General features: G+C 73.5%; 45 protein-coding genes and 1 pseudogene (1 of these 46 running past the window's edge). 36 read left to right on the forward strand and 10 right to left on the reverse strand.

Translation table 11 applies throughout. The features are described from left to right. A partial coding sequence (locus ACIGZJ_RS32540; protein WP_396460658.1) for an amino acid adenylation domain-containing protein occupies positions 1–6,750 on the reverse strand: 6,750 nt, incomplete at its 3' end. Positions 6,751–7,464: 714 nt separating this feature from the next. Between ACIGZJ_RS32540 and ACIGZJ_RS32545 the strand changes: the two genes are divergently transcribed. The 9 genes from ACIGZJ_RS32545 (at position 7,465) to glmM (ending at position 16,787) form a co-directional block, all read left to right on the forward strand. After that, positions 7,465–8,238, forward strand: coding sequence for a thioesterase II family protein (locus tag ACIGZJ_RS32545; protein ID WP_396460659.1), 774 nt, complete (start codon positions 7,465–7,467; stop codon positions 8,236–8,238). A gap of 129 nt (positions 8,239–8,367) precedes the next feature. Continuing rightward, complete coding sequence (locus ACIGZJ_RS32550; protein ID WP_396460660.1) at positions 8,368–8,580, forward strand: MbtH family protein; 213 nt, start codon at positions 8,368–8,370, stop codon at positions 8,578–8,580. A gap of 81 nt (positions 8,581–8,661) precedes the next feature. Continuing rightward, positions 8,662–9,786, forward strand: coding sequence for a 4-hydroxyphenylpyruvate dioxygenase (gene hppD / locus ACIGZJ_RS32555; RefSeq protein ID WP_396460661.1), 1,125 nt, complete (start codon positions 8,662–8,664; stop codon positions 9,784–9,786). Positions 9,787–9,854: 68 nt separating this feature from the next. Then, entirely contained in the window at positions 9,855–11,009 is a 1,155-nt protein-coding gene (locus ACIGZJ_RS32560; protein WP_396460662.1) for an alpha-hydroxy acid oxidase, read from the forward strand. Then, positions 11,006–12,310 carry a PLP-dependent aminotransferase family protein gene (locus ACIGZJ_RS32565; protein ID WP_396460663.1) on the forward strand — a complete coding sequence of 435 codons (1,305 nt, stop codon included), beginning with the start codon at positions 11,006–11,008 and terminating at the stop codon, positions 12,308–12,310. The genes ACIGZJ_RS32560 and ACIGZJ_RS32565 overlap by 4 nt, the downstream gene beginning before the upstream one ends. A 63-nt stretch (positions 12,311–12,373) precedes the next feature. Beyond that, entirely contained in the window at positions 12,374–14,032 is a 1,659-nt protein-coding gene (locus ACIGZJ_RS32570) for an ABC-F family ATP-binding cassette domain-containing protein (protein WP_396460664.1), read from the forward strand. Between the two features lie 208 nt (positions 14,033–14,240). Then, positions 14,241–14,684 (forward strand): 50S ribosomal protein L13, encoded by a 444-nt coding sequence (gene rplM / locus ACIGZJ_RS32575; RefSeq protein ID WP_363605520.1) that lies wholly within the window; start codon positions 14,241–14,243, stop codon positions 14,682–14,684. A 45-nt stretch (positions 14,685–14,729) separates the two neighbouring features. After that, on the forward strand, positions 14,730–15,233 hold the full coding sequence (gene rpsI, locus ACIGZJ_RS32580; RefSeq protein WP_387948293.1) for a 30S ribosomal protein S9: 504 nt from the start codon (positions 14,730–14,732) through the stop codon (positions 15,231–15,233). 189 nt (positions 15,234–15,422) lie between these two features. Continuing rightward, positions 15,423–16,787, forward strand: a complete 1,365-nt coding sequence (gene glmM, locus ACIGZJ_RS32585) for a phosphoglucosamine mutase (protein ID WP_387948295.1) — start codon at positions 15,423–15,425, stop codon at positions 16,785–16,787. 83 nt (positions 16,788–16,870) lie between these two features. On the opposite strand, the gene coaA is transcribed toward glmM, so the two are convergent. Beyond that, the gene (coaA, locus tag ACIGZJ_RS32590) at positions 16,871–17,866 is read right to left on the reverse strand and encodes a type I pantothenate kinase (protein ID WP_392939859.1); all 996 of its coding nucleotides are present in this window, start codon (positions 17,864–17,866) and stop codon (positions 16,871–16,873) included. Between the two features lie 111 nt (positions 17,867–17,977). Here coaA and glmS point away from each other — a divergent pair, with 111 nt between their 5' ends. Beyond that, entirely contained in the window at positions 17,978–19,834 is a 1,857-nt protein-coding gene (glmS, locus tag ACIGZJ_RS32595; protein ID WP_396460665.1) for a glutamine--fructose-6-phosphate transaminase (isomerizing), read from the forward strand. A 41-nt stretch (positions 19,835–19,875) separates the two neighbouring features. On the opposite strand, the gene ACIGZJ_RS32600 is transcribed toward glmS, so the two are convergent. Then, a complete protein-coding gene (locus ACIGZJ_RS32600; RefSeq protein ID WP_396460694.1) occupies positions 19,876–20,424 on the reverse strand; it encodes a Uma2 family endonuclease in 549 nt (182 codons plus the stop codon). A gap of 179 nt (positions 20,425–20,603) precedes the next feature. Here ACIGZJ_RS32600 and ACIGZJ_RS32605 point away from each other — a divergent pair, with 179 nt between their 5' ends. The 5 genes from ACIGZJ_RS32605 to ACIGZJ_RS32625 all read left to right on the forward strand — a co-directional run bounded on the left by ACIGZJ_RS32605 (position 20,604) and on the right by ACIGZJ_RS32625 (position 25,911). Beyond that, positions 20,604–22,154: an NAD(P)H-hydrate dehydratase gene (locus tag ACIGZJ_RS32605; RefSeq protein WP_396460666.1), complete on the forward strand. Its 1,551-nt coding sequence runs from the start codon at positions 20,604–20,606 to the stop codon at positions 22,152–22,154. Positions 22,155–22,295: 141 nt separating this feature from the next. Then, positions 22,296–23,513 (forward strand): alanine racemase, encoded by a 1,218-nt coding sequence (alr, locus tag ACIGZJ_RS32610; protein ID WP_396460667.1) that lies wholly within the window; start codon positions 22,296–22,298, stop codon positions 23,511–23,513. Next, complete coding sequence (locus ACIGZJ_RS32615; RefSeq protein ID WP_396460668.1) at positions 23,510–24,907, forward strand: alpha/beta fold hydrolase; 1,398 nt, start codon at positions 23,510–23,512, stop codon at positions 24,905–24,907. Before alr ends, ACIGZJ_RS32615 begins: the two co-directional genes overlap by 4 nt. A 94-nt stretch (positions 24,908–25,001) precedes the next feature. Further along, entirely contained in the window at positions 25,002–25,505 is a 504-nt protein-coding gene (gene tsaE / locus ACIGZJ_RS32620) for a tRNA (adenosine(37)-N6)-threonylcarbamoyltransferase complex ATPase subunit type 1 TsaE (RefSeq protein ID WP_396460669.1), read from the forward strand. A 145-nt stretch (positions 25,506–25,650) separates the two neighbouring features. Then, positions 25,651–25,911 carry a hypothetical protein gene (locus ACIGZJ_RS32625; protein WP_396460670.1) on the forward strand — a complete coding sequence of 87 codons (261 nt, stop codon included), beginning with the start codon at positions 25,651–25,653 and terminating at the stop codon, positions 25,909–25,911. Between the two features lie 25 nt (positions 25,912–25,936). Here ACIGZJ_RS32625 and ACIGZJ_RS32630 read toward each other — a convergent pair whose 3' ends face one another. Beyond that, complete coding sequence (locus ACIGZJ_RS32630) at positions 25,937–26,509, reverse strand: hypothetical protein (RefSeq protein WP_396460695.1); 573 nt, start codon at positions 26,507–26,509, stop codon at positions 25,937–25,939. 174 nt (positions 26,510–26,683) lie between these two features. Here ACIGZJ_RS32630 and tsaB point away from each other — a divergent pair, with 174 nt between their 5' ends. From tsaB to ACIGZJ_RS32655, 5 genes are all read left to right on the forward strand, one after another. After that, on the forward strand, positions 26,684–27,340 hold the full coding sequence (gene tsaB, locus ACIGZJ_RS32635) for a tRNA (adenosine(37)-N6)-threonylcarbamoyltransferase complex dimerization subunit type 1 TsaB (RefSeq protein WP_396460671.1): 657 nt from the start codon (positions 26,684–26,686) through the stop codon (positions 27,338–27,340). Positions 27,341–27,363: 23 nt separating this feature from the next. Continuing rightward, entirely contained in the window at positions 27,364–27,843 is a 480-nt protein-coding gene (gene rimI / locus ACIGZJ_RS32640) for a ribosomal protein S18-alanine N-acetyltransferase (RefSeq protein ID WP_396460696.1), read from the forward strand. Continuing rightward, positions 27,836–28,939: a tRNA (adenosine(37)-N6)-threonylcarbamoyltransferase complex transferase subunit TsaD gene (gene tsaD / locus ACIGZJ_RS32645; RefSeq protein WP_396460672.1), complete on the forward strand. Its 1,104-nt coding sequence runs from the start codon at positions 27,836–27,838 to the stop codon at positions 28,937–28,939. The genes rimI and tsaD overlap by 8 nt, the downstream gene beginning before the upstream one ends. Then, positions 28,936–29,199 carry a hypothetical protein gene (locus tag ACIGZJ_RS32650; RefSeq protein WP_396460673.1) on the forward strand — a complete coding sequence of 88 codons (264 nt, stop codon included), beginning with the start codon at positions 28,936–28,938 and terminating at the stop codon, positions 29,197–29,199. Before tsaD ends, ACIGZJ_RS32650 begins: the two co-directional genes overlap by 4 nt. A 77-nt stretch (positions 29,200–29,276) precedes the next feature. Continuing rightward, complete coding sequence (locus ACIGZJ_RS32655; protein ID WP_396460674.1) at positions 29,277–30,248, forward strand: polysaccharide deacetylase family protein; 972 nt, start codon at positions 29,277–29,279, stop codon at positions 30,246–30,248. A 12-nt stretch (positions 30,249–30,260) separates the two neighbouring features. On the opposite strand, the gene ACIGZJ_RS32660 is transcribed toward ACIGZJ_RS32655, so the two are convergent. Further along, positions 30,261–31,436, reverse strand: coding sequence for a methyltransferase domain-containing protein (locus tag ACIGZJ_RS32660; protein WP_396460675.1), 1,176 nt, complete (start codon positions 31,434–31,436; stop codon positions 30,261–30,263). A 298-nt stretch (positions 31,437–31,734) separates the two neighbouring features. Between ACIGZJ_RS32660 and groES the strand changes: the two genes are divergently transcribed. The 3 genes from groES to ACIGZJ_RS32675 all read left to right on the forward strand — a co-directional run bounded on the left by groES (position 31,735) and on the right by ACIGZJ_RS32675 (position 34,973). Next, positions 31,735–32,040: a co-chaperone GroES gene (gene groES / locus ACIGZJ_RS32665; protein ID WP_014136232.1), complete on the forward strand. Its 306-nt coding sequence runs from the start codon at positions 31,735–31,737 to the stop codon at positions 32,038–32,040. A gap of 134 nt (positions 32,041–32,174) precedes the next feature. Further along, positions 32,175–33,803, forward strand: coding sequence for a chaperonin GroEL (gene groL, locus ACIGZJ_RS32670; protein ID WP_209414095.1), 1,629 nt, complete (start codon positions 32,175–32,177; stop codon positions 33,801–33,803). A 141-nt stretch (positions 33,804–33,944) separates the two neighbouring features. Further along, the gene (locus ACIGZJ_RS32675; RefSeq protein ID WP_396460676.1) at positions 33,945–34,973 is read left to right on the forward strand and encodes a LysR family transcriptional regulator; all 1,029 of its coding nucleotides are present in this window, start codon (positions 33,945–33,947) and stop codon (positions 34,971–34,973) included. Positions 34,974–35,051: 78 nt separating this feature from the next. On the opposite strand, the gene ACIGZJ_RS32680 is transcribed toward ACIGZJ_RS32675, so the two are convergent. Beyond that, positions 35,052–35,378 (reverse strand): WhiB family transcriptional regulator, encoded by a 327-nt coding sequence (locus ACIGZJ_RS32680; protein WP_387948329.1) that lies wholly within the window; start codon positions 35,376–35,378, stop codon positions 35,052–35,054. Positions 35,379–35,940: 562 nt separating this feature from the next. On the opposite strand from ACIGZJ_RS32680, the gene ACIGZJ_RS32685 reads away from it, so the two are divergent. The 4 genes from ACIGZJ_RS32685 to ACIGZJ_RS32700 all read left to right on the forward strand — a co-directional run bounded on the left by ACIGZJ_RS32685 (position 35,941) and on the right by ACIGZJ_RS32700 (position 40,711). Beyond that, positions 35,941–36,552: a response regulator transcription factor gene (locus tag ACIGZJ_RS32685; protein WP_014136228.1), complete on the forward strand. Its 612-nt coding sequence runs from the start codon at positions 35,941–35,943 to the stop codon at positions 36,550–36,552. A gap of 476 nt (positions 36,553–37,028) precedes the next feature. Next, positions 37,029–37,613 carry an RNA polymerase sigma factor ShbA gene (gene shbA, locus ACIGZJ_RS32690; RefSeq protein ID WP_396460697.1) on the forward strand — a complete coding sequence of 195 codons (585 nt, stop codon included), beginning with the start codon at positions 37,029–37,031 and terminating at the stop codon, positions 37,611–37,613. A gap of 285 nt (positions 37,614–37,898) precedes the next feature. After that, entirely contained in the window at positions 37,899–39,407 is a 1,509-nt protein-coding gene (gene guaB / locus ACIGZJ_RS32695) for an IMP dehydrogenase (protein ID WP_392939890.1), read from the forward strand. A 176-nt stretch (positions 39,408–39,583) separates the two neighbouring features. Continuing rightward, complete coding sequence (locus tag ACIGZJ_RS32700; protein WP_392939833.1) at positions 39,584–40,711, forward strand: GuaB3 family IMP dehydrogenase-related protein; 1,128 nt, start codon at positions 39,584–39,586, stop codon at positions 40,709–40,711. Between the two features lie 68 nt (positions 40,712–40,779). Here the strand turns inward: ACIGZJ_RS32700 and ACIGZJ_RS32705 are convergent, their stop codons facing one another. Then, entirely contained in the window at positions 40,780–41,367 is a 588-nt protein-coding gene (locus tag ACIGZJ_RS32705) for a hypothetical protein (protein WP_396460677.1), read from the reverse strand. A 253-nt stretch (positions 41,368–41,620) separates the two neighbouring features. Between ACIGZJ_RS32705 and ACIGZJ_RS32710 the strand changes: the two genes are divergently transcribed. After that, positions 41,621–43,615 carry a serine/threonine-protein kinase gene (locus ACIGZJ_RS32710; RefSeq protein WP_396460678.1) on the forward strand — a complete coding sequence of 665 codons (1,995 nt, stop codon included), beginning with the start codon at positions 41,621–41,623 and terminating at the stop codon, positions 43,613–43,615. Positions 43,616–43,660: 45 nt separating this feature from the next. Here ACIGZJ_RS32710 and ACIGZJ_RS32715 read toward each other — a convergent pair whose 3' ends face one another. Beyond that, the gene (locus ACIGZJ_RS32715; protein WP_396460679.1) at positions 43,661–44,203 is read right to left on the reverse strand and encodes an SHOCT domain-containing protein; all 543 of its coding nucleotides are present in this window, start codon (positions 44,201–44,203) and stop codon (positions 43,661–43,663) included. Positions 44,204–44,272: 69 nt separating this feature from the next. On the opposite strand from ACIGZJ_RS32715, the gene ACIGZJ_RS32720 reads away from it, so the two are divergent. From ACIGZJ_RS32720 to ACIGZJ_RS32755, 8 genes and pseudogenes are all read left to right on the forward strand, one after another. Continuing rightward, positions 44,273–45,367: a hypothetical protein gene (locus ACIGZJ_RS32720; RefSeq protein WP_396460680.1), complete on the forward strand. Its 1,095-nt coding sequence runs from the start codon at positions 44,273–44,275 to the stop codon at positions 45,365–45,367. A 158-nt stretch (positions 45,368–45,525) separates the two neighbouring features. Beyond that, a complete protein-coding gene (locus ACIGZJ_RS32725; RefSeq protein WP_396460681.1) occupies positions 45,526–47,271 on the forward strand; it encodes a serine/threonine-protein kinase in 1,746 nt (581 codons plus the stop codon). Between the two features lie 90 nt (positions 47,272–47,361). Then, entirely contained in the window at positions 47,362–48,999 is a 1,638-nt protein-coding gene (locus ACIGZJ_RS32730) for a succinic semialdehyde dehydrogenase (protein ID WP_396460682.1), read from the forward strand. A gap of 54 nt (positions 49,000–49,053) precedes the next feature. Further along, a complete protein-coding gene (locus tag ACIGZJ_RS32735) occupies positions 49,054–50,859 on the forward strand; it encodes an FAD-dependent oxidoreductase (RefSeq protein WP_396460683.1) in 1,806 nt (601 codons plus the stop codon). A gap of 330 nt (positions 50,860–51,189) precedes the next feature. Beyond that, positions 51,190–52,734, forward strand: a complete 1,545-nt coding sequence (locus tag ACIGZJ_RS32740) for a hypothetical protein (protein ID WP_396460684.1) — start codon at positions 51,190–51,192, stop codon at positions 52,732–52,734. A gap of 1,099 nt (positions 52,735–53,833) precedes the next feature. Beyond that, positions 53,834–55,417 (forward strand): glutamine-hydrolyzing GMP synthase, encoded by a 1,584-nt coding sequence (guaA, locus tag ACIGZJ_RS32745; RefSeq protein WP_392939888.1) that lies wholly within the window; start codon positions 53,834–53,836, stop codon positions 55,415–55,417. Between the two features lie 193 nt (positions 55,418–55,610). Beyond that, positions 55,611–56,141 (forward strand): annotated as a pseudogene (locus ACIGZJ_RS32750) (DoxX family membrane protein); the annotation flags it as partial. Positions 56,142–56,327: 186 nt separating this feature from the next. Beyond that, positions 56,328–56,627: a ubiquinol-cytochrome c reductase iron-sulfur subunit gene (locus tag ACIGZJ_RS32755; RefSeq protein WP_396460698.1), complete on the forward strand. Its 300-nt coding sequence runs from the start codon at positions 56,328–56,330 to the stop codon at positions 56,625–56,627. 5 nt (positions 56,628–56,632) lie between these two features. On the opposite strand, the gene ACIGZJ_RS32760 is transcribed toward ACIGZJ_RS32755, so the two are convergent. Both ACIGZJ_RS32760 and ACIGZJ_RS32765 read right to left on the reverse strand, forming a co-directional pair. Continuing rightward, complete coding sequence (locus ACIGZJ_RS32760; protein ID WP_392939819.1) at positions 56,633–56,842, reverse strand: hypothetical protein; 210 nt, start codon at positions 56,840–56,842, stop codon at positions 56,633–56,635. Further along, positions 56,839–57,671: the 3' portion of a PspC domain-containing protein gene (locus ACIGZJ_RS32765; protein ID WP_396460685.1), read on the reverse strand. Its footprint extends 679 nt past the window's final position; 833 of the gene's 1,512 nt are visible here — the last part of the coding sequence; its start codon lies beyond the right edge, outside the window — the gene reads right to left on this strand; the stop codon is at positions 56,839–56,841. Before ACIGZJ_RS32765 ends, ACIGZJ_RS32760 begins: the two co-directional genes overlap by 4 nt.

Below are 57,671 nucleotides of genomic sequence, written 5' to 3' on the forward strand. Positions count from 1 at the left end.
CACCTCGGTGGACAGGTCGAAGACGTACCCGGCCGCGCGGGCCAGGGCCTGCTCCAGCTCGGCCTCGGTAAGCGAGGTGACGGGCAGGTCGAGGGCGACCGCCGTCGCTTCGAGAATGCGCTGGTGGGGCTGCCCGTTGTGGGTCGGGTAGACGGTGCGCAGGACTTCGTGGCGGGCCAGCACGTCGTGCAGCGCGCCCCGCAGGGCGTCCCGGTCCAGGGAGCCCGTCAGTCGCAGCGCGGCAGGGATGTTGTAGGTGGCGCTGGGGCCTTCGAGCTCGCCGAGGAACCAGAGCCGGCGCTGGGCGGCGGACAGCGGCACCACGCTCGGGCGCTCACCCGCGGTCAGCGCGAGCCGGGTCGTGCCGGCTCCGCCGAGGCGTCCGGCCAGGCCGGCGACGGTCGGCGCCTCGAACAGGGCGCGGATGCCGACCTCGACACCCAGCACCGCACGGATCCGGCTGACCAGGCGGGTGGCGAGCAGGGAGTGGCCGCCGAGCTCGAAGAAGCTGTCGTCCACGCCCACCGAGGCCACACCGAGCACCTCGGAGAAGACGCCGCAGAGGATCTCCTCCTGCACGGTGCGGGGCGCGCGGCCCGCCGTGGCGGCGGTGTACCGGGGCGCGGGCAGGGCCTTGCGGTCCAGCTTGCCGTTGGCCGTCAGCGGCAGGGCCTCCAGCACCACGATCGCGCTCGGGACCATGTACTCCGGCAGGTGCTGCTGGAGGTCGCCGCGGATGCCGGCGGTGAGCGTGGCGTGGTCGTCGCCCGGGGTGTCGCCGCCCTGGGCCGGGACGACGTAGCCGACCAGGCGCTTGTCGCCGGGAGTGTCCTCGCGGACGGTGATGGTGGCCTGGGCGACGGCCGGGTGTGCGGCGAGCGCGGACTCGACCTCGCCGAGCTCGATGCGGAAGCCGCGGATCTTCACCTGGTCGTCGGCGCGGCCGGCGAACTCCAGGGTGCCGTCCGCGCGCCAGCGCACCAGGTCACCGGTGCGGTACATCCGCTCACCGGCCTCGCCGAACGGGTCGGCGACGAAGCGCTCGGCGGACAGGCCCGGGCGGTTCAGGTAGCCGCGGGCCAGACCCGCACCCGCCACGTACAGCTCGCCGGCGGTGCCGGCCGGGACGAGCTGCAGCCCGCCGTCCAGGACGTACAGGCGCAGGTCGGGGATGCCGACGCCGATGACGCTGCCGATGCCGGCGTCGGCGCTGATGGCGGAGTCGAGGGCCATGTAGCTGACGTGCACGGTGGTTTCGGTGATGCCGTACATGTTGACGAGCAGCGGGGCGTCGTCCTGGTGGCGGCTGTACCAGTCGCGCAGACGCTTCAGGTCGAGCGCCTCGCCGCCGAAGACGACGGTGCGCAGGGCGAGTTGACGGCCGAGGTCGGGGTTCTGCGCGTCGGCCTGCATCAACTGGTAGAAGGCGGAGGGGGTCTGGTTGAGGACGGTGACCTGCTCGCGGACGAGGAGGCCGAGGAAGTCCTGCGGGGAGCGGGAGACGTCGAAGGGCACGACGACGAGGCGTCCGCCCCTGAGGAGGGCGCCCCACAGCTCCCAGACGGAGAAGTCGAAGGCGAAGGAGTGGAACCACGTCCACACGTCGCCGGTGCCGAAGTCGAACCAGTGGTCGGTTCCGGACAGCAGACGGGCCACGTTGCCGTGCGGGACGACGACGCCCTTGGGGCGGCCGGTGGAGCCGGAGGTGTAGATGACGTACGCGGGGTGGTTCGGCAGCAGGCCGGGCCGGGGGTTGGCGGCGTCGAGGCCGGCCACTCGGGCGACGGTGTCGGGGTCGTCGAGGACGATCCGCGCGGTGCCGTCGGGCAGGGTGTCCTGGACGGACCGGCTGGTGATGACCAGGGTGGGCCGGGCGTCGCCGAGCATGTAGGTGATGCGGTCGGCGGGGTAGTCCGGGTCGATGGGCAGGTAGGCGCCGCCGGCCTTGAGCACGGCGAGCAGCGCCACCACCATCTCCGCGGAGCGCGGCAGGGCCAGTGCCACGAGCTGCTCCGGGCCGACGCCGTGCTCGGTCAGCAGGTGGGCGAGGCGGTTGGCGCGGGCGTTCAGCTCGGCGTAGCTGAGCCGGGTGTCCGTGAACACCACGGCGGTGGCGTCGGGCGTCAGGGCCGCCTGGGCCTCGAACAGCTCGGGCAGGGTGCCGGTCGGCAGGTCCCGGGCGGTGTCGTTCCAGCCGGTGAGGATGAGGGCGCGCTCGTCGGCGTCGAGGATCTCGATGCGGCTGACGGGCTGCTCGGGCTCCGCGGCGGCGGCACGCAGCACCCGCACGAAACGCTGCGCGATCGCCTCGGCCGTGCTCTGGTCGAACAGGTCGGTCGCGAAGGTGACCAGGCCGTGGAGGCCGGCGGCCCGGCCGGTGGTGTCGAAGGACTCGTTCAGCTGGAAGTCCAGGTCGAACTTGGCCGGGGCCTGCCCGGTCGGCACCAACTCAGTGGCAAGGCCCGGGAGTTCGACGACGGCCGCGGTGGTGTTCTGCAGCGTGAGGACGACCTGGAAGAGCGGGTGCCGGGCCATTGAGCGGGTGGGGGCGAGCTCTTCGACGAGGCGTTCGAAGGGGATGTCCTGGTTGGCGAAGGCGCCGAGTCCGGCGTCCTGGACCTGGCTGAGGAGGGCGTCGAAGGTGGGGTCGCCGCTGAGGTCGGTGCGCATGACGAGGGTGTTGACGAAGAAGCCGACGAGGTCGTCGAGGGCTTCGTCGGTGCGTCCGGCGATGGGGGTGCCGAGCGGGATGTCGGTGCCGGCGCCGAGGCGGTTGAGGAGGGTGGCGAGTCCGGCCTGGAGGACCATGAAGAGGGTGACGCCGCGGGAGCGGGCCAGGTCGGCGAGCTGCTGGTGGAGTTCGGCGGGGACCTGGAGGGGCAGGGTGGCGCCGTGGTGGGTGGCGATGGCCGGGCGGGGGCGGTCGGTGGGCAGCTGGAGCTCTTCCGGCAGGTCGGCCAGGGCCTTGCGCCAGTGGGTGAGCTGCTGGGACAGGACGCTCTCGGGGTCGGTGTCCTCGCCGAGGAGCTGCTGCTGCCACAGCGTGTAGTCGGCGTACTGCACCGGCAGCGGCTGCCACGCGGGGGCGTGGCCGGCGAGCCGGGCGGCGTAGGCCTCGGAGAGGTCCCGGGCCAGCGGGCCCATCGACCAGCCGTCGCCCGCGATGTGGTGCACGACGAGGACGAGCACGTGCTCGTTCGCGGAGACGCTGAACAGCTCGGCGCGCAGCGGCACCTCGGCGGCGAGATCGAAAACGTACCCGGCCGCGCGGGCCAGGGCCTGCTCCAGCTCGGCCTCGGTAAGCGAGGTGACGGGCAGGTCGAGGGAGACCGCCGCGGGGTCGAGAACGTGCTGGTGGGGCCGGCCGTCGGCGGTGCGGAAAACGGTGCGCAGCACCTCGTGGCGCCGGGTGACATCGCCGAGGGCGGCCCGCAGGGCGTCCCGGTCCAGGGCGCCCGTCAGTCGCAGCGCGGCAGGGATGTTGTAGGTGGCGCTGGGGCCTTCGAGCTCGCCGAGGAACCAGAGCCGGCGCTGGGCGGCGGACAGCGGTACCACGCTCGGGCGCTCGCCGGCGGTCAGCGCGGGCCGGGCGGCGTCGGCCCCGCCCAGACGGGCGGCCAGGCCGGCGACGGTCGGGGCCTCGAACAGGGCGCGGATGCCGACCTCGACACCCAGCACCGCACGGATCCGGCTCATCAGCCGCGTCCCGAGCAGCGAGTGGCCGCCGAACTCGAAGAAGCTGTCGTCCACGCCCACCGAGGCCACACCGAGCACCTCGGCGAAGACCTCGCAGAGGATCTCCTCCTGCCGCGACGAGGGCGCGCGCCCGGAGGCGCCGGCCGCGTAGTCCGGCGCGGGCAGTGCCCGCCGGTCGACCTTCCCGCTGGGCGTCAGCGGAAGCGAGTCCAGCACCACCACCGCGCTCGGGACCATGTACTCCGGCAGCTCGGATGCGACGTGCCTGCGCAGCAGTTCGCCGTCCACCAGCACAGCGGACTCCAAGGCCTCCGCGGTCTCCGGGGCCGGGACGACGTAGCCCACCAGCCGCTGGTCCCCGGGGCGGTCCTCGCGCACCACGACGCTGGCCCGGCCCACCGAGGGGTGGCCGGCCAGCGCCGACTCGACCTCGCCGAGCTCGATCCGGAAGCCGCGGATCTTCACCTGCGCGTCGGCCCGGCCGGCGAACTCCAGGCTCCCCGCCGCGCTCCACCGGACCAGGTCGCCGGTGCGGTACATCCGTCCGCCGGCCGGGCCGAACGGGTCGGCCACGAAGCGGTCGGCCGTCAGCTCCGGACGGCCCAGGTAGCCGCGCGCCAACGCGGCGCCCGCGACGTACAGTTCACCCGTCACACCGACCGGGGCCGGCTGCAGCGAGTTGTCCAGGACGTAGACCCGGGTGTTGGCGATCGGTCGCCCGATCGGGGTCTCGGTCGCCCCGCAGTCGCCGAACAGCACGTCGCCGCTGGTCTCGGAGGCGCCGTAGAAGTTGAGCAGCCGGGCGTTCGGCAGCGCCTCGGCGAACCGCTCCGCCAGGTACTGCGGGATGTTCTCGCCGGTGGTGACCCAGTGGGTGCACGAGGCCAGCAGCGGGGTGCCGACCTCCAGCAGGGCGGCGAGCAGGCTCGGTACGACGGTGATGCGGCCGATCCGGTGCCGGGCGATCAACTGGGCCAGGGCCAGCGGGTCCTTGGCGGATGCCGCGTCGGCCAGGACGACCGGGTCGCCGTGGAGCAGCGAGCCGAGCAGTTCGGTGGAGCCGTCGACGAAGCTCATGGAGCTCTTCGCCAGGGTCGGCGCGCCCGGCCGGTACGGGTAGCTGCGGGCGATCGCGGTCAGCAGGTTGGCGGCGCTGGCGTGCAGGCCGACGACGCCCTTGGGGCGGCCGGTCGACCCGGAGGTGTAGAGCACGTAGGCGGGGTGCTCCGGGCGCAGCGGGGCGGTCCGGTCCTCGTCGGTCGGGTCGGTGGCGGGGAACCGTTCGAGCTCGGCGGCCAGCTCCGGGGCGTCGACGACGAGCATGGGCGCCGGGGTGGCGGCGCGCAGGCCGGCCTCGGTCCGGGTGCCGGCCAGCACCAGGGCCGGCTCGGCGTCGGCCAGCATGTAGGCGATCCGCTCGGCCGGGTACTCCGGGTCGACCGGCAGGTAGGCGGCGCCGGTCTTGATGACGGCGAGCAGCGCCACCACCATCTCGACGGAGCGCGGCACGGCCAGGGCGACCAGCCGCTCGGGGCCGGCCCCGCGCTCGATCAGCAGCCGGGCGAGCCGGTTGGCCCGCTCGTTCAGCTCGGTGTAGGGGACTTCGGTGTCCTGGAACACGAGGGCGGTGGCCTCGGGGGTGCGGGCGACCTGGGCCTGGAACAGCTCCGGCAGCACCCTGCCCGGAACGGCGGCCGCGGTGTCGTTCCACTCGGTCAGCGTCCGCCGGCGCTCGTCCCCGGTCAGCAGCTCGACCCGGCCGATCGGCTGGTGCTCGTCGGCCGCGGCGAGCGCGTCGAGGAAGCGGATGAAGCGGTCGGCGTGCTCGGCGACCTGCTCGGCGTCGTAGACCGAGGGGTTGGCGTCGAGGGCGAAGAGCATGCCCTGCCCGGCGGCGCGGTCGTAGACGACGAAGGAGAGGTCCTCGACCGGGCCGTTGGTGAGGTTGTGGGCGGTGGACGGGTGTCCGCCGAAGGTCAGGTCGTAGTTGAACGCCTGGATGTTGACGGTGGCGCCGACGAGCGGTCCGGAGGCGCCGGCCAGGCCGAGCTCCCGGCGCATCTCCTCGTAGCGGTAGCGCTGGTGGCGCAGGTCCTGGCGGGCGGCGGCGCTGGTCTGCTTGACCAGCTCGACCAGGGTCAGCTCGGGGCCGACGGTCAGGCGCAGCGGCAGGACGTTGGTGAGCATGCCGGGGATCGCGCGGATGGTCCGGCCCGAGCGGCTCATCACGGGCATGCCCAGGACGACGTCGTGGGCGCCGGTGAGGCGGTGGGTGTAGGCGGCGGTCGCGGCGAGGACGAAGGCGGACCAGCCGACGCCGAGGCGGCGGGCGGCGGCCTTCAGGTGGGCGGAGTGCTCGACGCCGAGGTCGACGGTGTGGCGCAGGTGGCCGCGGGCGGGCGGCGCGAAGCGGCCGGCGAGGTTGACCGGCTCGGGGCGGTCGGCGAGGCGCTCCAGCCAGTACCGGCGGTCCTCGGCGTGCTGCTCGGAGCCGCGGTAGACGGCCTCGTCGTCCAGCAGGTGCTGGAACGGGGGGAGCGGGCTGCCCTCGTCGGGGCGCCCCTCGACCAGGGCGGTGTAGAGCTCGGCGGCGCGGGCCGCCATGAGCGAACCGCTGTAGCCGTCGACGACCCCGTGGTGGGCGCGCTGGTACCAGATGAAGCGGTTCTCGCCGGCGCGCAGCAGCGCCATGGTGAAGTGCGGGCCCTGCTGGAGGTCGCAGGGGCGCTTCAGGTCGGTCCACATCCAGGCCTGCGCGGCGGCCCACGGGTCGGGCTCGGCCGAGACGTCCACCAGGTGCAGCGGCCAGTCGGTGTAGGGGTTGATGCGCTGGCGGACGCCGTTGTCGGATTCGACGAAGCAGAGCCGGAAGCCCTCTGCCTCGTGGAGGACCTGACGCAGGGCCAGCTCGAAGAGCCGGGCGTCGACGGGGCCGTGGATCTCCACGCACTCGGCGATCTGGTAGGCGGGGCTCGCCGGGTCCAGCTGCTGGGCGAACCACATGCCGGACTGGCCGGCGAGCAGGGGAAGGGTCTCGGCCTGGGTGTCCAACATGCTTCGGCGCTCCGGTTTCGTCAGCGTTCTTCGTCGGGTGGTGACCCGTGGGTGGCCTGACCTCGCGCGTGACGGCGGCGAGCGTCGGCGACCGGCCCCGGCGCCCGGGTGCGGGTGCACCTGGGAGCAGGGGCGGCATGGTGTGCCTGTGGTGACGGGACGTCCGGTGGATCCTGTGACGCTCGACTCATCGGTGGGCCTGCCACCGTTCGCCTACAGGTGTGTTCTATTCCACATTCCGGACGCGGGCCGGGGCGAGGTCGTCACCGCCATGGCCCGTCCGCGTGTCCGCGTGCGTAGAGGGGCGGTCGGCTGCGGGGGGCGTGCCGCAGTCCCTCCCGACGCGGCAGCCGGCCCGCTGGGCCAGCCCTCTTGAGGTGCCTCCGGCCGTGAACGACCGCCTGGCGGCAGCCAGGCTGACGGCGGATCACAGAGGCAGTCGAGAAGCATAGCTGACTGTCGATCGCCCGCGACCGTAGTTGATCGAATATGACCGATCTTGCCTTGACCGCATCCACCGGGCTGTGATCAGCTGAATCCGTGCGGCCACGATTGTGCGTCCGCGACAGGAGGGGCTGGGGGGCGCCGTTCTCAAACTCCTGCCCCATTCCGCCCGATTGCCGGACCGATGTTCCGTCCGGTTGTCGCCGGAGTGTCCTCCTGGTGATTTGCCATGCACGGGGGCGGCCCGAAGTTCGGGCTGGAAGGGTTGTTATGTACAGCAGGGGCGGAGAACCGACCGGTCGATGGTTTCGGACCGTACGTCCGATTTCGAACCCGAAGATCCGACTCGTCTGTTTCGCCCACGCGGGCGGCGCGGCAAGCTTTTTCCGCTCATGGGACGGATTCGTGCCCGATGGTGTGGAAATTGTGGCGGTCCGGTATCCGGGGCGGGAGGACCGTCTGCTCGACCCGCCGGTCGAGACGATGGCGGAGCTCGTGGAACCGCTGGTGCGCGAATGTTCCCCATTCTCCGACGCGCCGCTGGTGTTCTTCGGCCACAGCATGGGCGCATCGGTCGCCCATGAGGTCGCCGTGCGCCTCCAGGCCGAGTGTGGTGTCACCCTGTCGGCCCTCGCGGTCTCCGGCCGGGCCGGTCCCGGGCGGGAGGCGCCGCGTGGGCTCGCCGACGCGAGTGACCTTCAACTCATCGAGGACGTAGGCCTGTTGGGTGGGACGGCGGCCGGCACCTTCGAGCACGCGGACCTGCGGGAGCTGATCCTGCCGGCGATCCGTGCCGACTACCGGCTGATCGAGCGCTATCGGGCCCCTGAGGCTGAGAATGCCATGGTGGACGCTCCTGTCTATGCCTACTATGGAAGCCAGGACGCCGAGCTGAGCGAGGATTCAATGGAATCCTGGTCAGCGGTGACGCGGGCCGGCTTCGCCGCGCGCGCCTTCGACGGCGGCCACTTCTACCTCGTGGAGCACGCCGAGGCCGTGCTCCGAGACCTCTTCCTCCGTATCGACTCCGCGATCAGGGTCTGATCGCCGATCCGATGTTCCGTCCGTGAGCCAACGGGTGCGCCTCCCCGCATTCGTCGGCCCCGCTATGCCCGGATATTCCCGCGGGCATCTCCGGATCCCCCATCGAACCACCACGGAAAGGCTCCAACAATGACGAATCCGTTTGAGAACCCGGACGGCAGCTACCTCGTCCTGGTCAACGCGGAGGGGCAGCACTCGCTCTGGCCGGCCTTTGCCGAGGTGCCCGACGGCTGGAATAAGGCCTTCGGCGAGGCGGCCCGCCAGGAATGCCTCGACTACATCGAGGAGTCCTGGACGGACATGCGGCCGAAGAGCCTCGTCGCCGCCGTGCAGGAGAGCTGAGGCAAGCCTCTCCTTCCCTCGGTCGAACCAAGTCGCGGCACAACTGCCGTGACTCACGAACAAGTTAGAGGCGTGCAAATCGTGGACGGATCCGTCTTCCCCGCCGATCTCGGTATCGAGTATGTCGAGTTCTATGTCGAGAATCTTGAGGCAAGGACCGCGGAGTGGGTCGACCACTACGCGTTCGAGGTGATCGGCAGAAGCGGATCCGAGGCGCTGGGATTCCGGAGCACGGCGCTTCGGCAGGGCCGGGTCGTGCTGGTCCTGACCGAGGGGACCGCGGAGGACCACCCGGCCACCGGCTACGTCCGGCGCCACGGCGAGGGCGTCGCGGACATCGCCCTGCGGACCGCGGACGCCCCGGGCGCCTTCGCCGCGGCGGTGGAGCGCGGTGCGAACCCGGTCGGCCGGCCCGGCCCGGCGCCCGCCGCCACGATCGCCGGCTTCGGCGACCTGGTCCACACGTTCGTCCAGGGCGGCGCCGACGGGGAGCCCGGTCTGCCGCCGGGCTTCGTCGCGGAGCCGGCAGCCGGGTCGGCCGGGTCTGCCGGGTCGGGCGGATCGGCCGCGGCCGGGCAGGGCCAGGGCGGCGCCGGTCCGGTCGGCGCGCAGCTGATCGACCACTTCGCGGTCTGCGTGAACGCCGGCGAGCTCGACCCCACCGTCGAGTTCTACCGGAGCGTGCTGGGCTTCCGGGAGATCTTCGAGGAGCGGATCGTCGTCGGCCCGCAGGCGATGATCTCCAAGGTCGTCCAGAGCGCCTCCGGCGAGGTGACGTTCACCATCATCGAGCCGGACACCACCGCCGAACCGGGCCAGATCGACGGCTTCCTCGCCAGCCACGACGGCTCGGGCGTCCAGCACATCGCGTTCTCGGTCGAGGACGCCGCACGCTCCGTCCGCGCCCTCCGGGAGCGCGGGGTCGCCTTCCTGACCACTCCGGGCTCGTACTACGACCTGCTCACCGAGCGGATCACCCCGAAGAACCACGAGCTGGACGTGCTGCGGGAGTTGAACCTCCTGGTCGACGAGGACCACGGCGGCCAGCTGTTCCAGATCTTCACCCGCTCCACCCACCCGCGCCGTACCCTCTTCTTCGAGGTGATCGAGCGGATCGGCGCCGAGACCTTCGGCAGCTCGAACATCAAGGCGCTCTACGAGGCCGTCGAGCTGGAGAGGTCCAAGCAGAGCGGCACCGGGCAGTGAGCGTTCCGGACCGGGCACTGAGCCTTCCGGGCTGCGCACTGGACCCCGCGGACCGTCAGGAGCCCGTGGTGACAACGGATTCCACCACCGCCGGAGCCTTTGCCGGCGTCGGGGCCGACGAGCCGGTCTGCCTCGCTGACGTCGAGCGCGCCGCCTTCGCCACGGTGCCGAAGGACGTCTGGGACTTCGTCGCCGGGGGCAGCGGCCGCGAACTCACGCTGGCGGCCAACCGCTCCGCGCTGGACGGCGTCCACCTGGTGCCCCGCATCCTGCGGGACGTCTCCGGCTGCACCGCCGGGACGACCCTGCTCGGCCGCGCTGCCGCACTGCCGCTGGCGGTGGCACCGGTGGCCTACCACCGGCTGCTCCACCCCGAGGGCGAACTGGCCACCGCCCGCGCGGCCCGCCGCGCCGGGGTCCCGTTCACCATCGGGACGCTGAGCAGCCACCCGCTGGAGGAGGTCGCCGCCGCAGCCGGCCGCAGCTGGTTCCAGCTCTACTGGCTGCGCGACGAGGCCCGGCTGTTCGACCTGGTCGCCCGGGCCGAGGAAGCCGGCTGCGAGGCCCTGATGCTGACCGTCGACGTCCCGTGGATGGGACGGCGGCTGCGCGACATCCGCAACCGGTTCAGCCTGCCCGCGGACGTCACCGCGGCCAACCTCTCGGCCGGCACCGGCTCCGAGGCGCACACGGCCCGCCCCGGCACCTCCGCGGTGGCCGCCCACACCAGCGTCGCCATGACCGAGGCGCTGACCTGGGAGCACGTCGAGCGCCTGCGAGCCCGCACCCGCCTGCCGCTGATCCTCAAGGGGATCCTCGACCCGGAGGACGCCCGCCTCGCCGCCGACCACGGCGTCGACGCAGTGGTGGTCTCCAACCACGGGGGGCGCCAGCTGGACGGCGCCGTCCCGGCCAGCACGATGCTCCCCGCGGTGCGCGAGGCCGTCGGCGACCGCGTCGAGGTCCTCTTCGACAGCGGGATCCGCACCGGTACGGACGTCCTGAAGGCCCTGGCCCTCGGTGCGTCGGGCGTCCTGCTGGGCCGTCCGCTGCTCTGGGGACTGGCGGTCGGCGGCGAGGCGGGCGCCGACACCGTCCTGCGGCTCCTCGCCGAGGAGATCCGGGACGCGCTGGGCCTGGCGGGCTGCGACTCGCCGGCCGCCGCCCGGCTGCTGCGCACCGTCCGCGCCGACTACGACAGCGAAAGTGGTTCAGCACGATGAACAGCCAAGCGGTGGAACTCGCCCTCGGGACCCTCCACGAGTCCCTGGGGTCGCCGGTCAGCGAGTCCATGAACTTCCTCAACGAGGTGGCGCAGCGCTATCCGGACGCGATCTCCTTCGCCGCCGGGCGCCCGTACGAGGGCTTCTTCGACCTCGACGACATCCACCGCCACCTGGAGACCTACCGCCGGTACCTGGCGGAGCGCCTGGGCGGCGACGAGGCCGCGGTGAGCCGGACGGTCATGCAGTACGGCCGCACCAAGGGGATCATCCACGAGCTGATCGCCCGGCACCTGGAGGTGGACGAGGGCATCACGGCGGACCCGGAGTCGATCGTGGTCACGGTCGGCTGCCAGGAGGCCCTGTACCTGACGCTGCGCGCCCTGCGCCGCCGCGACACCGACGTGCTCCTGTCGGTGGTGCCCGCCTACGTCGGGATGCACGGGGCGGCCCAGCTGGTCGACATGCCGGTGCTGCCGGTGGAGGAGACCCCGGAGGGGATCGACCTCGACCACCTGGTCGCCGTCGTGGAGCGGGCCAAGGCGGACGGGCTGACCCCGCGCGCCTGCTACGTCGTCCCCGACTTCGCCAACCCGAGCGGGGTCAGGCTGAGCCTGGAGGCCCGCCGCCGACTGCTGGAGCTGGCCGCGGAGCACGACTTCCTGATCCTGGAGGACAACCCCTACGGCCTGCTCGGCGACCCGGACGGCCCGCCGACGATCAAGTCGCTCGACGACGCCGCGCGGGTGGTCTACCTGGGGTCGTTCGCGAAGACCGGGATCCCCGGGGCCCGGGTCGGCTACGTGCTCGCGGACCAGCGCGTGGCGGGCGGCCACGGCGGCCCGGAGACCCTCGCCGACCAGCTCGCCAAGATCAAGAGCATGGTGACGGTGAACACCTCGCCGATCGCCCAGGCCGTGATCGCCGGGAAGCTGCTGGAGAACGGGTGCAGCCTGCGGGCCGCCAACACCCGCGAGATCGGGACCTACCGGAGCAACCTCCGCCAGGTGCTGGACGGGCTGGAGCGGCGGTTCGGCGGGGAGAAGGCCCCCGGCGTCTCCTGGAACACCCCGTCGGGCGGCTTCTTCGTGCTGCTCACCGTGCCCTTCGCCGCCGACGACGCGCTGCTGGAGTCCAGCGCGCAGCTGCACCGGGTGTTGTGGACGCCGCTGCACCACTTCTACGCGGACCCGGAGCCGCGCCGGGTGATCCGGCTCTCCTTCAGCCACCTGCGGCCGCAGGAGATCGAGGAGGGCCTGGACCGGCTCGCCGCCTTCGTGCTCGGGCGGTCCGACGGCTGACCGCGGGCCGGCGGACCGAAATGCATTTGGGTCCGTCGGCCTGTACGTAGCAAAATCCGACGTATGGGACACGTCGAGATTTCGCACCTTGAGTACTACCTGCCGGACGGGCGGGTGCTTTTCGACGACGCGTCCTTCCGGGTCGGCGAGGGCTCCGCGGTCGCCCTGGTGGGCGCCAACGGGGCCGGCAAGACCACGCTGCTGCGCATGATCGCGGGCGACATCCAGCCGCACGGCGGCACGGTGACGATCAGCGGCGGCCTCGGCGTGATGCGCCAGTTCGTCGGCACCACCGGCCGCGAGGACCAGCGCGAGACGCCAGGCGCGCTCGCCGCCGACGCCTCCGTCCGCGACCTGCTGGTCTCCGTCGCCCCCGAGCGGATCGCCGTCGCGGCCCGCGCGGTGGACGCCGCCGAGCTGGCGATGATCGCCCAGGACGACGAGAAGACGCAGATGGCCTACGCCCAGGCGCTCTCCGACTGGGCGGACGTCGGCGGCTACGACTACGAGACCGACTGGGACGTCTGCACCATGGCGGCCCTCGGCATGCCCTTCGACAAGTCCCAGTGGCGCGGTCTGAACACGCTCTCCGGCGGCGAGCAGAAGCGGCTCGTGCTGGAGGCGCTGCTGCGCGGCCCCGAGGAGGTGCTGCTGCTGGACGAGCCGGACAACTACCTGGACGTCCCGGGCAAGCGCTGGCTGGAGGAGGCGATCAAGGCCACCTCCAAGACGGTGCTGTACATCTCCCACGACCGCGAGCTGCTCTCCCGGACGGCCGAGAAGATCATCAGCGTCGAGTCCGGCGCGGCCGGCAGCAGCGTCTGGGTGCACGGCGGCGGCTTCGACTCCTTCCACGAGGCCCGCAAGGACCGCTTCGCGCGCTTCGAGGAGCTCGGCCGGCGCTGGGACGAGGAGCACGCCAAGCTCAAGAAGCTGGTGGTCACCCTGCGCCAGGCGGCCTCCGTCAGCCACGCGCTCGCCACCCGCTACGCCGCCGCGCAGACCAGGCTGAAGAAGTTCGAGGACGCCGGCCGCCCGGAGGAGCCCCCGCGCGAGCAGAGCATCACCATGCGGCTCAAGGGCGGGCGCACCGGCATGCGCTCGTTCACCATGGAGCAGCTGGAGCTCACCGGCCTGATGAAGCCCTTCGACCTGGAGGTCTTCTACGGCGAGCGGATCGGCGTGCTCGGCTCCAACGGCTCCGGCAAGTCGCACTTCCTGCGGCTGCTGGCGGGGGACGAGACGGTCGCCCACACCGGCAGCTGGAAGCTCGGCGCCCGGGTGGTGCCCGGCCACTTCCGGCAGACCCACGCCCACCCGGAGCTGTTCGGGCGGACGGTGCGCTCGATCGTCGAGGAGGAGCACGCGCTCAGCCGCGGCGCCGCGATGGGCGCGCTGCGCCGCTACGAGCTGGACCGCCAGGAGGAGCAGAAGTTCGAGTCGCTGTCCGGCGGGCAGCAGGCCCGGCTGATGATCCTCAAGCTCGAACTCTCCGGCGTGACGGCCCTGCTGCTCGACGAGCCGACCGACAACCTGGACCTGGAGAGCGCCGAGGCGCTGCAGGCCGGGCTGGAGGCCTTCGACGGCACGGTGCTCTGTGTGACGCACGACCGCTGGTTCGCCAAGACCTTCGACCGCTTCCTGGTGTTCGGCTCGGACGGGCGGGTGTACGAGGCCCCGGACCCGGTCTGGGACGTCAGCCGCGTGGAGCGCGAGCGCTGAGGATTTTGACCCTCGTCGGCCTGCCCGGTAGGCTGGTCGCTTGTTGTGCGTATTGGCTCGCTCCATCTCACGTGAGAGGTCGGTACGCCGGAGACACCTAGCCGACGACCGGCGGCCACCCTTGAATTGCGTCCAAGGTGGGCCAGGCTGATCCCTCGTCCAGGTGCTCCTGTCAGGACTCACTCACTGAAAAGCGAAGGCTACGACCGTGCGTACGTACAGCCCCAAGCCCGGCGACGTCCAGCGTCAGTGGCACGTCATCGACGCGACCGACGTCGTGCTCGGCCGCCTGGCCTCCCAGGCCGCCAACCTCCTCCGGGGTAAGCACAAGGCGATCTACGCGCCGCACGTTGACACTGGTGACTTCGTCATCATCATCAACGCGGACAAGGTGCACCTGTCGGGTAACAAGAAGACCCAGAAGCTGGCCTACCGCCACAGCGGTTTCCCGGGTGGTCTCCGCTCGGTCCGTTACGACGACCTCCTGGACAAGAACCCGGAGAAGGCCGTCGAGAAGGCCATCAAGGGCATGGTTCCCAAGAACAGCCTGGGCCGCCAGATGCTCTCGAAGCTGAAGGTCTACTCGGGCGACCAGCACCCGCACGCTGCCCAGCAGCCGGTGCCGTTCGAGATCACCCAGGTCGCGCAGTAATTCGGCCACCGAGCCCCCCAACACTGAAAAGAGCTGAGGAACACCGTGGCCGAGACCACTGAAACCCTTGAGGTCGAGTTCGACGACACCGTCGTCGAGGGCGAGTACACCTCCGAGGAGAGCTACACCTCCGAGTCGCTGGCCGGTCGCTTCGGCGAGGCCACCCCGGGCGCCGGCCTCGGCCGCCGCAAGGAGGCGATCGCCCGCGTGCGCATCGTCCCCGGCACCGGCGTCTGGAAGATCAACGGTCGCACCCTGGAGAACTACTTCCCCAACAAGGTGCACCAGCAGACCGTGAACGAGCCCTTCAAGCTCCTCGAGCTTGACGGCCGTTACGACGTCGTCGCCCGCATCTCGGGTGGCGGCGTGTCCGGTCAGGCCTACGCGCTGCGCCTCGGCGTGGCCCGCGCCCTGAACGAGGCCGACGTGGACAACAACCGCGCCGCCCTCAAGAAGGCCGGCTTCCTGATGCGTGACGCCCGCGCCGTCGAGCGCAAGAAGGCCGGTCTCAAGAAGGCCCGCAAGGCGCCGCAGTACAGCAAGCGCTAATTGCGCCCCAGGGGTGCGTACCGCCCTGGTGGTGCACACCCCTGGATGCGCTCTCACGCCCCGGAGTACCCCGTGTACTCCGGGGCGTTGTGCTCCCCGCCCGTTGTGCGGCGGCCGGGGATTTGATCGGATTTACTGCCGGGATTACTGCCGGGATCAGTGCCAGCAGCGGTGATGGAGGACGGGACAGTGGGACGACTCTTCGGTACGGACGGCGTACGCGGTGTGGCCAACCAGACTCTGACGGCGGAGCTGGCGCTCGGCCTGTCGGTCGCGGCGGCGCACGTGCTCGGCGAGGCGGGGGCCTTCGACGGCCACCGGCCGGTCGCGGTGGTCGGCCGTGACCCGCGCGCCTCGGGCGAGTTCCTGGAGGCCGCGGTCATCGCGGGCCTGGCCAGTGCGGGCGTCGACGTACTGCGGGTCGGCGTGCTGCCCACCCCGGCGGTGGCCTATCTCACCGGCGCCCTCGGCGCCGACTTCGGCGTGATGCTCTCCGCCAGCCACAACGCCATGCCGGACAACGGCATCAAGTTCCTCGCCCGGGGCGGCCACAAGCTGGACGACCGGATCGAGGACGCCATCGAGGCGCACTACCGGACGTACTCCGTCGGCAGCTCGGAGTGGAAGCGCCCGACCGGCGCCGACGTCGGCCGGGTCCGCGAGTACACCGAGGGCTTCGACAAGTACGTCGCCCACCTGATCGGCGTGCTGCCCAACCGCCTGGACGGCATCCGGGTCGTCATCGACGGCGCGCACGGCGCGGCCGCCTACGTCGCCCCCGAGGCCTTCGCCCGGGCCGGCGCCGAGGTCGTCCACACCCTGGGGGCGGAGCCCACCGGCCTCAACATCAACGACGGCGTCGGCTCCACCCACCTGGACCGGCTGCGCGTCGCGATGCAGGAGTACCGGGCCGACCTCGGCATCGCGCTCGACGGCGACGCCGACCGCTGCCTGGCCGCCGACGCCGACGGCAACGAGGTGGACGGCGACCAGATCATCGCGATCCTGGCCGTCGCCATGAAGGAGGCCGGCACGCTGCGCCGCAACACCGCGGTCGCCACCGTGATGTCCAACCTGGGCTTCAAGCTGGCGATGGAGCGCGAGGGCGTCGAGCTGGTGCAGACGGCGGTCGGCGACCGCTACGTGCTGGAGGCGATGAAGGAGCAGGGCTTCGCGCTGGGCGGCGAGCAGTCCGGCCACGTCATCCTGCTGGACCACGCCACCACCGGTGACGGCACCCTGACCGGTCTGATGCTGGGCGCGCGGCTGGCCGCCACCAAGCAGCCGCTGGCCGACCTGGCCGCCGTGATGACCCGGCTGCCGCAGCTGCTGATCAACGTCAAGGACGTGGACAAGAGCCGGGTGCACAGCAGCGTCGAGCTGGCCGCGGCCGTCGCCGAGGCCGAGGCCGAGCTGGGCGCCACCGGCCGGGTGCTGCTGCGCCCCTCCGGCACCGAGCCGCTGGTCCGGGTGATGGTCGAGGCCGCCGACCAGGTGCAGGCGAAGGCCGTCGCCGAGCGCCTGGCCGAGGCGGTCCGGACGCACCTGGGCTGACCCCGCCCTACCGCACAGGGCCCCCGCCGTCTCGTACGGCGGGGGCCCTGTCGCGTGCGGGGAGTCCCCGGACCCGGATGCGCTCAGAGCTTGCGCAGCAGCGCGCGGCGGACCTTGTGGTCCTGGCCCTTCTGCAGGATCAGGGTGGCCCGGCCGCGGGTGGGCAGCACGTTCTCCAGCAGGTTGGGCTTGTTGATGGTGCGCCAGACCTGGCGGCCGTACTCCATCGCCTCCTCCTCCGGGACTTCGGTGAACCGGCGGAAGTAGGAGTTCGGGTCCTGGAACGCGGTCTGCCGCAGCTTGCGGAACCGGTCCAGGTACCAGTTCTCGATGTCGTCCGTGCGGGCGTCGACGTAGATCGAGAAGTCGAAGTAGTCGGCCACCGCCAGCCGGGTCCGGCCGTCGTTGCCGGGCAGGGCCGGCTGGAGCACGTTCAGCCCCTCGACGATCAGGATGTCCGGACGCTCCACGGTGAGCCGCTCCCCGGACACGATGTCGTACACCAGGTGCGAGTACACCGGGGCGGTGACCCGGTCCTTGCCCGCCTTCACGTCCGCGACGAAGCGCATCAGCGCCCGGCGGTCGTAGGACTCCGGGAACCCCTTGCGGGCCATCAGACCGCGCCGGCGCAGCTCCGCGTTGGGCAGCAGGAAGCCGTCCGTGGTGACCAGCTCGACCCGGGGGTGCTCGGGCCAGCGGGCCAGCAGCGCCTGGAGCAGGCGGGCCGTGGTGGACTTGCCGACCGCCACGGACCCGGCCACCCCGATGACGAAGGGGGTCCGGGTGCGCTCGGTGTCGGGGGTGTCCAGGAAGGTGCCCACGGCGCCACGCAGTTCATGGGTGGCGTGGATGTAGAGGTTGAGCAGCCGGGACAGCGGCAGGTAGACGTCGCGGACCTCGTCCAGGTCGAGGGCGGTACCGAGGCCGCGCAGCCGTTCCACCTCCTCCGCGGTCAGCGGCAGCGGCGTACGCTCGCGCAGCGCGCTCCACTCGGCCCGGCTGAGGTCCACGTAAGGCGACGGGGACGGGCCGGGCGTGGCGGCGCCCCGCGTACAGAGTTCGGTCAGCACATGCTCCATTGTGGGCCGTAGCGGCGTTCACGGCGGTTGTGGTGTCTGTCACGCGCTGTGGCACCAGGTGGAGACGAACGGCGCGAATAGGGCGCCGGAACCGCCCTTATGCTGGCACGCATGTGCGGAATTGTTGGATACGTGGGCTCGCAGCCCGCTCTTGATGTAGTAATCGCAGGCCTGCAGCGACTCGAGTACCGGGGCTACGACTCGGCCGGTGTCGCGCTGCAGGTGCAGGGCTCCGACGGGCAGTGGAGCCTGGCCACCGACAAGCGGGCCGGCAAGCTCGCCAACCTGGAGAAGTCGCTCGCCGAGACCCCTCTTCCCGGCAGCACCACCGGCATCGGGCACACCCGCTGGGCCACCCACGGCGGCCCGACGGACGCCAACGCCCACCCCCACCTGGACGACGCCGTCCGGGTGGCCGTGGTCCACAACGGGATCATCGAGAACTTCGCCCAGCTGCGGGCGGAGCTGACCGAGCGCGGCCGCACGCTGCGCTCGGAGACCGACACCGAGGTCGTCGCGCACCTGCTGGCCGAGGTGTACGAGGGCGACCTGGCCGAGGCCATGCGGACGGTCTGCAGCCGGCTGGACGGCGCCTTCACCCTCGTCGCCGTGCACGCCGACGCGCCGGACGTGGTGGTCGGCGCCCGCCGCAACTCGCCGCTGGTGGTCGGGCGCGGCGAGGGCGAGAACTTCCTCGCCTCGGACGTGGCCGCGTTCATCGCGCACACCCGCGAGGCGATCGAGCTGGGCCAGGACCAGGTCGTCGAGCTGCGCCGGGACGGCGTGACGGTGACCAACTTCGACGGCACCCCGGCGGACGTGCGCGAGTACCACGTCGACTGGGACGCCTCGGCCGCCGAGAAGGGCGGCTACGACTACTTCATGCTCAAGGAGATCGCCGAGCAGCCGAAGGCCGTCGCCGACACCCTCCTCGGCCGGATCGGCACCGACGGCCGGCTCACCCTCGACGAGCTGCGGATCTCCGACGCCGACCTGCGCTCGGTCGACAAGGTCGTCATCGTCGCCTGCGGCACGGCGTTCCACGCCGGCATGATCGCCAAGTACGCGATCGAGCACTGGACCCGCATCCCCTGCGAGGTCGAGGTGGCCTCGGAGTTCCGCTACCGCGACCCGATCATGGGCCCGGGCACGCTGGTCATCGCGATCTCGCAGTCCGGCGAGACCATGGACACCCTGATGGCGCTGCGGCACGCCCGCGAGCAGGGCGCCAAGGTGCTGGCGATCTGCAACACCAACGGCTCCACCATCCCGCGCGAGTCGGACGCGGTGCTGTACACGCACGCCGGGCCCGAGGTCGCGGTCGCCTCCACCAAGGCGTTCCTGACCCAGCTGGTGGCCTGCTACCTGGTGGCGCTCTACCTCGGCCAGGTGCGCGGCACCAAGTGGGGCGACGAGATCTCCGCGGTCATCAAGGAGCTCGGCGACGCGCCGAAGCAGGTCGAGCAGGTGCTGGAGACCATGGAGCCGGTGCGCGAGCTGGCCCGCTCCCTGGCGGACGCCAAGTCGGTGCTGTTCCTCGGCCGCCACGTCGGCTTCCCGGTGGCCCTGGAGGGCGCCCTGAAGCTCAAGGAGCTGGCGTACATGCACGCCGAGGGCTTCGCGGCGGGCGAGCTGAAGCACGGCCCGATCGCGCTGATCGAGGAGGGGCTGCCGGTCGTGGTGGTCGTTCCGTCGCCGCGCGGGCGGTCGATCCTGCACGACAAGATCGTCTCCAACATCCAGGAGATCCGGGCCCGCGGCGCCCGCACGATCGTCATCGCGGAGGAGGGCGACGAGGCGGTCGTCCCGTACGCGGACCACCTGATCCGCATCCCGGTGACGCCGACCCTGCTGCAGCCGCTGGTCTCCACGGTGCCGCTGCAGGTCTTCGCCTGCGAGCTGGCCACGGCCAAGGGCCACGAGGTCGACCAGCCGCGCAACCTGGCGAAGTCGGTCACCGTCGAGTAGTCCGCGCCCGTCGGCAACGGCGCCCCTGCGGTGGCTGCGTCCTACCGCAGGGGCGCCGTGTCGAGCGTGAAGGAGAACGGGGCGGGGAGGTCGAGCGCCTTGCCGAAGTCGGTCTGGACGTGCGCCCGGTAGTCGCCGTTCTCGGGCTCGGTGAACAGGGTGACCGTGCCCGCACCGCGGTCGATCAGCAGGTAGCAGGGGATCCCCGCTGCTGCGTAGCCCCTGCGTTTGGGCTCGCGGTCCTTGTGCGGATTGGTCGAGGTGATCTCGAAGACGAGCAGAACACCCTCGGCCGGGGCCCAGGAGTCCGCGCTCTCGAAGTGGCCGACCGGGCTCAGGGTGCCGTCAGGGATGAACCGCCCCTTGGGAGTGATCAGCCCCTTGTTGCCGGAGAGGTCGAACTCGGCCTCGGCCTTGCGCATGAACTGTCGGTTCAGTAGCGAGAACGCCGTCTCGTGCTCTCCGTCCGGTGGCGGTGTCACGACGATTTCCCCTTCGATGAACTCGGCCTTGCTTCCCAGCGGGGTGTCCAGCTCCAGAAACGCCTGGAGGAGGCTGCCCTCGCCCAGCGGGTGCTCGACTGCCGGCATGGCGACCATGGCCCTTCTCCCTCCTGTGGGTCCGTGCCGACCCACACGGTAGGGGTACGGACCGACACCGGCGGGGGATCGAAGTGGGTGTCACTCGAAAGTGTGCCGCAGGCCCGGCTCCCGTGGGGCGGTGACGCGGGCTAGCGTCGGCGGTAGCCGACCGCTGAAGGAGTTCCCGCATGCGTCATGCACACCCTGTGGAAACCGTCCGGGCCGCGGAGGCCGCGCTGATGGCCGGGCTGCCCGAGGGCACCCTGATGCAGCGGGCCGCCGTCGGCCTCGCCGCCACCTGTGCCCGGCTGCTGACCCGGCGCCGGGGGCGGGTCCACGGCAGCCGGGTGGTGGTGCTGGCGGGCAGTGGGGACAACGGCGGCGACGCCCTGTACGCCGGTGCGGCCCTGGCCCGGCGCGGGGCCCGGGTGACGGCGGTGCTGCTCGCGCCGGAGCGGGCCCACGAGGGCGGCCTCGCGGCGCTGCGGGCGGCGCACGGCCGGGTGGTGGTAGAGCAGGAAGTCGGCCTGGCCGACTTCTCGTGCGCCGACCTGGTGCTGGACGGCATCGTCGGCATCGGCGGCCGGGGCGGACTGCGACCGCAGGCGGAGCCCTACGCGCGGGCGGCGCGGCGCGGGGTGGTGGTCGCGGTGGACCTGCCCAGCGGCGTGGACGCCGACACCGGAGAGGTGCCGGGCGCGGCGCTGCGCGCGGACGTCACGGTCTGCTTCGGCACCTACAAGCCCGGGCTGCTGATCGACCCGGGGGCCTCGTACGCGGGCGCCGTGCAGCTGGTCGGCATCGGGCTGGAACTGCCGGAGGCGGACCTGACGGCCCTCCAGCACGCGGACGTGGCGGCGCTGCTCCCGGTGCCGGGGGCGGAGAGCGACAAGTACCGGCGGGGCGTCGTCGGGGTGGCGGCCGGGTCGGCGACGTACCCGGGGGCGGCGCTGCTGGCGGTCGCGGGGGCGCTGCGCGGCGGAGCCGGGGCGGTGCGGTACGTGGGCACGGCGGCCGAGGAGGTGGTGCGGCGGTTCCCGGAGGCGCTGGTCACCGAGGGCGGACCGGCCGGCACCGGGCGGGTCCAGGCGTGGGTGGTCGGACCGGGCGGCGGGGAGGGCGCACGGCAGGCGCTGGCGGAGGCGCTGGCGAGTGACGTACCGGTGCTGGTGGACGCCGACGGGCTCACCGAGCTGGCCAGGCTCGGGCCCTCGGCGCTGGCCGGGCGGACGGCGCCCACCCTGCTCACCCCGCACACCGGCGAGGCGGCCCGGCTGCTGGCGGGCGCGGACGGCGGGTCGCCGCCGGCCGCCGACGGGCTGGCCGCGAGCCGGCTGGCCACCGCCCGCCGGCTCGCCGGCGCCTACCGGGCGACGGTGCTGCTGAAGGGGTCGACCACCGTGATCGCCGATCCCGGCGGGGCGGTCAGGGTCAACCCCACCGGCACCTCCTGGCTGGCCACGGCGGGCAGCGGTGACGTCCTCGCGGGCCTGGCCGGCTCCCTGCTGGCCGCCGGCCTCCCCGCGCTGGACGCCGCCTCCGTCGCCGCTTACCTGCACGGCCTGGCCGGCCGTACGGCCGCCGCCCCGCCCGGCGGGCCGCACGCCGCGCCCCTCCCGGCGGAGACGGGCGGCGCCCCGGTGACGGCCATGGAGGTGGCCGCCGCCCTGCCGGCGGTCTGGCGGGACGTCCGCGCGGCGGCGGCGGGCGGCGGGGAACGGGCCGACCGGTCGGTATAGCCGCAGGTGGAACCGGTGGCGCTCCGCAGGCGTCGGGATGGGGTACCGGGCGGTTCAAGGCGCGCGGGGCGCAAGGGGTGGGGGCGCCGCGCCGACAGGCCCTTCGGCGAGGACCCTGGGACGTCTGGGAGACTGACCCTGATGACAACTGCGAAGACCACCGGCTCGGCCACCCTCACCGACGGCGTAAGGGCCGAGGCGACCATTGATCTGGCCGCCCTGCGCGGCAACCTCGCCGCGCTGCGTGAGCGGGTCGGACCGGCGGCCGTGATGGCCACGGTCAAGGCGGACGCCTACGGCCACGGCGCGCTCCGGTGTGCCCGCGAGGCGGTCGCCGCAGGGATCGGCTGGCTGGGCACCGCGCTCCCGCAGGAGGCGCTGGCGCTGCGCGCCGCCGGCATCGGCCCCGAGCGGGCCCGCATCCTCTGCTGGCTCTGGACCCCGGGCGGCCCCTGGCGGGAGGCGCTGCGCGCGGACGTCGACGTCTCCGTCAGCGGCCGCTGGGCGCTCGACGAACTGCTGGCCGCCGTCCGCGCGACCGGCATCCCCGCCCGGGTGCACCTGAAGGCCGACACCGGCCTCGGCCGCAACGGCTGCCAGCCGCACGACTGGCCCGAGCTGGTCGCCGCCGTCCGCCAGGCCGAGGCCGAGGGCCTGCTCAGGGTGGTCGGCGTCTGGTCGCACTTCGCCGCGGCGGACGAGCCCGGCCACCCCTCGATCCAGGCCCAGCTGGACTCCTACCGCGAGGCGCTCGCCCACGCGGAGGCGGCCGGGCTGCGCCCGGACGTCCGTCACCTGGCGAACTCCCCGGCGACGCTGCTGCTCCCGGAGTCGCACTTCGACATGGTCCGCTCCGGCCTGGCGATGTACGGCCTGTCGCCCGTCCCCGAGGTCGGCGGCCCGGCGGACTTCGGGCTGCGCCCGGTGATGTCCCTGACGGCCCGCCTGGCGCTGGTCAAGCACGTCCCGGGCGGCCACGGCGTCAGCTACGGCCACCACTACACCACCCCGGGCCCGACCACCCTCGGCCTCGTCCCGGTCGGCTACGCGGACGGCGTCCCCCGGCACGCCAGCGGCACCGGGCCGGTGCAGATCGCGGGCAAGTGGCGCACGGTGGCCGGCCGGGTGGCGATGGACCAGTTCGTGGTGGACCTCGGCGGCGACACCCCGGACGTCGGCGACGAGGTGCTGCTGTTCGGCAGCGGCGAGCAGGGCGAGCCCACCGCCGAGGACTGGGGCCGCGCCTGCGGCACCATCTCCTACGAGATCGTCACCAGGATCGGCGCCCGGGTGCCGCGGACCTACGTCGGCGGCATCGCCGACGTCCCGGCCGGCGCCGCCGAAGGCCCGGCGGCATGAGCGAGGACGCCGGCTCCGGCCCGGTGGCGGCCGTGGCCAAGGCGGCCGGTGCGGCGTCCGGGGTGAGCCGGGCGGGCCTGATCGGGATCTCGGTCGGCGTGGTCGCGGCCGGCGCCGCCGCGGGTGTGGCGATCGAACGGCTGACCGTCGGCCGGGCGATGCGCCGCCGGGCCCGCGCCGAGCTGGACGCCGAGGCCCCCTACGGCTCGCTGCGCGGACGCCCGCGGCTCGTCCCCGCCCCGGACGGCACCGAGCTCTACGTCGAACTGGACGGCGCCGGCTGGCCGGGGCCTGCTGCCCCCGGCGCCCCCGCGGCGCCGCTGCCCGACGGCTCCGGGCGGCGCGGCTGGTTCGCCCGCCGCGCCGAGGAGGCAGGCCCGGACGGCGAGGGCCCGGTGGACCGGGCCGGACTGCCCGGGCTGCTGGCAGGCTCCGGCGCGCTGGCCCGGGCCGTGAGCCGCCAGGGCTTCGGCGCGGACGCCCCCGCCGGCCGGGAGCCGCTGACCGTCGTCTTCTGCCACGGCTACTGCCTCAACCAGGACAGCTGGCACTTCCAGCGCGCCGCGCTGCGCGAGAGCGTGCGGCTGGTCTTCTGGGACCAGCGCAGCCACGGCCGCTCCGAGCGCTCCCGCTCCTACCTGGCCGGCGAACCCGCGAGCATCGACCAGCTCGGTGGGGACCTCAAGGCCGTACTCGACGCCGTCGTGCCGACCGGGCCGATCGTGCTGGTCGGCCACTCGATGGGCGGCATGACCGTGATGGCGCTGGCCGACCAGCACCCGGAGCTGTTCCGGGAGCGGGTCGCCGGGGTCGCGCTGATCGGCACCCTGGCGGGGGACTGGGACGCCGTCACCCTCGGCCTGCCCGCCGTGGGCGCCAAGCTCCTCAAGCGGGCCGCGCCGGGCGTGATGAAGCTGCTCGGCCGCCAGGTCGAGCTGGTGGAGGCGACCCGGCGGTTCGGGGCGGACTTCGCCGCGGTCTTCTACCGGAAGTTCTCCTTCGGCGGCCGGGACGTCGACCCGGGCGTCGTCCGGTTCGCCGAGCAGCTGCTGGACGCCACCCCGATCGACGTGGTCGCCGAGTTCTACCCGGTCTTCGGCGCGCACGAGAAGACGGCGGCGCTGGCCACCCTGAGCGGCATCCCCACCCTGGTCCTGGCCGGGACGAAGGACCTGCTCACCCCGCCCGGCCACAGCGCGGCGATCGCCGAACGGCTGCCCGGTGCCGAGCTGGAGCTGGTCGAGGACGCCGGCCACCTGGTGATGCTGGAGCGCCCCGAACTGGTCGACCGGCGGCTGGCCGCACTGCTGCGCCGCGCCGCCGCCTTCCGGGGCGCGGCCCCGCCGCCGACCGCGGTGTCCGATCCCGCCGAGCCCTCCGAGCCGCAGGACTGAGAGCCCGGGGCCGGTCCGCCGCGCGGATGTGGCACCGTAGCGGAGGGCGGCCGGAGGTCGGCACGCCGTACGGACCGAAGGGCATGACACGCGCATGGGCTCGCACGCCACTCTCACCGTCCCCACCCCCGAGCGGATGGGCCGGCTCGGCCGGGAGCTGGCCGCGCTGCTGCGGCCGGGGGACCTGGTGCTGCTCTCCGGTGAGCTGGGGGCCGGGAAGACCACGCTGACCCGGGGGCTCGGAGCGGGCCTCCAGGTGCGCGGCGCGGTCACCTCGCCGACCTTCGTGATCGCCCGGGTGCACCCGTCTCTGGTCGGCGGACCGTCGCTGGTGCACGTGGACGCGTACCGGCTGGGCGGGGACCTCGACGAGATGGAGGACCTCGACCTGGACGTCTCGCTGCCGGAGTCGGTGGTGGTGGTCGAGTGGGGCGAGGGCAAGGTCGAGCGGCTCTCCGAGGACCGGCTGGAGGTGCGGATCGAGCGCGCCCTCGGCGACACGGCCGACGGGGCGGACGGCGACCTGGACCCGCGCCGGGTGCTGCTGACCGGCGTCGGCCCGCGCTGGGAGGGCGTGGAGCTCACCGAGCTGGGCTGAGCGGGAGGGCCCGGACACGGCCCGGCGCGCCGCCGCTGCCCGAAAGGGTCGCTTCCCGACAGGCTGTCGGCAAAGTGTTGCGGGCGGGGCGCCGGGCGTGATGGGATGGGTGCTGCGGTTAGGTCTGCCTAACTAGGGAGGCGCCATGTCGAGCACCACCCCCGTTCCGGAGCGCGCACCGCGCGGAGCCGGAGCCGGAGAGCCCGCCCACAGCGCTCACGCCCAGGCGTCCCCCGGGAGCCAGGCGGCGCCGGGAGCGCCGATGCGGGCCCTGCTGGCCGCGTGCGCGGCCGCGGAGGCGGTGTCCACCCCGCCGGAACGCCCCGAGCGCCCGGAACGCCCCGAGCGCCGCACGGCCGCGGACCGCACCGGGACGGCCGAGGCCACCACCCCCCGCGCGGCCTGAAGACGGCCCTGGGCCCTGTCCGGCCCTAGGCGATCACGACCACCTTGGTGCCGTTCGGCGCGAAGTCCCAGAGCAGCTGCCCGTCCTGGCGGCTGCTGCGGATGCCGCCGGTCTTGCCCTTCGGGTCGGCGGTCGCGGTGGCGCCGTCCACGGCCGCGCTGAAGCCGAACACCACGCCGTTCTGCTGGGTGAACCGCACCACGTGCTCGATCTGGCGGCCGTCGGTACCCGTGGTGGCGGGGGTGCGGCTGTAGACGGGGTAGCTGCCCGGGGTCGGCTCCACGGTGCCCGGGGTGACCGTGAAGGCGGCCACCACCTGCGGGGTCTTCTTCGGGTCGACCAGCCAGACGCTGTGGCTGCCGACCGAGTAGACGACCCGCAGCCCGGCGCCCGAGCTCGCTGGCAGCGCGGGGACGGTCGGCGTGGCCGGGGCGGAGGGCGTGGCCGAGGCCGTCGGGCCGCTCGACGAGGAGGACGCGCTCGGACTGGGGTGCGGACCGCCCGCGCGCTCCTGCGCGCCGTTGGCCTGGAAGGCCAGCAGGCTGACCACCGCCAGCGCCCCCAGGGTCAGCCCGGTGACCACCACTCCCGGACCCATCTTCGCCACGTGCCGCTCCCACCGCCGTCCCAAAACCCGTCGGCCCCATCGTGCCAGGTCCACCCGCCCGGACCCGCACCCCGTAGGACGTGTGTTCCGGATCCGGACACCCGGTCGACCGGGTGGACCGGCTCCGACGGCGGCCTCCCGCCCCGACCGGTCTAACCTTGACCCGTGCTGCTGCTCGCGTTCGACACCGCTACCCCCGCCGTCACCGCCGCCGTCCACGACGGCACGGCCGTCCTCGCCGAGACCGACCAGGTCGACGCCAGGCGCCACGGCGAACTGCTCCTCCCCGCCATCGACCGGGTGCTGCGGGAGGCCGGCGTCGACAAGCACCGGCTCACCGGCATCGCCGTGGGCGTCGGCCCGGGCCCGTACACCGGCCTGCGGGTCGGCCTGGTCACCGCCGCGGCCCTCGGCCACGCGCTCGGCCTGCCCGTGCACGGCGTCTGCACCCTGGACGCGATCGCCCACCGGGCCCGCGCCGAGGGCCTGGCCGGCGTGCCGTTCACGGTGGCCACCGACGCCCGCCGCAAGGAGGTCTACTGGGCCTCCTACGACGCCGACGGCCGCCGTACCGAGGGCCCCGCCGTGGACCGCCCGGCCGAGCTGTCGCCGCAGCCGCGGGCGGTCGGCGCCGGTGCGCTGCTCTACCCGGAGGCCTTCCCCGGCGCGCACGGCCCCGAGCACGTCTCGGCCGGCGCGCTCGCCGACTTCGCCGCCGCCGAGCTGGCCGCCGGCCGCGAGCTGCTCCCCACCGTGCCGCTCTACCTGCGCCGCCCGGACGCCCAGGTGCCGGCCGGCTACAAGGCGGTGCTCCCGGCGTGAGCAGCGGCACCACCCTGCGCCCGATGCGCTGGTGGGACATCGCCCCGGTGATGGAGCTGGAGCTGCGGCTCTTCCCCGAGGACGCCTGGTCGACCGGGATGTACTGGTCCGAACTGGCCGAGGCCCACCCCGGCGGCACCCGCCACTACACCGTCGCCACCGACGCCGACGGCGCGATCGTCGGCTACGCCGGACTGATGGCGGTGGCCGGCGAGGGCGATGTGCAGACCATCGCCGTCGACGGGCGCCACCAGGGCGCCGGCCTCGGCGCGGCGCTGCTCACCGACCTCATCCGGGAGGCCGCCCGGCGCGACTGCGCCGAGCTGCTGCTGGAGGTGCGGGTGGACAACCCGCGCGCCCAGCGGCTGTACGAGCGCTTCGGCTTCGAGGCGGTCGGCATCCGGCGCGGCTACTACCAGCCCGCCAACGTCGACGCGCTGGTGATGCGCCTCGACCACCCCTGCACCGAACCGAAGGACCTGAAGGAAGACCGCCATGGCTGACGAACCGCTCGTCCTCGGTATCGAGACCTCCTGCGACGAGACCGGCGTCGGCATCGTGCGCGGCACCACGCTGCTCGCCGACGCGGTCGCCTCCAGCGTCAACGACCACGCCCGCTTCGGCGGCGTCGTCCCCGAGATCGCCAGCCGCGCGCACCTGGAGGCGATGGTCCCGACCATCCAGCGCGCCCTGGACACCGCCGGGGTCAAGGCCTCGGACCTCGACGGCATCGCCGTCACCGCGGGCCCGGGCCTGGCCGGCGCGCTGCTGGTCGGCGTCAGCGCCGCCAAGGCGTACGCCTGGGCGCTGGACAAGCCGCTGTACGGGGTCAACCACCTCGCCTCGCACATCTGCGTGGACCAGCTGGAGCACGGCCGGCTGCCCTCGCCGACGATGGCGCTGCTGGTCTCCGGCGGGCACTCCTCGCTGCTGCTGAGCGAGGACATCACCACCGACGTCCGCCCGCTCGGCGCGACCATCGACGACGCGGCCGGCGAGGCCTTCGACAAGGTGGCCCGGGTGCTCGGCCTCGGCTTCCCCGGCGGCCCGGTGGTCGACCGCACCGCCCGCGAGGGCGACCGCAAGGCGATCGCCTTCCCGCGCGGCCTGAGCGGCCCGAAGGACCCGGCGTACGACTTCTCCTTCTCCGGTCTGAAGACCGCCGTCGCCCGCTGGGTGGAGGCCAGGCGGCGGGCCGGCGAGGAGGTGCCGATCGCGGACGTCGCGGCCTCGTTCCAGGAGGCGGTCACCGACGTGCTGACCCGCAAGGCCGTCAAGGCGTGCAAGGAGAACGGCGTCGACCACCTGATGATCGGCGGCGGGGTGGCGGCCAACTCCCGGCTGCGCGAGATGGCCCAGCAGCGCTGCGACAAGGCGGGCATCCGGCTGCGGGTGCCGCGTCCGGGCCTGTGCACCGACAACGGCGCGATGGTCGCCGCACTCGGCTCCGAGATGGTCTGGCGGGACCGCGCGCCGTCCTCCTTCGACCTGTCGGCCGACTCCTCGCTGCCCGTCACCGACGTGCACGTGCCCGCGGCGGCCGCGCACGGCGACGTCCACGGCCAGGCGTACCTGGCGCTGGGCGGGGACGTGCGGTGACCACCACCGCCGCGATGTGGGAGGCCCGGGCCGCGGAGGGGCGCGGCGCCGCGCTGGCGGCCTGGGTCCGCGAGGCGGCGCTGCCCGCGCTGCGCGGCTCGGCCGGCCTGGTCCGCACCGAGCTGTTCGACGCGCCCGGCGACCGGGTGCTGCTGATCACCTGGTGGACGGGTGCGCCCGTCCCCGTGCCCGAGCCGCCCGCCGAGCTGCTCGGCCGCCCGGTGCACCGCTGGTCCTTCACCCGTACGCACGCGGAGTAGACCGGCTCCGACCCGCCTCCGACCCGCCTTCGGCGCTCCGGCGGGGCCGGCGGGGAACCGAACAGCCGACCGTTACCGTGCAAGCTGATAAGAAGCTGAACGGGACCGGGGAGCGCAGCGCGGTGAAGAAGTACGGGCGGGGCAGGACGAGGACGTACGCGGTGGGGGCGCTGGTCCTGCTGGCGGCCGCCACGGGGTGCGGCGGCGGCGACACCGGCAGTGCGGCGGCCGCCCTGGGCGGCTCCCAGGGCGCCGCGAAGCCGTCGACCGGCGGCGCGGCCCAGACGCCGGCGGCCACCGCGCCCCCGGCCGCCTCGTCCCCTGCCGTGCCGCCCGCCGCCGGGGACGCGGCCGCCTGGGCCAAGTGGGGCCTCAAGCCGCTGCCGCCCGCCCCCGCGGCCCCCGCCGACAAGCCGGTCAAGCTCCAGCGGACCGGCCCGGTACCGGTGTTCAGCGAGGTGAGGACGAACGACAAGGTCGTCTTCATCACCATCGACGACGGCGCCGAGAAGGACCCGAAGTTCGTCGAGATGCTGACCGAGCTCAAGGTGCCGGTCTCGATGTTCCTGACCCGGGACATCGTCAAGGACGACTACGGCTACTTCAAGCCGCTCCAGGCGCTCGGCAACCACATCCACAACCACACCGTGGACCACGCGCAGATGAGCAAGGTCGCGCCGGAGAAGCAGAAGTCCGAGATCTGCGACGCCCAGTCCGCGCTCACCCAGCAGTACGGCACCGCGCCGCTGCTGTTCCGCCCGCCGTACGGGGACGGCGCCAACACCCCGGCGCTCAACACCTCGGTGCAGCAGTGCGGGCCGCGGGCGATCGTGCTGTGGCGCGAGTCGATGCAGATCCACGACATGCAGTACCAGGCGGCGGACAAGAAGCTGAAGCCCGGCGACATCGTCCTCGCGCACTTCCGCGGCCCGAAGGACCTCAAGGGCGAGAGCATGACGCAGATGTTCGGGGAGATGCTGGCCCGGATCCAGGAGCAGGGCTTCGCGGTGGCGCGGCTGGAGGACTACATCCAGCCACCCGCGCCCTGAGCCGGGCCGGCCCTACGGCTTCGCGACGGGCTGACCGAGCATCATCAGCGGCCCGTGGTCGGTGCGGCTGAGGATCACCGTGACGGAGTTCGGGCCGCTCGGCTTCAGCTGGCGGCGCAGCTCCTCCGGGGTGATCGCCATTCCGCGCTTCTTGATCACCACCGTGCCGACGGCCCGCTCGCGCAGCAGCGCCTTCAGCTTCTTGATGTGGAACGGCAGCACGTCGGTCAGCTCGTACGCGTGCGCGTACGGGGTGGCGACCAGCCGGTCCGAGGTGACGTAGGCGATCTTCGGGTCGATCAGCCGGCCGCCCACCTGCCCGGCCACCTCGGCGACCAGGTGGGCCCGGATCACCGCGCCGTCCGGCTCGTACAGGTAGCGCCCGACCGGTCCGGCGGGCGGATCGGGCAGGTCGCCGCCGACCAGCGAGTCGCCGTGCGGCAGCAGGGTGGCCCGGTGCGGGCGCGCGGCCCCGGTGCCGAACCAGAGCACCGCCTCCTTGACGTCGCCGTGGTCGGAGACCCACTCGGCCTCGGCGTCCGCCGGGACGGCCTCGTGCGGGATGCCCGGGGCGACCTTCAGCGCGCCGATCGGGGTGCGCCGGCCGGCCTCGACCGCCCAGGAAAGCGGCGGGGTGTACGCCTCCGGGTCGAACACCCGGCCGCGCGCCGTCCGGCGGGCCGGGTCGGTGAAGACCGCGTCGAAACCGGTGACGTCGACGTCGGCGACGTCCGCGCAGCGCACCTCGACCAGGTCGGCCAGGCCCAGCGCCGCCGCGTTGGCAGCGGTGGCGGCGCAGGCGGCCGGATCCCGGTCGACGGCGAGCACCTCGATCCCGGCCCGGGCCAGCGCCAGCACGTCCCCGCCGATCCCGCAGCAGAGATCGGCCAGCCGCCGGACGCCGAGCTCGGCGAACCGCCGCGCCCGCCACTCGGCGACGCTGCGCCGGGTGGACTGCTCGACCCCGTTGGGCGTGAAGTACATCAGGTCGGCGTCCGCGCCGAACTTCGCCCGCGCCCGCTGCCGCAGCCTGGCCTGCCCGAACGCGGCGGACACCAGCTCCGCCGGGTGCTCCCGCCGCAGCCGGGTGGCCAGCGCCAGCTCCTCCTCGGGCGTGAACTCGCGCAGCTCGGCGAGCAGGTCTCGGCCCTCGGGCGTCAGCAGGGGCTGCAGGTTCTCGGTCTCCACCCGGCCATTCTCGCCGGTCACCCGCCGGGCGGGCCCGCGGGCGGCGGTCCGCCGGGGGCGCCGGGACCGAACGCGCGTACGGCCGGTCGCCCCGCAGGTGCCCCGTGATCCGAATCCGGAGGGCGCGCCGTTGGCACTCTGGTTGACTGAGTGCTAACACCGGCCTATGGTCGTCCTTGGCACTCCCCCCATGGAGAGTGCTAACGCGACAACGTGTGTCTGACCCCCGCGACGGCAGACTCGCAGGTTCGCCCCTACCCGTTAGAAAACCCCGTAATCTCCGAAGGGGAGCTCGGACGTGACCACCAGCAGCAAGGTTGCCATCAAGCCGCTCGAGGACCGCATTGTGGTCCAGCCGCTCGACGCCGAGACCACCACGGCCTCCGGCCTGGTTATCCCGGACACCGCCAAGGAGAAGCCCCAGGAGGGCGTCGTCCTGGCCGTCGGCCCGGGCCGCTTCGAGGACGGCCAGCGTCTGCCGCTCGACGTCGCCGTGGGCGACATCGTCCTGTACTCGAAGTACGGCGGCACCGAGGTGAAGTACCAGGGCGAGGAGTACCTCGTCCTCTCGGCGCGTGACGTTCTCGCCATCATCGAGAAGTAAACGCAGCATCGAGAAGTAAGACGTTCCAGCCCGCCCCGGATCCGTGTCCCTAGTGACAGGGGCCCGGGGCGTGGTTGTTGGCTCACGTAGTTCGCGGCCGCCGCGATGGCCGCACCCCCGAGGGAATAGGGAACATGGCGAAGATCCTGCAGTTCGACGAGGACGCCCGCCGCTCGCTGGAGCGCGGCGTGAACAAGCTGGCCGACACCGTCAAGGTGACGATCGGTCCCAAGGGCCGCAACGTCGTCATCGACAAGAAGTTCGGCGCCCCGACCATCACCAACGACGGTGTCACCATCGCGCGTGAGGTCGAGCTCGACGACCCGTACGAGAACCTTGGCGCGCAGCTCGTCAAGGAGGTCGCCACCAAGACCAACGACGTCGCGGGCGACGGCACCACCACCGCCACCGTGCTGGCCCAGGCCCTGGTCAACGAGGGTCTGCGCAACGTCGCCGCCGGTGCCGGCCCGGCCGCCCTGAAGAAGGGCATCGACAAGGCCGTCGCCGCCGTCTCCGAGCACCTGCTGTCCATCGCCCGCGAGATCGAGGGCAAGGACGACGTCGCCGCCGTCGCGTCCCTCTCCGCGCAGGACACCCAGGTCGGCGAGCTCATCGCCGAGGCGATCGACAAGGTCGGCAAGGACGGTGTCATCACCGTCGAGGAGTCCAACACCTTCGGCGTGGAGCTGGACTTCACCGAGGGCATGCAGTTCGACAAGGGCTACCTCTCGCCGTACTTCGTCACCGACGCGGAGCGTCAGGAGGCGGTTCTCGAGGACCCGTACATCCTGATCAACCAGGGCAAGATCTCCTCCATCCAGGAGCTCCTGCCGCTGCTGGAGAAGATCCTCCAGGGCGGTGCCTCCAAGCCGCTGCTGATCATCGCCGAGGACGTCGACGGCGAGGCGCTGTCCACCCTCGTGGTGAACAAGATCCGCGGCACCTTCAACGCGGTCGCCGTCAAGGCCCCGGGCTTCGGCGACCGCCGCAAGGCGATCCTGGGCGACCTGGCCACCCTGACCGGTGCCACCGTCATCTCCGAGGAGGTCGGCCTCAAGCTCGACCAGGCCGGTCTGGACGTGCTGGGCACCGCCCGCCGCGTGACCATCACCAAGGACGAGACCACGGTCGTCGACGGTGCCGGTGACGCCGAGGCCGTTGCCGGTCGCGTCGCCCAGATCAAGGGCGAGATCGCCAACACGGACTCCGACTGGGACCGCGAGAAGCTGCAGGAGCGCCTGGCCAAGCTGGCCGGCGGCGTCTGCGTCATCAAGGTCGGCGCCGCCACCGAGGTGGAGCTGAAGGAGCGCAAGCACCGCCTGGAGGACGCCATCTCGGCGACCCGTGCCGCGGTCGAGGAGGGCATCGTCGCCGGCGGTGGCGCCTCCCTCGTCCACGCCGCCAAGGTGCTGGAGGGCGGCCTGGGCCTGTCGGGCGACGAGGCGACCGGTGTCGCGGTCGTCCGCAAGGCGCTCGCCGAGCCGCTGCGCTGGATCGCCCAGAACGCGGGCCTCGAGGGCTACGTCATCACCCACAAGGTCGCCGAGCTGGAGGCCGGTCACGGCTTCAACGCGGCCACCGGTGAGTACGGCGACCTGCTGAAGGCCGGCGTCATCGACCCGGTCAAGGTCACCCGCTCCGCGCTGGAGAACGCCGCGTCGATCGCCTCCCTGCTGCTCACCACCGAGACCCTCGTGGTGGAGAAGAAGGAAGAGGAGGCCGACAACGGCCACTCGCACGGCGGCCACGGCCACTCCCACTGACGTCTGATCAGTGACCGGCGGCCCGGCAGCTCCCCTCGGGGTGCGGCCGGGCCGCCGGCGTTTTGCCGCGCGGGCGCGTTGTCCCGCATTCAACCATCAGTATAATTTTGCTTATGGCAAAGATTGCCTTATAACTGAGGCATGATCGAGGCCCGCCACCTGCGCGTCCTGCGTGCTGTCGCCCGCACCGGCTCCTTCTCCGCCGCCGCGCGTGAGCTGGGCTGCACCCAGCCTGCCATCAGTCAGCAGATGAAGGCCCTGGAGAAGTCCGTGGACACCCCGCTGGTGGTCCGCTCCGGCCGCGGCATGCAGCTGAGCGAGGCCGGGCGGGTGCTGCTCAAGCATGCCACCGGGATCCTGGCCGGGCTCTCCGCGGCCGAGGAGGAGGTGGCGGCGATCGCCGGCCTGCGGGCCGGACGGGTGCGGCTGGTCTCCTTCCCGACCGCGAGTTCCACCCTGGTGCCGCCCGCCGTCGCCCGGCTGCGGGACAGCCATCCGGGGGTGCGCGTGTCGCTGGTCGAGGCGGAGCCGCCGGAGTCGCTGGCGATGCTGCGCGGCGGCGAGTGCGAGGTGGCGCTGGCGTTCCGCTACCCGCACACGCCCGGCGGCACCCCGGCGCCGGCGCCCGCCCACGGCACCCCGCGCGAGGCGAGGGCCGAGGCGAACCTGGAGGCGCAGCAGCTCAGCGCCGTCACCGACTGGTCGGACCTGGTGGTCACCCCGCTGCTGGACGACCCGCTGATCGGGCTGCTGCCGGCCGCGCACCCGCTGGCGGGGCGCGGCGCGGCAGGTGGCGGGCCGGCCGCCGCGGCGGAGCCGGTGGAGCTGGCCGAGCTGGCGGGGGAGCAGTGGATCGCCGGCTGCCCGCAGTGCCGGGGCCACCTGGTGGAGCTGTGCGCGGGAGCGGGCTTCGAGCCGCGGATCGACTTCGCGACGGACGACTACCCGGCGGTGGTCGGCCTGGTGGCGGCCGGGCTCGGGGTGGCGGTGCTGCCGGGGCTGGCGCTGGAGTCGGTACGCCCTGACGGCGTGTCGGCGGTGCCGGTGCGGACCGCCTCGGGGGCGCCCGCGGTGCGGCAGGTGGTCGCCCTGACCCTGCCGGACCTCGCCGAGGTGCCGGCCGTGGCCCTAATGCTGGAGCGGCTGGCGGGGGCGGCCGCCGGGCGCTGAGCCGCGGTCACCCCGGCCCGGAGGCGCCCTGGGGCGCCGCGAAGAAACGTTTCTTCACGACGCGGGACGGGTCCGCGTTCAGCGCGGGATGCCGGACGGCATGGCCAGCGGCACCTCGACCAGGCGGTTGCGCGAGCGTCCCATCATCTCCTCGCGCTCGTCCTCGGTGAGCCCTCCCCAGACGCCGTACGGCTCCCGGACCGCCAGCGCGTGCGCGGCGCACTCGGTGCGCACCGGGCAGCGCATGCAGACCTCCTTGGCGCTCGCCTCGCGCGAACTGCGCGCGGCCCCGCGCTCGCCCTCGGGGTGGAAGAAGAGCGAGCTGTCCACGCCGCGGCAGGCTGCGGACAGCTGCCAGTCCCAGAGATCCGCGTTGGGCCCGGGGAGGCGGGAGAAATCTGCCATGGCTCATTCCCTTCAGAGGCTCGTCGGCCGGCACCGGCCGCAGCGGCGGGCTGGACTGTGCGGCACGGCGAGGCTTCGATGCGCTGGTGTGGACACCTGGAAATATGACTTAAGGCAACTCCATGGACAAGTCACCCACAGAGTGGCACAACAGTCAATGACCATACAAAAGCTATAAAAACGGGCAAAGTGGGCATGGCCCTCGGCAGGCGCAGACGTGGCAATCGGGTGGCCTCCGGGCGTGCGGCGCCCCGTACCGGTGTGCGGGTCGCGCGCCCACCGCGCGCGAGCTGCACAAAAGTGCGGCGTGTGCCCCGCGATGCGGCTGATCGGTAACGGGTTGGCCACGTACAGTGGTGGAGATGGCCCTGAAGGCCGTAACTCATTCGAGTGACGGTCGTTGGAAGTGCGGAGGCGGTTAGCGGGCGCCGGACGTCGGGAACGATCGCGGGGAAGTACCGGCGATCAGTACGGGGGTCTGTCGCCAATCGGCCGTGTCGGAGAGATTCGTACCAGCCAGGAGGCTCAACGTGACGCGGATCAGCTGCGGAGGACGACGGTCATGACTTCCGTTCTCGTTTGCGACGATTCCCCGCTCGCCCGCGAGGCGCTTCGCCGCGCGGTCGCGACCGTACCCGGCGTCGACCGGGTCACCACCGCGACGAACGGGGAGGAGGTCCTCCGCCGCTGGGTGGCCGACCGCTCCGATCTCGTTCTGATGGACGTCCGGATGCCCGGCCTCGGCGGGGTCGAGACGGTCCGGCGGCTGCTGTCCGCCGACCCGGGCGCGCGGATCATCATGCTCACCGTCGCGGAGGACCTCGACGGTGTCGCCCTCGCGGTGGCCGCCGGGGCCCGCGGGTACCTGCACAAGGACGCCTCGCGCGCCGAGCTGCGGGCCACCGTCACTCAGGCGCTGGCCGACCCGACCTGGCGGCTCGCCCCGCGCCGGCTGCGCAGCCCCGACATGGGCGCCGCACCGACCCTGACGGCGCGTGAGATCCAGGTCCTGGAGGGCATGAGCCACGGCCGGAGCAACGCCGAGATCGGCCGCGAGCTGTTCCTCTCCGAGGACACCGTGAAGACCCACGCCCGGCGGCTGTTCAAGAAGCTCGGCGCCTCGGACCGTGCGCACGCGGTGGCCCTGGGGTTCCGCTGGGGCCTGGTCCGCTGAACCCCGGCGGCCCGGCCGGAATCGGCGGGCCGCTCGCGATTCCCCGTGCCGAGGCGTGTGACGTTACGGTCCCGAGGTTGCACCATGGAGGAGTGGAGCACCTCGGGGACCAGCGGACAGGCACTGCGGCGAACCACACGGCCGCAGCTCACTCGGCGGACGGCGCAACGGACGAGGCCACCGACGGCGGCGGGGCGGGAGGCACGGTGCAGGAGGGGCCGGTGGTGCGCGGTGCCGTGGTGCGCGGCGCCGCACCGCATAACGTTCCGGTGCACAACTCCGGACGCGGTGCCGCGTTTTCCCGTTCGACCAGGCACCATGGACCGATGCGTGACGACGTTGCCGGTGCTACCGGCGAGGCGGACCCGGTGGAGGCCGAGCCCTCCGGCCAGGGCCTCGATCCGTCGTACGCGGATTCCGGCGACGACGGGTCCGTCGAGGGTGTGACCGGGGGGAGCGGGATCGTCCGGCCCCCGGTGCTCGGCGCAGGCGGCTCGCCGCTGGTCGGCGAACTGGTCGCGGCGGCCGTCCGCGGCGAGGGCCCGGCGATCGACGCGCTGCTCGCCTACGTCCACCCGCTGGCGCTGCGCTACTGCCGCGGCCGGCTGGTCCGGCTGCCGGGCGGCGCCCGGCACCACGTGGACGACGTGGCCCAGGAGGTCTGTGTGGCGGTGCTCTGCGCGCTGCCCCGCTACCGGGACCAGGGCCGGCCGTTCGAGGCCTTCGTCTACGGCATCGCCGCGCACAAGATCGCCGATCTGCAGCGGGCCGCGATGCGCGGGCCGGGCTCGACGGTGATCGCGCAGGACGACCTGCCGGAGGTGCCGGACGAGGCGCTCGGCCCGGAGGAGCGGGCGCTGCTCAGCAGCGACGCGGCCTGGGCCAAGGAGCTGCTCTCCAACCTGCCGGCCCGTCAGCGCGAACTCGTGCTGCTCCGGGTGGCCGCCGGGCTGTCGGCCGAGGAGACCGGGGAGGTGCTCGGGATGTCGCCCGGTGCCGTCCGGGTGGCCCAGCACCGCGCGCTCAGCCGCCTGCGGGCGCTCGCGGAGGAGTCCTCCTAGACGCCGCCCGGGGCGGGTCGTCCCGGCACGCACCGTGGCGGAATGGCCCACGGCCGGCTGTTGTTGTCAAGGGCACACGAGCACCCATTCGCGGTGCCAGTACCATGGGGTATCGGCGCCTGGGCGGGTCGCCAAAGTTTCGTGGGTGCGAACGGGGTTCCCCTGGAGGTTCCTCCAATGGCACCGAGCGTTTCGGCGGCCTGAGCGAGTGAGCGATGACAGCGCCCCCACCCTCAGGGCGCGAGCGGAATAGGCCGGCCACGGAAGGTACCCCCCGAAATGCCCATGAACAACGGCGTCAACGCCGCAGGCGTACCCGAGAAGTTCGCGATGCTCGGACTCACGTACGACGACGTCCTGCTGCTGCCCGGGGCCTCCGAGGTGCTGCCGAACCAGGTCGACACCTCCTCCCGGGTCTCCCGGAACGTGCGGGTGAACATCCCGCTGCTGTCCGCGGCGATGGACAAGGTCACCGAGGCGCGGATGGCGATCGCGATGGCCCGCCAGGGCGGCGTCGGCGTGCTGCACCGCAACCTCTCCGTCGAGGACCAGGCCAACCAGGTCGACCTGGTCAAGCGCTCCGAGTCCGGCATGGTCACCGACCCGATCACGGTCGGCCCGGAGACCACCCTGGCCGAGGCCGACGCGCTCTGTGCCAAGTTCCGGATCAGCGGTGTGCCGATCGCGGACGAGGCGGGCAAGCTGCTCGGCATCGTCACCAACCGCGACATGGCCTTCGAGTCGGACCGCCGCCGCCAGGTCCGCGAGATCATGACCCCGATGCCGCTGATCACCGGCAAGGTCGGCATCTCCGGCGAGGACGCCATGGCGCTGCTGCGCCGCCACAAGATCGAGAAGCTTCCGCTGGTCGACGACGAGGGCCGGATCAAGGGCCTGATCACCGTCAAGGACTTCGTCAAGGCCGAGAAGTACCCGAACGCCGCCAAGGACGCCGAGGGCCGGCTGCTGGTCGGTGCCGCCGTGGGCGCCAGCGCCGAGGCGTTCGACCGGGCCCAGGCCCTGGTCGAGGCGGGCGTCGACTTCCTGGTCGTGGACACCTCGCACGGCCACAGCCACAACGCGCTGGCCTGGATCGCCAAGATCAAGGCGGCCGTCGGCGTCGACGTGGTCGGCGGCAACGTCGCCACCCGGGACGGCGCCCAGGCGCTGATCGACGCCGGCGTGGACGGCGTCAAGGTCGGCGTCGGCCCCGGCTCCATCTGCACCACCCGCGTGGTCGCCGGCATCGGCGTCCCGCAGGTCACCGCGATCTACGAGGCCGCGCTCGCCTGCCAGGCGGCCGGCGTGCCGGTGATCGGCGACGGCGGCCTGCAGTACTCCGGCGACATCGGCAAGGCGCTCGCCGCCGGCGCCGACACCGTGATGCTGGGCTCGCTGCTGGCCGGCTGCGAGGAGTCCCCGGGCGAGCTGCTGTTCATCAACGGCAAGCAGTTCAAGTCCTACCGCGGCATGGGCTCGCTGGGCGCGATGCAGACGCGCGGCCAGGCGAAGTCCTTCTCCAAGGACCGGTACTTCCAGGGCGAGGTCACCTCGGACGAGAAGCTGATCGCCGAGGGCATCGAGGGCCAGGTCCCCTACCGCGGTCCGCTCTCCGCGGTGCTGTACCAGCTGGTCGGCGGCCTGCGGCAGACCATGGGCTACGTCGGCGCGGCCACCGTGGCCGAGATGGAGAGCAAGGGCCGCTTCGTCCGGATCACCTCCGCGGGCCTCAAGGAGAGCCACCCGCACGACATCCAGATGACCGTCGAGGCGCCGAACTACACCACCCGCTGACCCGGCGCGTACCGAGGGGCCCGCAGCCGCGGGCCCCTCTGGCGTGTCCGGGACCGGGCCGTCGCGGCGCGGCCCGCCCCGGAGGCGAGCGCGCGAGTCACAGCGGGTGCGGGATACTGGGGGCGGCCGGGGTGACCCGGCGGGCATGGGCAACAAACCAGAAGGGCTCGAACGAAGTGACTGAGATCGAGATCGGGCGAGGCAAGCGCGGCCGCCGGGCATACGCATTCGACGACATCGCCGTCGTCCCCAGCCGGCGTACGCGTGACCCGAAGGAGGTCTCGATCGCCTGGCAGATCGACGCCTACCGCTTCGAGCTGCCGTTCCTGGCCGCCCCGATGGACAGCGTGGTCTCCCCGCAGCAGGCCATCGCCATCGGCCGCCTCGGCGGACTGGGCGTGCTCAACCTCGAAGGCCTCTGGACCCGCTACGAGGACCCGCAGCCGCTGTTCGACGAGATCGCCACGATCAGCGACCAGGCCGCCGCCACCCGCCGCCTCCAGGAGATCTACGCCGAGCCGATCAAGGCCGAGCTGATCAAGCAGCGGATCCAGGAGGTCCGCGACTCCGGCGTGGTCACCGCCGCCGCGCTCTCCCCGCAGCGCACCGCCGAGTTCTCCAAGGCCGTCGTGGACGCCGGCGTCGACGTCTTCGTCATCCGCGGCACCACCGTCTCCGCCGAGCACGTCTCCGGTGCGGCCGAGCCGCTCAACCTCAAGCAGTTCATCTACGAGCTGGACGTCCCGGTGATCGTCGGCGGCTGCGCCACCTACACCGCCGCGCTGCACCTGATGCGCACCGGTGCGGCCGGCGTCCTGGTCGGCTTCGGCGGCGGCGCCGCCCACACCACCCGCGGCGTGCTCGGCATCCAGGTGCCGATGGCCACCGCCGTCGCCGACGTCGCCGCGGCCCGCCGCGACTACATGGACGAGTCCGGCGGCCGCTACGTGCACGTGATCGCGGACGGCGGGGTCGGCTACAGCGGCGACATCCCCAAGGCCGTCGCCTGCGGTGCCGACGCGGTGATGATCGGTGCCGCCCTGGCCCGTGCCACCGACGCGCCCGGCAAGGGCTTCCACTGGGGCATGGAGGCCGTCCACGAGGAGCTGCCGCGCGGCAAGCGGGTGGACCTCGGCACCGTCGGCAGCACCGAGGAGATCCTCACCGGTCCCTCGCACACCCCCGACGGCACCATGAACCTGTTCGGCGCGCTGCGCCGGGCGATGGCCACCACCGGCTACACGGAGCTCAAGGAGTTCCAGCGCGTCGAGGTGACGGTCAACCCGGGCCTCAGCCACCGCTGAGCCGACCGATAGCGACCAGGGCCCCGCCGGACGTGTTCCGGCGGGGCTCCGGCGTTTCCGGGCACGTCTTAGTCCGTGGCGGCCGTGCGGCGGGTGAGCAGGAAGCCGCCGATCAGGGCGATGCCGTAGAAGGCGAGGTCCACCGGGTGCCGGTCCGCGCGCCAGATCCGCAGGGCGTCGCCGAGCAGGTCCCCGTACGGGGTGCCGCCCAGCCGGTGCAGCCGCAGCGTCTGTCCGAGCAGCTGGCCGAGCAGCAGCCCGACGACCGACAGCAGCGCGCCCAGCGGCGGCAGGGCCCGGTTCTGGCCGCCGATCCGGCCGAGCGGCCAGGCGACGGCGGCGGCCAGGGCGATCGCCAGCCAGCCGATGCTGCTCGCCGCCCGGGACAGGGCGGCGCCGTACGCCAGGGCGCCGATCAGCATCGCGGTGAGGGAGAGCGCCACGGCCAGGCCGGTCCGGCGGCGGGGGCGGCGCCGCCGGCGCCCGGCCGGCGGCTCGGCGGGGTCGGGCGCGGGGTCGTAACCGGCCACCGGTGCGCCGGGCATACCGGGGGCGACATAGCCCTCCGGGGCGTCCGGTTCGGGTGCCACCGAGTAGTGCTGGGCCATGCGCGGCCGGACCGACTGGCCGTCAGTGCCCGGTTCGGGTGCGGTCATGGGTGTCGAATCCCCCCGGAAAGACTGTGAGCGGCCGAACGTTAGCAGCGCGCGGGGTGGGGCCGACAGAGTTTTCGATCACAGATCGGGCACGGAGCGCCGAGCCCGGCCGGGTTCCCGTGCAGGGTGGCCGGGGGGCGGGTGGCCGCGGGCCCTCGGGACAGGGGATGATGGAGGCTTGGCATTCCGGTCCGGCGTCGGGCCGATACGCCGTCACGTCGACAGGCCGGCAGCACATGGGGGAGCGTTCCGAATGAGCCAGGCGCAGGGTTCCACCGGCCGCCTCCTGGCCGGACGCTACCGGCTGGACGCGGTGCTCGGCCGCGGCGGCATGGGTACCGTCTGGCGGGCCGAGGACGAGATGCTCGGCCGGATCGTCGCGGTCAAGGAACTGCGGATGCACGGCAGCGTGGACGAGGACGAGAAGCACCGGCTGATCGTCCGTACGCTGCGCGAGGCCAAGGCGACGGCGCGGATCAGGCACGGCTCGGCGGTCACCGTCTTCGACGTGGTCGAGGAGGACGACCGGCCGTGGATCGTGATGGAGCTGGTCGAGTCCCGCTCGCTGGCGGACGTGATCAAGGAGGACGGGCCGCTGGCGCCCGCCCGGGCCGCCGGGATCGCGCTCGACGTGCTGGGCGTGCTGGGAGCCGCCCATGCGCTCGGCATCCTGCACCGTGACGTGAAGCCGTCCAATGTGCTGATCGGCGAGGACGGCCGGGTGGTGCTCACCGACTTCGGCATCGCCAGCGTGGAGGGCGACGCCTCGGTGACCTCCACCGGGATGCTGGTCGGCGCGCCCTCGTACATATCCCCGGAGCGGGCCCGGGGGCAGAAGCCCGGTCCGCCGGCCGACCTGTGGTCGCTGGGCGGCACGCTGTACGCGATGGTGGAGGGCCGCCCGCCGTACGACCGGGGGTCGGCGCTGGCCACCCTGACCGCGGTGATGACCGAGGACCTCGGCACGCCGTACAACGCCGGGTCGTTGCGGCCGGTGATCGAGGGACTGCTGGAGAAGGATCCGGCCAAGCGGCTGGACGCCTCGCAGACCCGTTCGATGCTCAGGCGGGTGGCCGCCGAGGCGACCGCGCGGGCCGAGTCGACCACCGAGCACGCGGTGCCGGTGGCGCCGGCGGACTCCGGCGACGCCAAGGGCGACAAGGACGCCAAGAGCGCCAAGGACTTCAAGGACTCGAAGGACCCGAACGGCCTCACGGAGGGCCAGGGCGCCGGCGGTGACGCGCCGGCCGGGAGGCGGACCATCGGCGGGCTGTTCGGCACCGTCCGGGTGGGGAGCCGGGCGCGGGACGAGGAGAAGGCCGCTCCGGCCGCCTCGGGCACGTCGGCTGCCTCGGCCGTCTCGGACGCCTCGGTCCCGGAGAAGGGGGAGGCCGCCGCGCCGGGACCCGATCCGGTCCGGACGATGAGCGGCGAGTGGACCCGCGGCGCGACCCAGGCGGCCGGGGCCGACCCTCGCAAGGGCCGGCGGCGGCTCGCCGTGGTCGCGGTGGTGCTGGTGCTGCTGTTGATCGCCGGGGTGGTGGCGGTGGTCCAGGCGCTGGGCGGCTCCGAGGACGGCTCGGCGACCGGTGCCGGTTCGACCTCCCCGGTGGCGACCGGCGGGGCCGCGCCCGCGTCCGCGGCGGTGACGGCCACCGGCGGCGGCACGGCGGCGTCTTCGCCGACCGAGGCGGCGCCGCCGGCGCCGGCCACGGTCGCGCCGGTGTCCACGACGCCGGTCGCGCCCCCCGTGACGACCCCGGTCGCCCCGGTTCCGGCCGCTCCGGCGCCGACCGGTGCGACGGTGCCGGCCGGGTACCACGAGTACAAGGACCCGTCCGGCTTCTCGATCGTGCTGCCGGACTGGCTGCAGCCGGCCGGCTCGGAGTCCATCCGCCGCACCTTCAAGGGCAACGGCAGCACCCTGAAGATCGAGTGGACCACCTCGCCCGGCCCGAGCGCCGTCGCGGACTGGCAGGAGTCCGAGCCCGGGCTGCGAGGACAGCTGACCAACTACCAGCGGGTGACGCTGCAGGCCCTCACCTACCGCGAGTGGAGCAACGCCGCCGACTGGGAGTGGACCTTCGGCAGCCCGCGGATGCACTCGCTCAACCGGGGCTTCGTCACCGGCACCCCGGCCAAGTACGGCTACGCGATCTACTGGACCACCCCGGACGCGGAGTGGGGCTCGCCCGCGAACGCCCAGGCCCGGCAGACCGCGTTCGACACCTTCCAACCGGCGCCGTAACCCCGGCCGTCACCCGCTCCGCGGCGGTCGGCGGCCGACGGCGGCTCAGCCGATCAGGCGCTGCTTGGCGCGGGCGAACTCCTCGTCGGTGAGCGCCCCGGCCTGGTGCAGGGAGGCCAACCGCTCCAGCTGGTCCAGCAGTTCCGCCCCGGAGGAGGCCGCCACCGGCGCGGCGGCCGGGGCCGCGAGGGCCTGCTGCGCGGCGTCGCGGGCCAGTTGGGCGGCCGCGCGGACCTGCTCGGCGAACACCTCGGCCTTCACCACGTCCTCGAACCGGTGCGAGCCGGTCAGCGCCACCACCAGCAGCACCTCGCCGTTGATCCTGGTCCTGCTGACGGTCGCGTCGGTCACCGCGGAGAGCGGAACCGGGACCGGCGGCTTGCCGTCCTTCAGGAAGAGCAGCCGCCGGGTGGTGAGAACCAGGACACCCCGGCGGAAGTGGTCGGGGTGCCGTCCGGCGGTCGAGGCGACCGGCCTCTCGTCGGGGACGACGTTCGCCTCCACGGTGCGCAGAGCCTCGGCCCGGGTGTCACTGTTGCTGTTGCCGGCCACATCGAAGGCCGCGTCGATCAGATCGGTCCAGTCCATGGACCGAGGGTAACGATCGGGGTGTCCACCGGGGCCAACTAGGCTGGGCGGCGAGCGAGAGGAACACGCATGCGAGCGGGCCCGGGGCAGGTTCTGGCAGGGCGATACCGGCTGACGGACCACCCGGAGGCGGTGCGCGCGCTCGCGGTGGACGAGCGGACCGGCGCCGCCGTGCTGCTGCGCGGCCTTGAGCTGCCGGCCCTGCTGACGAGCGGTCACGATCCGGACGACCCGGTGCCCGAGCAGGGCGAGCGGCTGGTCCGCCGGGTGGCGGCGGTCGGCTCCGCCGCGCCGACGCACCCGCGGCTGCTGCAGGGGGCCGGGGCCTTCGTCGAGGGCGGCCTGCTGTGGACGGTCGAGGAGCACCCGGCCGGGGCGTCGCTGGCCGCGCTGGCCGCGGCCGGCCCGGTGCCGCCGTACCGGGCGGCCGAGTTGGCGGCGGACCTCGCGGGCGCGCTGCGGGCGCTGCACGAGGCCGGGATCGTGCACGGGAACGTCACCACCGATGCGGTGCTGGTCTGCGAGGACGGTGCGGCCCTGCTCGGCGGACTGCTCCCCGGGGTGGCCGAGGAGGCGCTCGCCGAGGAGCTCGGCGGGCCGGGCGGCCGGCGCCGGTACGACGTCCGGGCCACCCTGGTCGGCCCGGTGGCGGAGCGCTGGCCGCTGGACGGCGGCCCGGCCGGGGACTGCTGGGCGCTGGGCGTGCTGCTGCAGCGGCTGGTCACCGGCCGCTCGCCGTTCCCGGACGGCGGGGTGCCGGAGCTGGTGACGGCGGTCCGGGACGGGCGGCGCGAGCCGGCCGTGGTGTGCGGGCCGCTGGCGCCGCTGGTGGAGCGGCTGCTCCAGCCCGACCCGGCGATCCGGCCCACGGCGGAGCAGGTCCAGCGGGAGCTGGCGGCGCTGCTGGCCGGCGCGCCGGAGCCGGTCGACGGGGAGCGGGCCGGGCGGGTGCTCGCGCTGCGCCCGGACGGGCCGCTGGTGCCGCTGGTGCCGCGTCAGCGATGGCGCGGCGGACGGTCGGCGGAGCCGGCCGAGGGCGCGGGCGAGGCCGGCCCGGCCCGGCCGCCCCGGATACCTCCGGTGATGCTGGGCCCGCTGCTGGTCGGTGGGATCCTGGTGCTGCTGGTGCTCGGGGTGGCGGCCGTGGTGCTGTTCGCAGGCTGACGGTGCCCGTCGCGCCCCCGCCGCCTCCACTGCGGCCGGGGGAGATTACCGGGGTACGGTCGCTGCGCCTAATGTGTGCATGGGATTTGTTCGAACAGTGGTCTGCACCGGGCCCTCCGTCGCGGTGACGGCAGGTGGATGAGGGGGAGCGGTCACCGATGGGCGTGCAGGACGGGCCACAGGCGCCCGACGCGGAGCGGCTGCTGGCCGGCCGCTACGAGTTGGGCGCGCGGCTTGGCCGTGGCGGCATGGGCACGGTCTGGCGGGCCTGGGACCGGATGCTGGACCGCGAGGTCGCGGTCAAGGAGCTGACCGTCAGCCACCTCCCCGAGGAGGAGCTGCAGATCCTGCACGCCCGGATGAAGCGGGAGGCCAGCGCGGCCGCCCGGATCAAGCACCCCGGCGTGATCACCGTCCACGACGTGCTGGAGCAGGACGGCCGGCCGTGGATCGTGATGGAGCTGGTCGACGGCCGCTCGCTGGCCGATGTGATCAGCCAGGACGGCACCCTGCAGCCGCGGGCCGCCGCCGAGGTCGGCGCCCAGGTGCTGGCCGCGCTGCACCGGGGCCACCAACTGGGTGTGCTGCACCGGGACGTGAAGCCCGCCAACGTGCTGCTGGAGCGCGGCACCGGGCGGGTGGTGCTGCTGGACTTCGGCATCGCGACCTACGAGGGCTCGGCCGAGCTGACCCGGCCCGGCGACCTGGTCGGCTCGCCGGACTACCTGGCCCCCGAGCGGGCCCAGGGCGAGCGCCCCGGGCCGGCCTCCGACCTGTGGGGCCTGGGCGCGACGCTGTACGCGGCGGTGGAGGGCGAGTCGCCGTTCCGCCGGACCTCGCCGCTGACCACGCTGGCCGCGGTGGTCGGGGAGCCGCTGCCGGAGCCGCGGCGGGCCGGGCCGCTGGGCCCGGTGCTGGCCGCGCTGATGGCCAAGGACCCGGCCGACCGGCCGACCGCGGACGAGGCGGCCCGGATGCTGGGCGAGGTGCAGGCCGGGCACACCGTCGGCCTCAAGCCCGTCGCGCCGCTGAAGACGCCGACCCGGACGGTGCCGGTGGTGGACCGCAACGACGGTCCGGCCGAGGCCGAGTCCGCGGCCGGGGACGGGTCCGGAGACGGGTTCGGGGACACGGGCGGGTCGGAGGCGGTCACCGCGCCGCAGCCGGCCGCCGCGGCGGGCCAGGCCGGCGCCGTCGAGGCCGTGGGCGCGCCCACGGGCCCCGAGGCGCACACCGCACCGGTCGCGCCCGTCTCGCACCCCGTCACGCCCGCGCGTGGCCCCGCCAGGCGCCGCAGAGTGCTGCAGATCGCGGGTACCGCCCTGGCCGTCGCCGTGCTGGCCGCCGGGGCGACGTACCTCGCGACCCGCCACGGCGGCGGCACACCGGCCGCCGATCCGACGCCGACCCTCACGGCCGGGCCGGAGCCGGTCGACACCGCCGCCGCCGCGCCGACCGGCTACCGCTGGGTGGACGACCCGGCGGGCTTCCGCTTCCCGCTGCCGTCCGGCGTCCCGGTGTGGCAGCGCAGCACGGACACCGCGAACCAGATCTTCTACAGCCCCGACGCCAAGTCGCACTACCTGCAGTTCGCGGTCACCGTCGGCCAGTCGGTCAAGCCGCTGGAGCACCTGCAGCAGATGGAGACCACCGTCTCCAAGCTGAAGGAGTACCGCCAGCACAAGCTGACCAGCGTCCAGGTGAACGGCCACGACGCGGCCGTCTGGGAGTTCAGCTACGCGGCCAAGGAGGGCGGGCGCCGGCGCGCCATCGAGGCGGAGTTCATCGACGGCGACGGCACCGGCTACGCCATCTACCTGTCCTGCCCGGACAAGGAGAAGGACTGGACCGAGGGCGAGCAGCGCTTCACCACGGTGCTCAACCACTTCACCCCGACCCGCTGAACCCACCCGTCGGGTGGTTTCGGACGGCACCGGCAGTTTGTTGTTACCGACGGGTACCGAACCGGCCGCCGAGCGCCTAGGCTGCGCCGTATGACGGACCTCACAGCAGATGTACCGGCCGCCGAGCAGCCCGGCCCGGAGGCCGGCAACCCCGCCGCGCCCGGCGGCGGCCGCACCGTCGCCTCGGCCGTCCCGTCCTCGCTGGTCGCCCGCCTCGCCGCCGGCATCACCGCCGCCGGGGAGCCCGCCCTCGTGGAGACCGTCGCCCCGCTGACCGGCGAGCGGCTGGCGAGCCTGCCGCAGTCCACCCCGGCCGACGTCGAGGTGGCGTACGAGCTGGCCCGCCGCGCCCAGCACAGCTGGGCCGCCCAGCCGGTCCGCCGCCGGGCCTCCGTCCTGCTGCGCTTCCACGACCTGCTGCTCAGGCGACAGGACGAGGTGCTCGACCTGATCCAGGCCGAGACCGGCAAGGCCAGGCTGCACGCCTTCGAGGAGGTGCTGGCCGTAGCCCTGGCCGCCCGGCACTACGGGCGGGCCGCGCACACCTACCTGCGCGACAAGCGCCGCGGCGGCGCGCTGCCGGTGCTCACCCACGTCGTCGAGGGCCGTCGGCCCAAGGGCGTGATCGGCCACATCTCGCCGTGGAACTACCCGCTGGAGCTGTCCATCGGCGATGCGCTGCCCGCCTTCGTGGCCGGCAACGCGGTGGTCAACAAGCCGGACACGCAGACCGCGCTGACCGCGCTCTGGGCCCGCGAACTGCTGGTCGAGGCGGGGCTGCCGGCCGACCTCTGGCAGATCGTGGTCGGCGACGGCCCGGTGATCGGACCGGCGGTGGTCGAGCACGCCGACTACGTCTCGTTCACCGGCTCCACCCGCACCGGCCGGGACGTCGCGCAGCGCGCCGCCGCCCGGCTGGTCGGCGCCTCGCTGGAACTCGGCGGCAAGAACGCCATGCTGGTGCTCGCCGACGCCGACCTCGACCGGGCCGCCGAGGGGGCCGTCCGGGCCTGCTTCTCCTCGGCCGGCCAGCTCTGCATCTCGATCGAGCGCCTGCTGGTCCACCACTCGGTGGCCGACGAGTTCCTGGCGAGGTTCGCCGAGCGCACCAGGGCGCTGCGCCTGGGCGGCGGCCTGGCGTACGGCGCGGACATGGGATCGCTGGTCTCGGTCCGGCAGCTGGACGCCACCACCCGGCACGTGGACGAGGCGGTCAAGGCAGGGGCCACCGTGGTGGCCGGCGGCCGCCCCCGGCCCGACCTCGGCCCGTTCTTCTACGAGCCGACCATCCTGGACGGCGTCACCCCCGAGATGGCGGTCTGCGCCGAGGAGACCTTCGGCCCGGTGGTCGCGGTCTACCGCTTCGACACCGAGGACGAGGCGGTCGAGGCCGCCAACGCCACCTCGTACGGCCTGAACTCCAGCGTCTGGACGAAGGACCGGCGGCGCGGCCGGTCGATCGCGGCCCGGCTGCGCACCGGCACCGTCAACGTCAACGAGGCCTTCGCGGCGGCGTACGGCTCGGTCGGCGCACCGATGGGCGGGATGGGCGAGTCCGGGCTCGGCCGGCGCCACGGCGCCGAGGGCATCCTGCGGTTCACCGAGGCGCAGACCATCGCCACCCAGCGGCTGCTGCCGCTCGCGCCCTCGCTCGGGCTGGACGACCGGCAGTTCGCCGCGGTGTTCACCGGCGGGCTGCGGGTGCTGAAGGCCCTGCGGTTCAAGTAGCCGGTCCCCGGACCGTCCCCGACATCGGTTCTCTTCCCGAAGGAGCAGTGGCACATGGTGGGGTCCCGCGGTGATCGCGAGTTCGACTACGACGTGGTCGTGATCGGCTCCGGCTTCGGCGGCGCGGTCTCCGCGCTCCGGCTGACCGAGAAGGGCTACCGGGTCGCCGTCCTGGAGGCCGGGCGGCGCTTCGAGCGCGGTGAACTGCCCAGGAACTCCTGGGATCTGGCCAACTACCTGTGGGCGCCCAGGCTCGGCCTGTACGGCATCCAGCGGATCCATCTGCTGGCCAACGTGCTGATCCTGGCCGGCGCCGGGGTCGGCGGCGGCTCGCTGAACTACGCCAACACCCTGTACGTGCCGCCCAAGGCGTTCTTCGAGGACCGCCAGTGGGGCCACATCACCGACTGGCAGGAGGAGCTGGCGCCGTTCTACGACCAGGCGCAGCGGATGCTCGGGGTGCGCCTCAACCCGACCGTCACCCCCTCCGACGTCCACCTCAAGGCCGCCGCCGAGCGGATGGGCGTCGGCGACACCTTCCACATGGCGCCGGTCGGGGTCTTCTTCGGCGACGGCGAGGACTCCGACCGCACCGCCCACGCCGCCCCCGGCACCGAGATCGAGGACCCGTACTTCGGCGGCGCGGGGCCGAAGCGCAAGGCCTGCACGGAGTGCGGCGAGTGCATGACCGGCTGCCGGCACGGCGCCAAGAACATGCTCACCGAGAACTACCTCCACCTGGCCGAGCAGGGCGGCGCCGAGATCCACCCGCTCACCACGGTGGCCCGGATCCGCGAGCTCGCCGGGGCCGACGGCACCGAGGGCTTCGCGGTGGACGTGCGCCGCACCGACGCGCGCTCCACCACCGACCGGGTGAAGGCCGGTGCCCGGACCATCACCGCCGCCCGGGTGGTGGTCGCGGCCGGCACCTACGGCACCCAGGCGCTGCTGCACCGGATGCGCGACGGCGGCCACCTGCCCCGGATCTCCGGCCGGCTCGGCGAGCTGACCCGCACCAACTCGGAGGCGCTGGTCGGCGCGCAGACCACCGACCGGCGGTACGGCTCCCGGGTGGACTTCACCAAGGGCGTCGCGATCACCTCCTCGATCCACCCGGACGCGAACACCCACATCGAGCCGGTGCGCTACGGCCGGGGCTCCAACGCCATGGGCGCGCTGTCGATCATGCAGGTCAAGGGCGTCGGACGAGGCCCGCGCTGGCTGCGCTACCTGGGCACCGCGGCCCGCCACCCGGTGAACTTCGCCCGGTCGGTGAACCAGCACCGCTGGTCGGAGAAGACCATCATCGGACTGGTGATGCAGTCGCTGGACAACTCCATCACCGTCTCGCTGAAGAAGAAGGGCCTCGGCAAGGGGCAGCTGACCTCCCGTCAGGGCCACGGCGCGCCCAACCCGTCCTGGATCCCGGCCGCCGAGCAGGGCGCCCAGGCGCTGGCCACCGAGATCAACGGGTTCCCCGGGGGCACCGTCGGCGAGATCTTCGACATCCCGATGACGGCGCACTTCCTCGGCGGCTGCACGATCGGCGACTCCCCGGAGAACGGGGTGGTCGATCCGTACCACCGGCTCTACGGGTACCCCGGGATCAGCGTGGTCGACGGCTCGGCGGTCTCCGCCAACCTGGGCGTCAACCCCTCGCTGACGATCACCGCACAGGCCGAGCGCGCCATGTCGATGTGGCCGAACAAGGGCGAGGAGGACCCGCGCCCGGCCGTCGGCGAGGAGTACCGGCGGGTCGCCGCGGTGGCCCCGCTGGAGCCGGCCGTGCCGAAGGACGCCTTCGGTGCGCTGCGGCTGCCGCTGCTCGCGGTTCCCGAGGTGCCGAAGCGGGGGAGCTGACCGCCCGAGCGCCCCAATGCGCGCCATGCCCATGGCGGTTGACAGCCGTCCGCACCCGATGGGATAAACGGGGCTTCCTGGGGGGACCAGGGAACTCGCTCTGACGGGGGGATCGCGGGAATGGCCATCTGCGCATCATGCGGCGCGGCTTCGGCGGAGGGTGCGCTTGCCTGCGCCTCGTGCGGCAGGCCGCTGGCACCGCCTCCGCCGCCGGCCGCGCCGCCCGCCGGGCCGCCGGTCTCCTACGGGCCGCCACCGGCCGGGCCGCCCTCCTACCCGCCGCCGGCCGGCGCCCCGCCGGGCCACGCCCCGCCCGTCGTCCCTCCGGCGGTGGGCGGCTGGGGGGCCGGCACACCGTACGACGCGGCCGCCGCACAGCCCGCCGCGCTGCTCTGGCTGACCGGCTCGGACTGGCGCCCGGCGCTCAAGGCGGTGATCGCGCCGACCGCCGTCCTGCTGCTGGCGGCACTGATCGCGGCCATCCCGAGCGACTACGACCTCGGCGGAGTCGCCGAGACGCCCGAGTTCGGCGACCGCTTCGGGATGACCCTGGCGATGGCCCTGGGCGCGCTCGGCGCACCCTTCAAGCTGGGCTTCTCGGGCCGGATGCTGAGGTCGGAAAGCAGCTCGGACATCCTGCTGCGGGCGGTGCCGATGACGGTCACCGTGCTGTGGCTGTTCACGCTCTGGCTCGGCCTGCGGGCCGGGGCCCGACTGCGCCAGGCCCGTACCGGCGCGCAGTCGACCAGGTCGCAGGCGGCCGGCGAGGCCCTGCGGACCGCCGTGCTCGCGGCCGCTGTGACCATGCTGCTCGGACTGGTCGGCGGGGCCACCTGGCGCCCCGCGATCGAGGGCCGGACCGGGTACGGCAGCTTCGGATCCTCCGGCGACTCCTACGGCGGCCTCCAGTACGTCGCCGACTCCGGCTGGGTGGAGGCGGCCGGCTGGACGCTGCTGCTCGCGGGGCTGCTCGCCTTCGCCGTCCACGGCACGGACGCGCTGCGCTGGGCGGCCTGGCGCAACCGCACGATCCGCGGCTGGGCGGTGGCCGGGCTGACGGCGGGCCGGGCGCTGGCGCTGGCGGTCGGCCTCTCCTCGCTGGTCGCGTTCATCGTGGTCGCCGCGCAGGACGAGGGCTGGCAGACCGGCGTCTCCCTGGCGTTCCTGCCGAACCTCGGCCTGATCCTGCTCGGGGTGGGCTCGGGGGCGACCGCCCTGGCGGGCCAGGGCTCCACCGGTTACGAGGGCGGCTACGACGGCTCCGGCTACGGCGACTCGGACAGCCCGGGGGAGGAGCTCTCCTTCTTCGACCTGCACGGCGAGACCGCCGACTGGCGCTGGGCCGGACTGCTGGCGCTGGCCGCGGTGGGCTTCCTCGGCTGGACGGCCTACAAGCGCCGACTGGACGCGCTGGACCGGATCCGGCTGGCCGTCGTGTACGCGGTCGGACTGACCCTGCTGATGACGGTGGCCGGCGTCCTGGTCACGACGACCTCCTCGGGCAGCGGCGCCTTCAGCGGACGCGGCGAGAGCGGGCGCGAGTTCTCGGTCGGCCTGGTGTTCGCCACCGTGCTGGCGGCCAACGTGGTCTGGGCGGCGATCGGCGCGCTGGCGGTGCCGCCGGCCCTGGTGGCGCTGCGCGGCGGCGGACCGGCCGCCGCGGCGCCCGGTGGCATCCCCGGGCAGGGCGCGCCGTACGGGTCGGGTCCGGAGGCGTACCAGCCCGGCCCGGTGGCCGCGGACACCCCGGCGGTCGGGGTGGGCGAGGTGATCGGCTCGCACGAGACGCCGCCCTCCGGCCCGGCCGCGCCGCCCGCCGAGCGGGCGCCCGGTGAGGACACCCCCGACCCGAGCGTCTGGCGCAAGCAGCCGTAGCCGCGCGCGGGGCCGGGCGCGCGGGGCCGGGTGTGCACGGCGCGCACCCGGCCCGCCGTGCGCTCCCGGGGGCGCCCGGCCGGCTCCGGACAGGGCAAAGGGCCCCGCGGGGGAACGGGGCCCTTTGTCGTTCAGCACGCGGCGTCAGGGCTGCGCCGGTGCTGGGGTGACGGCGCCGGGGGAGGAGCGCCGTCGCGTCGGTTGGCTCGTCGGGCGCGCCGTCGCGGCTCCGGCGCGGGTGGGCCGGTCACGCGGGGCGCGCACGCTCGCGGTGCGGCGGGTCGGCGTGCATGCCTGCGCCGGGCCCGCGCTCACGGAGCGTGAGGTGATAATCGTTGTCACCGCGGGTCTCGGTGGCAGCGGGACAGGCGCCCCACGGTCGGCCGGTAGCCGCCGGGAGAACCCCGTCCACCAGCATCGTGCTGGACGAAGGGCTTGCTCTGCAACCGATTCGGCACACTTCGGCACAGTCCATTTTCGGCCGGGCCGCTTCGGGGCATCCGTCTCGGACCCGCTCGGCGGCCTCGGGGAGGGCGCGGGCAGGCGGCATCGATGATCACGGTGAGTAGTGGTTTAGGCCGGAGCGCACAGGGACGCGCGTAGCGGCGCGGGACGGTGAAAGGTGTGCGCCGGGGTCGCGCCGGGGTGCGGCGGTCGACCTCCGGGCGTCCCCGGAAGCCGACCACCCCACCTCCTTGGTCCAGTCGCGGCCGGGGTCGCTGTCCCCTGCTGGCCGGCCGCGGCACCCGCGCACGGTCCCACGGCGCACCGCTCCCGGCAGGGCCGGGACCGCGGCGGCGCCACGCGCGCCGGTGGACTGGGATGAGCTCCACGCGTGGTCCTGCAAGCCCGTACGGCGGCGCCCCTGGCCGGGGCGGAGGCGGCGCACCTGGCGGGCGCGGCGCGGTCGTACGGTCGTCAGGAGCAACGAACCGGCCGCCCGGCCGGTCACGGCCGCACGGCGGGGCAGACGAGTGAAACGCGGCGGCCGGTAGACTCGTCCTCAGACCCCCGCCCGTCGCCCGGCGCCACCCTCGAAGGACGCGCTGCGCGCGACACCTTTCGTACCGCTGCCGGAAGGCCGTCCGTGTCCTCTGCTATTCCCGTTCAGTCCGTACCTGAGACCGACACCGTCCTGGTGGTCGACTTCGGTGCCCAGTACGCCCAGCTCATCGCCCGTCGGGTGCGTGAGGCCCGGGTCTACAGCGAGATCGTGCCGAGCACCATGCCGGTCGCCGAGATGCTCGCCAAGAACCCGAAAGCGATCATCCTCTCCGGCGGCCCGTCGTCGGTCTACGAGGAGGGCGCGCCGCAGATCGACCGCGCGATCTTCGAGGCCGGCGTCCCGGTCTTCGGCATGTGCTACGGCTTCCAGCTGATGGCCGTGTCGCTCGGCGGCACCGTCGACAACAGCGGCGCCCGCGAGTACGGCCGCACCCCGCTGACCGTCTCCCGCTCCGGCTCGACCCTGTTCGAGGGCGTCCCGGCGGAGCACTCGGTGTGGATGTCGCACGGCGACGCCTGCTCCGCCGCCCCCGAGGGCTTCACCGTCACCGCCTCCACCGCGGTCGTCCCGGTCGCCGCCTTCGAGAACGACGAGGCCCGCCTCTACGGCGTCCAGTACCACCCCGAGGTGCTGCACTCCGACCACGGCCAGCAGATCCTGGAGCACTTCCTCTACCGCGGCGCGGGCCTCGCCCCGACCTGGACCACGGGCAACGTGGTCGAGGAGCAGGTCGCGCTGATCCGCGCCCAGGTCGGCGACCGGCGCGCGATCTGCGGCCTGTCCGGCGGCGTGGACTCCGCGGTGGCGGCGGCCCTGGTCAACAAGGCCATCGGCTCCAAGCTCACCTGCGTCTACGTCGACCACGGTCTGATGCGCAAGGGCGAGACCGAGCAGGTCGAGAAGGACTTCGTCGCGGCCACCGGCGTCCAGCTGAAGGTCGTCGACGCGCAGGAGCGCTTCCTCGACGCGCTGAAGGGCGTCAGCGACCCGGAGGAGAAGCGCAAGATCATCGGCCGGGAGTTCATCCGGGTCTTCGAGCAGGCGCAGGCCGAGATCGTGGCCGAGGCCGGCGAGCACGGCGAGTCGGTGGACTTCCTGGTCCAGGGCACCCTGTACCCGGACGTGGTGGAGTCCGGCGGCGGTACCGGCACCGCGAACATCAAGTCGCACCACAACGTCGGCGGCCTGCCCGAGGACCTGCAGTTCCAGCTGGTCGAGCCGCTGCGCAAGCTGTTCAAGGACGAGGTCCGGATGGTCGGCCAGGAGCTCGGCCTGCCGGAGGAGATCGTCCAGCGCCAGCCGTTCCCGGGCCCGGGCCTGGGCATCCGGATCGTCGGCGAGGTCACCCGCGAGCGCCTGGACCTGCTGCGCGAGGCCGACGCGATCGCCCGCGAGGAGCTCACCGCGGCCGGCCTGGACCGGGAGATCTGGCAGTGCCCGGTCGTGCTGCTGGCCGACGTCCGCAGCGTCGGCGTCCAGGGCGACGGCCGCACCTACGGCCACCCGATCGTGCTGCGCCCGGTGTCCTCCGAGGACGCCATGACGGCCGACTGGTCGCGCCTGCCGTACGAGGTGCTGGCGAAGATCTCCACCCGGATCACCAACGAGGTCCGCGATGTGAACCGCGTGGTGCTGGACTGCACCAGCAAGCCGCCGGGCACCATCGAGTGGGAGTGAGCACTCCCCGCCGGATGTGAACCGGCATTGAACGGCCGCGTCGTCGTTCCCGTATACAAGGGAGCGGCGGCGCGGCCGTTCGCGGTGTACCGGGCGTTCGCCGGGTGGGCCGTCCCCCGAATGCGTTCGGAAACGTGCAGAATGCGGACCGGACCTGTCAGAGTGCGGCAGGCCGTGAGGGAAGGTGTGAGCGATGTCGGAGGCCAGCAGCTCCGGGGTGGTCGGTGCGGAGGCGACCGGCAGAGCCGAGCGGGCGGCCCGGGGCAAGGCGTTCGCCGCGCAGTACGCGCTGCTGCCGCTGCGGATCTTCCTCGGCATCACCTTCGTGTACGCCTCGCTGGACAAGCTCGCCGACTCGCACTACCTGGCGGGCGCGGGGGACCCGGCCTCCTTCGTCTCGCAGACCCAGGCGGCCAAGGGCTCCAGCCCGATCTCGTTCCTGCTCGGCGCGCCCCTGGACGCACCGACCCTGTTCGCCCTGGCCATCGCCTTCGGCGAGCTGGCGGTCGGCCTCGGGACGCTGCTCGGCCTCTGGGGCCGGGTCGCGGCGCTCGGCGGCGCGCTGATCAACCTCAGCCTCTGGCTGACCGTCAGCTGGAACGTCTCGCCGTACTACCTCGGCAACGACCTGATCTACCTGATGGCCTGGACCCCGCTGATCCTGGCCGGCACCCCGTACCTCTCGCTGGACGGCTACCTCGCCAGGCGGGCCGCCCGGGACCGCACCCGCGGGCTGCGCGAGAGCCACGTCAAGCGGCGGGCGCTGGTGGACGGCGGGATCGCGGCCGTCGCGATCGGCGGCGCGGGGCTGCTCACCGGCTCGCTGACCGCCACCTTCGGGCGGGACCGCAAGGCCGTCGGGCCCAAGCAGTCCGCCGCCCCGGTCAGCCCCGCCGGGCCGCCCCCCTCGGTGGCCGCGGCGAGCGTCCCGGTCGGCGGTTCGGCCCAGGTCAAGGACCCGGCCAGTGGTGACGCCGTCTACATCGTCCAGCCCAAGGCCGGCCAGTACTGCGGCCTCTCCGCGGTGTGCACGCACTCCGGCTGCGCGGTGGACGCGCCGAAGAACGGGCAGCTGTACTGCCCGTGCCACGGCTCCCGGTTCGACGCGGCCACCGGCGCGGTGGTCAACGGCCCGGCGACCAAGCCGCTGCCCCGGTACGGCGTCACCAAGGACGGCGACAAGCTGAACCTCGGGCCGCTGCAGAGCTGACGGCCCTACTCCGGTGCGTCGGTCCGGCCGCGCCGGGCCACCGCCGCGACCGCCCCGGCCAGGCCGCCGAGGCCGAGCACGATGAACGTCACCGGGATGACGATCCGGCCGTTCACCGACATGTCGTTCAGCGCCGCCACCAGGTAGAGCACCGCGATCACGGTGAACAGCCCCCCCGCGATCAGCGAGAACAGATCGAGCTGGTGCTTCCTCACGACTGGACCACCTTGATGTCGCCGAGCCCGACCGTCAGCTGGAGGTCGAGCGTGCCCTTGGATGTCTGACCGTTCAACGGGTGGTACTGGTAGGTGCGGGTGGTGCCCTTGCTGGTGAGCGGCTCACCGGGGGCCTGGACGCTGCCGAGCAGCAGACGGGTCTTCAGGTTCACCGTCACGTCCGGCGGCAGGACGACGTTCAGCTGGCCCGCCCCGAGCTCGACGGTGGTCGACACGGTGGCGCCGGCCGGGTCGAGGGCGTGCAGGTCCAGCCGGATCTCGCCGGCCCCCAGCACGTACTCGGGCTGCAGCCCGGCCGCGGAGGAGACCGTCCAGGACCGCTCGCCGACCGCGTTCTGCAGCGAGTCGGGCGAGCGGCCGGCGAAGGCCAGCGCCAGGGTGAGCAGCAGCCCGACCACGGCGAGCTTCCGGGCCCGGCCGAACTTCGCCCCGACCAGCAGCGTCAGACCGACCACCAGCAGGGCGGTGGCCAGGGCGGCGGAGCCCACCACGGTGGTGCTGTGGCCCGCCGAGGAGGACCACACCGCGCTGGCCGCGCCGGCCGCCAGCAGCAGGCCCACCAGGCCGAGCACGGAGTGCTCGCGGCGCCGGCGGCGGACCGCCGGCGGCGGCGGGGCGGCCGGGCCGCCGCCCTTGCGCAGCGGGTCCCCCTTCGGCAGGTCGGGGCGCTGCCACCACGGCTGGGCGGGCGCCCCGGGCGGCGGGGTCGTCGCGCCGAACGGCGGGGTGGTCGGCGTGCCGGGCGGTGCCGTGACGGCGGAGGCCGGGGCCGACTCGCCGTACGGGTTGCGCTCGGGGTGGCGCGGGT

The organism is Kitasatospora sp. NPDC052868 (assembly GCF_044547105.1).
Classification (GTDB): Bacteria; Actinomycetota; Actinomycetes; order Streptomycetales; family Streptomycetaceae; genus Kitasatospora.

What these genes read in the sequence shown, in the direction of transcription:
- guaB (WP_392939890.1), top strand. Translation starts at nt 37,899, where the DNA reads ATGAACAACGGCGTCAACGCCGCAGGCGTACCCGAGAAGTTCGCGATG.
- coaA (WP_392939859.1), bottom strand. Translation starts at nt 17,866, where the DNA reads ATGGAGCATGTGCTGACCGAACTCTGTACGCGGGGCGCCGCCACGCCC.
- rimI (WP_396460696.1), top strand. Translation starts at nt 27,364, where the DNA reads ATGCGCTGGTGGGACATCGCCCCGGTGATGGAGCTGGAGCTGCGGCTC.
- alr (WP_396460667.1), top strand. Translation starts at nt 22,296, where the DNA reads ATGACAACTGCGAAGACCACCGGCTCGGCCACCCTCACCGACGGCGTA.
- ACIGZJ_RS32565 (WP_396460663.1), top strand. Translation starts at nt 11,006, where the DNA reads ATGAACAGCCAAGCGGTGGAACTCGCCCTCGGGACCCTCCACGAGTCC.
- ACIGZJ_RS32675 (WP_396460676.1), top strand. Translation starts at nt 33,945, where the DNA reads ATGATCGAGGCCCGCCACCTGCGCGTCCTGCGTGCTGTCGCCCGCACC.
- ACIGZJ_RS32735 (WP_396460683.1), top strand. Translation starts at nt 49,054, where the DNA reads ATGGTGGGGTCCCGCGGTGATCGCGAGTTCGACTACGACGTGGTCGTG.
- tsaE (WP_396460669.1), top strand. Translation starts at nt 25,002, where the DNA reads ATGGGCTCGCACGCCACTCTCACCGTCCCCACCCCCGAGCGGATGGGC.
- ACIGZJ_RS32605 (WP_396460666.1), top strand. Translation starts at nt 20,604, where the DNA reads ATGCGTCATGCACACCCTGTGGAAACCGTCCGGGCCGCGGAGGCCGCG.
- tsaD (WP_396460672.1), top strand. Translation starts at nt 27,836, where the DNA reads ATGGCTGACGAACCGCTCGTCCTCGGTATCGAGACCTCCTGCGACGAG.
- ACIGZJ_RS32600 (WP_396460694.1), bottom strand. Translation starts at nt 20,424, where the DNA reads ATGCCGGCAGTCGAGCACCCGCTGGGCGAGGGCAGCCTCCTCCAGGCG.
- ACIGZJ_RS32715 (WP_396460679.1), bottom strand. Translation starts at nt 44,203, where the DNA reads ATGGACTGGACCGATCTGATCGACGCGGCCTTCGATGTGGCCGGCAAC.
- ACIGZJ_RS32570 (WP_396460664.1), top strand. Translation starts at nt 12,374, where the DNA reads ATGGGACACGTCGAGATTTCGCACCTTGAGTACTACCTGCCGGACGGG.
- ACIGZJ_RS32630 (WP_396460695.1), bottom strand. Translation starts at nt 26,509, where the DNA reads ATGGGTCCGGGAGTGGTGGTCACCGGGCTGACCCTGGGGGCGCTGGCG.
- ACIGZJ_RS32705 (WP_396460677.1), bottom strand. Translation starts at nt 41,367, where the DNA reads ATGACCGCACCCGAACCGGGCACTGACGGCCAGTCGGTCCGGCCGCGC.
- ACIGZJ_RS32625 (WP_396460670.1), top strand. Translation starts at nt 25,651, where the DNA reads ATGTCGAGCACCACCCCCGTTCCGGAGCGCGCACCGCGCGGAGCCGGA.
- ACIGZJ_RS32615 (WP_396460668.1), top strand. Translation starts at nt 23,510, where the DNA reads ATGAGCGAGGACGCCGGCTCCGGCCCGGTGGCGGCCGTGGCCAAGGCG.
- ACIGZJ_RS32550 (WP_396460660.1), top strand. Translation starts at nt 8,368, where the DNA reads ATGACGAATCCGTTTGAGAACCCGGACGGCAGCTACCTCGTCCTGGTC.
- ACIGZJ_RS32685 (WP_014136228.1), top strand. Translation starts at nt 35,941, where the DNA reads ATGACTTCCGTTCTCGTTTGCGACGATTCCCCGCTCGCCCGCGAGGCG.
- glmS (WP_396460665.1), top strand. Translation starts at nt 17,978, where the DNA reads ATGTGCGGAATTGTTGGATACGTGGGCTCGCAGCCCGCTCTTGATGTA.
- ACIGZJ_RS32730 (WP_396460682.1), top strand. Translation starts at nt 47,362, where the DNA reads ATGACGGACCTCACAGCAGATGTACCGGCCGCCGAGCAGCCCGGCCCG.
- ACIGZJ_RS32725 (WP_396460681.1), top strand. Translation starts at nt 45,526, where the DNA reads ATGGGCGTGCAGGACGGGCCACAGGCGCCCGACGCGGAGCGGCTGCTG.
- ACIGZJ_RS32710 (WP_396460678.1), top strand. Translation starts at nt 41,621, where the DNA reads ATGAGCCAGGCGCAGGGTTCCACCGGCCGCCTCCTGGCCGGACGCTAC.
- ACIGZJ_RS32680 (WP_387948329.1), bottom strand. Translation starts at nt 35,378, where the DNA reads ATGGCAGATTTCTCCCGCCTCCCCGGGCCCAACGCGGATCTCTGGGAC.
- groL (WP_209414095.1), top strand. Translation starts at nt 32,175, where the DNA reads ATGGCGAAGATCCTGCAGTTCGACGAGGACGCCCGCCGCTCGCTGGAG.
- ACIGZJ_RS32720 (WP_396460680.1), top strand. Translation starts at nt 44,273, where the DNA reads ATGCGAGCGGGCCCGGGGCAGGTTCTGGCAGGGCGATACCGGCTGACG.
- ACIGZJ_RS32545 (WP_396460659.1), top strand. Translation starts at nt 7,465, where the DNA reads ATGTACAGCAGGGGCGGAGAACCGACCGGTCGATGGTTTCGGACCGTA.